General features: G+C 54.5%; 53 protein-coding genes and 1 tRNA gene. 26 read left to right on the top strand and 28 right to left on the bottom strand.

The window, feature by feature from the left end; genetic code table 11:
• The first annotated feature begins 444 nt into the window (after nt 1–444).
• Nucleotides 445–1080: a LuxR C-terminal-related transcriptional regulator gene (locus ACOT0L_RS03710; RefSeq protein WP_032622107.1), complete on the top strand. Its 636-nt coding sequence runs from the start codon at nt 445–447 to the stop codon at nt 1078–1080.
• Nucleotides 1081–1086: 6 nt separating this feature from the next.
• Here the strand turns inward: ACOT0L_RS03710 and ACOT0L_RS03715 are convergent, their stop codons facing one another.
• The 4 genes from ACOT0L_RS03715 to ACOT0L_RS03730 are packed head-to-tail and all read right to left on the bottom strand — an operon-like array spanning nt 1087 to nt 6004.
• A complete protein-coding gene (locus ACOT0L_RS03715) occupies nt 1087–2151 on the bottom strand; it encodes a fimbrial protein (protein WP_022646577.1) in 1065 nt (354 codons plus the stop codon).
• Between the two features lie 15 nt (nt 2152–2166).
• On the bottom strand, nt 2167–4659 hold the full coding sequence (locus ACOT0L_RS03720) for a fimbria/pilus outer membrane usher protein (RefSeq protein WP_126502762.1): 2493 nt from the start codon (nt 4657–4659) through the stop codon (nt 2167–2169).
• 15 nt (nt 4660–4674) lie between these two features.
• The gene (locus ACOT0L_RS03725) at nt 4675–5367 is read right to left on the bottom strand and encodes a fimbrial biogenesis chaperone (protein ID WP_001223973.1); all 693 of its coding nucleotides are present in this window, start codon (nt 5365–5367) and stop codon (nt 4675–4677) included.
• A gap of 52 nt (nt 5368–5419) precedes the next feature.
• Nucleotides 5420–6004 (bottom strand): fimbrial protein, encoded by a 585-nt coding sequence (locus ACOT0L_RS03730; RefSeq protein ID WP_022646579.1) that lies wholly within the window; start codon nt 6002–6004, stop codon nt 5420–5422.
• A 374-nt stretch (nt 6005–6378) separates the two neighbouring features.
• On the opposite strand from ACOT0L_RS03730, the gene ACOT0L_RS03735 reads away from it, so the two are divergent.
• The 15 genes from ACOT0L_RS03735 (at nt 6379) to ACOT0L_RS03805 (ending at nt 21069) form a co-directional block, all read left to right on the top strand.
• On the top strand, nt 6379–7191 hold the full coding sequence (locus ACOT0L_RS03735) for a winged helix-turn-helix domain-containing protein (RefSeq protein ID WP_126502763.1): 813 nt from the start codon (nt 6379–6381) through the stop codon (nt 7189–7191).
• Between the two features lie 18 nt (nt 7192–7209).
• On the top strand, nt 7210–7680 hold the full coding sequence (locus ACOT0L_RS03740) for a hypothetical protein (protein ID WP_022646581.1): 471 nt from the start codon (nt 7210–7212) through the stop codon (nt 7678–7680).
• Nucleotides 7681–7907: 227 nt separating this feature from the next.
• The gene (locus ACOT0L_RS03745; RefSeq protein WP_003860995.1) at nt 7908–8531 is read left to right on the top strand and encodes a common pilus major fimbrillin subunit EcpA; all 624 of its coding nucleotides are present in this window, start codon (nt 7908–7910) and stop codon (nt 8529–8531) included.
• A gap of 45 nt (nt 8532–8576) precedes the next feature.
• On the top strand, nt 8577–9254 hold the full coding sequence (locus ACOT0L_RS03750; protein WP_022646582.1) for a fimbria/pilus periplasmic chaperone: 678 nt from the start codon (nt 8577–8579) through the stop codon (nt 9252–9254).
• Between the two features lie 6 nt (nt 9255–9260).
• Nucleotides 9261–11855, top strand: a complete 2595-nt coding sequence (locus ACOT0L_RS03755; RefSeq protein ID WP_032622041.1) for a CS1-pili formation C-terminal domain-containing protein — start codon at nt 9261–9263, stop codon at nt 11853–11855.
• On the top strand, nt 11833–13431 hold the full coding sequence (locus tag ACOT0L_RS03760) for a hypothetical protein (RefSeq protein WP_023305163.1): 1599 nt from the start codon (nt 11833–11835) through the stop codon (nt 13429–13431). The genes ACOT0L_RS03755 and ACOT0L_RS03760 overlap by 23 nt, the downstream gene beginning before the upstream one ends.
• Nucleotides 13432–13437: 6 nt before the next feature.
• Entirely contained in the window at nt 13438–14091 is a 654-nt protein-coding gene (locus ACOT0L_RS03765; RefSeq protein WP_006812468.1) for a hypothetical protein, read from the top strand.
• Nucleotides 14092–14164: 73 nt separating this feature from the next.
• Nucleotides 14165–14359 (top strand): hypothetical protein, encoded by a 195-nt coding sequence (locus ACOT0L_RS03770; RefSeq protein WP_022646586.1) that lies wholly within the window; start codon nt 14165–14167, stop codon nt 14357–14359.
• A gap of 23 nt (nt 14360–14382) precedes the next feature.
• Nucleotides 14383–14568 (top strand): hypothetical protein, encoded by a 186-nt coding sequence (locus ACOT0L_RS03775; RefSeq protein WP_001196016.1) that lies wholly within the window; start codon nt 14383–14385, stop codon nt 14566–14568.
• A 67-nt stretch (nt 14569–14635) separates the two neighbouring features.
• The gene (locus tag ACOT0L_RS03780; RefSeq protein ID WP_126502764.1) at nt 14636–16732 is read left to right on the top strand and encodes a peptidase domain-containing ABC transporter; all 2097 of its coding nucleotides are present in this window, start codon (nt 14636–14638) and stop codon (nt 16730–16732) included.
• Nucleotides 16729–17478: a hypothetical protein gene (locus ACOT0L_RS03785; RefSeq protein ID WP_126502765.1), complete on the top strand. Its 750-nt coding sequence runs from the start codon at nt 16729–16731 to the stop codon at nt 17476–17478. Before ACOT0L_RS03780 ends, ACOT0L_RS03785 begins: the two co-directional genes overlap by 4 nt.
• A gap of 6 nt (nt 17479–17484) precedes the next feature.
• Nucleotides 17485–18735: an HlyD family secretion protein gene (locus tag ACOT0L_RS03790; protein WP_023298992.1), complete on the top strand. Its 1251-nt coding sequence runs from the start codon at nt 17485–17487 to the stop codon at nt 18733–18735.
• An 89-nt stretch (nt 18736–18824) separates the two neighbouring features.
• Nucleotides 18825–19604, top strand: a complete 780-nt coding sequence (locus ACOT0L_RS03795) for an MBL fold metallo-hydrolase (RefSeq protein WP_032626633.1) — start codon at nt 18825–18827, stop codon at nt 19602–19604.
• A gap of 25 nt (nt 19605–19629) precedes the next feature.
• The gene (locus tag ACOT0L_RS03800) at nt 19630–20616 is read left to right on the top strand and encodes a GlxA family transcriptional regulator (protein WP_063200593.1); all 987 of its coding nucleotides are present in this window, start codon (nt 19630–19632) and stop codon (nt 20614–20616) included.
• Between the two features lie 123 nt (nt 20617–20739).
• Nucleotides 20740–21069: a hypothetical protein gene (locus ACOT0L_RS03805; protein ID WP_126502766.1), complete on the top strand. Its 330-nt coding sequence runs from the start codon at nt 20740–20742 to the stop codon at nt 21067–21069.
• A gap of 479 nt (nt 21070–21548) precedes the next feature.
• Here ACOT0L_RS03805 and ACOT0L_RS03810 read toward each other — a convergent pair whose 3' ends face one another.
• The 4 genes from ACOT0L_RS03810 to ACOT0L_RS03825 all read right to left on the bottom strand — a co-directional run bounded on the left by ACOT0L_RS03810 (nt 21549) and on the right by ACOT0L_RS03825 (nt 25080).
• Nucleotides 21549–22637, bottom strand: a complete 1089-nt coding sequence (locus ACOT0L_RS03810; protein ID WP_046621824.1) for an AAA family ATPase — start codon at nt 22635–22637, stop codon at nt 21549–21551.
• 145 nt (nt 22638–22782) lie between these two features.
• Complete coding sequence (locus tag ACOT0L_RS03815) at nt 22783–23742, bottom strand: YbgA family protein (RefSeq protein WP_022646596.1); 960 nt, start codon at nt 23740–23742, stop codon at nt 22783–22785.
• Nucleotides 23743–23844: 102 nt separating this feature from the next.
• Nucleotides 23845–24255: a hydroxyisourate hydrolase gene (gene uraH / locus ACOT0L_RS03820; protein WP_017383647.1), complete on the bottom strand. Its 411-nt coding sequence runs from the start codon at nt 24253–24255 to the stop codon at nt 23845–23847.
• A 99-nt stretch (nt 24256–24354) separates the two neighbouring features.
• Nucleotides 24355–25080 carry a MerR family transcriptional regulator gene (locus ACOT0L_RS03825; RefSeq protein WP_022646597.1) on the bottom strand — a complete coding sequence of 242 codons (726 nt, stop codon included), beginning with the start codon at nt 25078–25080 and terminating at the stop codon, nt 24355–24357.
• Nucleotides 25081–25197: 117 nt separating this feature from the next.
• On the opposite strand from ACOT0L_RS03825, the gene ACOT0L_RS03830 reads away from it, so the two are divergent.
• Nucleotides 25198–25722: a lipocalin family protein gene (locus ACOT0L_RS03830; protein WP_022646598.1), complete on the top strand. Its 525-nt coding sequence runs from the start codon at nt 25198–25200 to the stop codon at nt 25720–25722.
• 1 nt (nt 25723) lies between these two features.
• On the opposite strand, the gene ACOT0L_RS03835 is transcribed toward ACOT0L_RS03830, so the two are convergent.
• From ACOT0L_RS03835 to ACOT0L_RS03860, 6 genes are read right to left on the bottom strand one after another with little or no spacing between them, the layout of a single operon-like run.
• Nucleotides 25724–26731 carry a fimbrial protein gene (locus ACOT0L_RS03835; RefSeq protein WP_126502767.1) on the bottom strand — a complete coding sequence of 336 codons (1008 nt, stop codon included), beginning with the start codon at nt 26729–26731 and terminating at the stop codon, nt 25724–25726.
• Nucleotides 26731–27249 (bottom strand): fimbrial protein, encoded by a 519-nt coding sequence (locus tag ACOT0L_RS03840; RefSeq protein WP_126502768.1) that lies wholly within the window; start codon nt 27247–27249, stop codon nt 26731–26733. The genes ACOT0L_RS03835 and ACOT0L_RS03840 overlap by 1 nt, the downstream gene beginning before the upstream one ends.
• Entirely contained in the window at nt 27240–29765 is a 2526-nt protein-coding gene (locus tag ACOT0L_RS03845; protein WP_126502769.1) for a fimbria/pilus outer membrane usher protein, read from the bottom strand. The genes ACOT0L_RS03840 and ACOT0L_RS03845 overlap by 10 nt, the downstream gene beginning before the upstream one ends.
• Nucleotides 29766–29788: 23 nt before the next feature.
• Nucleotides 29789–30466 (bottom strand): fimbrial biogenesis chaperone, encoded by a 678-nt coding sequence (locus tag ACOT0L_RS03850; RefSeq protein ID WP_022646602.1) that lies wholly within the window; start codon nt 30464–30466, stop codon nt 29789–29791.
• 53 nt (nt 30467–30519) lie between these two features.
• Complete coding sequence (locus ACOT0L_RS03855; protein ID WP_126502770.1) at nt 30520–31104, bottom strand: fimbrial protein; 585 nt, start codon at nt 31102–31104, stop codon at nt 30520–30522.
• Between the two features lie 51 nt (nt 31105–31155).
• Complete coding sequence (locus ACOT0L_RS03860) at nt 31156–31758, bottom strand: helix-turn-helix domain-containing protein (RefSeq protein ID WP_022646604.1); 603 nt, start codon at nt 31756–31758, stop codon at nt 31156–31158.
• Between the two features lie 834 nt (nt 31759–32592).
• Between ACOT0L_RS03860 and ACOT0L_RS03865 the strand changes: the two genes are divergently transcribed.
• The 3 genes from ACOT0L_RS03865 (at nt 32593) to ACOT0L_RS03875 (ending at nt 34986) form a co-directional block, all read left to right on the top strand.
• Entirely contained in the window at nt 32593–33381 is a 789-nt protein-coding gene (locus ACOT0L_RS03865) for a winged helix-turn-helix domain-containing protein (protein ID WP_421637249.1), read from the top strand.
• Between the two features lies 1 nt (nt 33382).
• Nucleotides 33383–33862 carry a hypothetical protein gene (locus ACOT0L_RS03870; RefSeq protein WP_022646606.1) on the top strand — a complete coding sequence of 160 codons (480 nt, stop codon included), beginning with the start codon at nt 33383–33385 and terminating at the stop codon, nt 33860–33862.
• Between the two features lie 242 nt (nt 33863–34104).
• Nucleotides 34105–34986 (top strand): GlxA family transcriptional regulator, encoded by an 882-nt coding sequence (locus ACOT0L_RS03875; protein ID WP_038415011.1) that lies wholly within the window; start codon nt 34105–34107, stop codon nt 34984–34986.
• A 64-nt stretch (nt 34987–35050) separates the two neighbouring features.
• On the opposite strand, the gene ACOT0L_RS03880 is transcribed toward ACOT0L_RS03875, so the two are convergent.
• Both ACOT0L_RS03880 and ACOT0L_RS03885 read right to left on the bottom strand, forming a co-directional pair.
• On the bottom strand, nt 35051–35350 hold the full coding sequence (locus ACOT0L_RS03880; protein ID WP_023299004.1) for a helix-turn-helix domain-containing protein: 300 nt from the start codon (nt 35348–35350) through the stop codon (nt 35051–35053).
• 123 nt (nt 35351–35473) lie between these two features.
• Nucleotides 35474–35815: a SymE family type I addiction module toxin gene (locus ACOT0L_RS03885; RefSeq protein WP_126502772.1), complete on the bottom strand. Its 342-nt coding sequence runs from the start codon at nt 35813–35815 to the stop codon at nt 35474–35476.
• Nucleotides 35816–35940: 125 nt separating this feature from the next.
• Between ACOT0L_RS03885 and ACOT0L_RS03890 the strand changes: the two genes are divergently transcribed.
• Entirely contained in the window at nt 35941–36132 is a 192-nt protein-coding gene (locus ACOT0L_RS03890; protein WP_032610148.1) for a toxin-antitoxin system HicB family antitoxin, read from the top strand.
• 49 nt (nt 36133–36181) lie between these two features.
• Here the strand turns inward: ACOT0L_RS03890 and ACOT0L_RS03895 are convergent, their stop codons facing one another.
• The 3 genes from ACOT0L_RS03895 to ACOT0L_RS03905 form a co-directional block, all read right to left on the bottom strand.
• Nucleotides 36182–36817: a HEPN domain-containing protein gene (locus ACOT0L_RS03895; protein ID WP_126502773.1), complete on the bottom strand. Its 636-nt coding sequence runs from the start codon at nt 36815–36817 to the stop codon at nt 36182–36184.
• Between the two features lie 38 nt (nt 36818–36855).
• A complete protein-coding gene (locus ACOT0L_RS03900; RefSeq protein WP_126502774.1) occupies nt 36856–37548 on the bottom strand; it encodes a hypothetical protein in 693 nt (230 codons plus the stop codon).
• Between the two features lie 100 nt (nt 37549–37648).
• Nucleotides 37649–37743: transfer RNA gene (locus ACOT0L_RS03905), tRNA-Sec, on the bottom strand.
• Between the two features lie 288 nt (nt 37744–38031).
• On the opposite strand from ACOT0L_RS03905, the gene ACOT0L_RS03910 reads away from it, so the two are divergent.
• Together ACOT0L_RS03910 and yicI are read left to right on the top strand one after the other, a co-directional pair.
• Complete coding sequence (locus tag ACOT0L_RS03910; RefSeq protein ID WP_015570055.1) at nt 38032–39423, top strand: glycoside-pentoside-hexuronide family transporter; 1392 nt, start codon at nt 38032–38034, stop codon at nt 39421–39423.
• Nucleotides 39424–39435: 12 nt separating this feature from the next.
• Complete coding sequence (yicI, locus tag ACOT0L_RS03915; protein WP_126502775.1) at nt 39436–41754, top strand: alpha-xylosidase; 2319 nt, start codon at nt 39436–39438, stop codon at nt 41752–41754.
• 129 nt (nt 41755–41883) lie between these two features.
• Here yicI and ACOT0L_RS03920 read toward each other — a convergent pair whose 3' ends face one another.
• A complete protein-coding gene (locus ACOT0L_RS03920) occupies nt 41884–43578 on the bottom strand; it encodes an AsmA family protein (RefSeq protein WP_126502776.1) in 1695 nt (564 codons plus the stop codon).
• Nucleotides 43579–43696: 118 nt separating this feature from the next.
• Nucleotides 43697–45088 (bottom strand): xanthine/proton symporter XanP, encoded by a 1392-nt coding sequence (xanP, locus tag ACOT0L_RS03925; protein WP_015570053.1) that lies wholly within the window; start codon nt 45086–45088, stop codon nt 43697–43699.
• A 225-nt stretch (nt 45089–45313) separates the two neighbouring features.
• Here xanP and gltS point away from each other — a divergent pair, with 225 nt between their 5' ends.
• Nucleotides 45314–46516 (top strand): sodium/glutamate symporter, encoded by a 1203-nt coding sequence (gltS, locus tag ACOT0L_RS03930; protein ID WP_006812438.1) that lies wholly within the window; start codon nt 45314–45316, stop codon nt 46514–46516.
• A gap of 3 nt (nt 46517–46519) precedes the next feature.
• Here the strand turns inward: gltS and recG are convergent, their stop codons facing one another.
• From recG to gmk, 5 genes are read right to left on the bottom strand one after another with little or no spacing between them, the layout of a single operon-like run.
• Nucleotides 46520–48601 carry an ATP-dependent DNA helicase RecG gene (recG, locus tag ACOT0L_RS03935; protein WP_126502777.1) on the bottom strand — a complete coding sequence of 694 codons (2082 nt, stop codon included), beginning with the start codon at nt 48599–48601 and terminating at the stop codon, nt 46520–46522.
• Nucleotides 48602–48604: 3 nt separating this feature from the next.
• Nucleotides 48605–49294, bottom strand: coding sequence for a tRNA (guanosine(18)-2'-O)-methyltransferase TrmH (gene trmH, locus ACOT0L_RS03940; protein ID WP_032622047.1), 690 nt, complete (start codon nt 49292–49294; stop codon nt 48605–48607).
• Nucleotides 49295–49298: 4 nt separating this feature from the next.
• Complete coding sequence (spoT, locus tag ACOT0L_RS03945; RefSeq protein ID WP_126502778.1) at nt 49299–51413, bottom strand: bifunctional GTP diphosphokinase/guanosine-3',5'-bis pyrophosphate 3'-pyrophosphohydrolase; 2115 nt, start codon at nt 51411–51413, stop codon at nt 49299–49301.
• A 19-nt stretch (nt 51414–51432) separates the two neighbouring features.
• The gene (gene rpoZ / locus ACOT0L_RS03950) at nt 51433–51708 is read right to left on the bottom strand and encodes a DNA-directed RNA polymerase subunit omega (protein WP_000135058.1); all 276 of its coding nucleotides are present in this window, start codon (nt 51706–51708) and stop codon (nt 51433–51435) included.
• A 54-nt stretch (nt 51709–51762) separates the two neighbouring features.
• Complete coding sequence (gmk, locus tag ACOT0L_RS03955) at nt 51763–52386, bottom strand: guanylate kinase (RefSeq protein WP_006177710.1); 624 nt, start codon at nt 52384–52386, stop codon at nt 51763–51765.
• 251 nt (nt 52387–52637) lie between these two features.
• Here gmk and ligB point away from each other — a divergent pair, with 251 nt between their 5' ends.
• Nucleotides 52638–54308, top strand: coding sequence for an NAD-dependent DNA ligase LigB (gene ligB / locus ACOT0L_RS03960; protein WP_126502779.1), 1671 nt, complete (start codon nt 52638–52640; stop codon nt 54306–54308).
• Between the two features lie 2 nt (nt 54309–54310).
• Here ligB and ACOT0L_RS03965 read toward each other — a convergent pair whose 3' ends face one another.
• Both ACOT0L_RS03965 and ACOT0L_RS03970 read right to left on the bottom strand, forming a co-directional pair.
• On the bottom strand, nt 54311–54928 hold the full coding sequence (locus tag ACOT0L_RS03965) for a trimeric intracellular cation channel family protein (protein WP_126502780.1): 618 nt from the start codon (nt 54926–54928) through the stop codon (nt 54311–54313).
• Nucleotides 54929–55133: 205 nt separating this feature from the next.
• Nucleotides 55134–55997 carry a YicC/YloC family endoribonuclease gene (locus ACOT0L_RS03970; RefSeq protein WP_003860907.1) on the bottom strand — a complete coding sequence of 288 codons (864 nt, stop codon included), beginning with the start codon at nt 55995–55997 and terminating at the stop codon, nt 55134–55136.
• A 125-nt stretch (nt 55998–56122) separates the two neighbouring features.
• Between ACOT0L_RS03970 and rph the strand changes: the two genes are divergently transcribed.
• Nucleotides 56123–56839 (top strand): ribonuclease PH, encoded by a 717-nt coding sequence (gene rph, locus ACOT0L_RS03975; RefSeq protein WP_015570044.1) that lies wholly within the window; start codon nt 56123–56125, stop codon nt 56837–56839.
• Nucleotides 56840–56870 lie beyond the last annotated feature (31 nt).

The following is a 56870-nucleotide window of genomic DNA, read 5'->3' on the forward strand; positions in this document are numbered from 1 at the left end:
CAAACCGTCGAGTAAAGCTGATGCCAATTATTAGAGGAAGATAAAATTGAAAAATGATTTTAATGGTATATGCAATTGTTTTAATCTTCTAATAATATTCATGCCAGATTTTTATTCTGTGAATGGGCGATTAATAAGCATCAGAAGGTTGATTGATGGGGTTTATCCACCGTTTTTTCAGTGGCTTACTGCTATTCCTGAAAGAAAAATTGTGATCGCGGCAGGGTTATCGACAAAGCTTTATCTGCAAGAGGAAACGGCGTGCAGGATAAAATAGAATTTTTTCTATAAATTTAATGTCCTTGTTCAGATTTTTAAGCCTGAGAAGGATAAAATCCTGGCGTGAAGAGGTTGTGAGTGATGAGTACATAAACTATTATCATTTTCCTCCGGTCACGAGAATTTAGAAAAGACATGAATAATACTGAACGTATCGTAAAGGTAATGGTGTTTTACAAAATAAATATATTTAAAGAGATAATATTCCGGGCGCTCCATGATCTTTTACCCGATTACGTACTGAACATTACTCAGGTCGATTCCACTGAACAGGCGCTGGCGGCGGTCGCGGATAATAACGTGGATGTTTTCTTCACTGAATTTAATTATCTGCTTAATCATAAAGAGTGGAGTGCGGAGGTCAGCAGCCGTTTTACATCTTTATGTAAAACCCATCACGTCAGGCGTGTTCTGTTGGTGCCCGAGCTGCCTTACGGGCTGTTAAAAAAAGTTCTGGAGATGAAATTTGAATTAACCATCAGTCAGCAGGATGAATTGACTGAACTGAAAAAGGAATTACCCGCGTTGCTCATGGCAGACGGGCAAACACCGTCGATCTCTTCGTGGCTCAGGCGGGTAATGCGGTCCGGTTCCCGGGCGCGCTCCATCCTCTCGGCCAGAGAGTGGGAGGTGCTCCATCTTATCGTGGAAGGATTTTCAACGACGGAGATTGCCCGTCATCGAAACCGTTCGGTCAGTACCATTGCGACGCAGAAGCACAATGCGATGAAAAAGCTGAATCTTTCCAACCACAGCGAACTGATTAAGTATGTGCAAGCGGTTGGAAAGATGGAGAAATAGCTCACATCAGGGATAGATAATATTCAGCGTAGCCGATGTATTGATCTTACCCTGGCTCACCTGGGCGGGCGCCCACACGTAATAGTACGCCGCCATCGGAAGGGTGAAATGTTCGTCCAGCGCCGCGCCAGCCGCCACGCTGAAAATCATCGTGGCGTTGCCACGGCTGGTGGTTGAGGTAGAGAAGGTCACCGGCGTTTGCGGGGCGTCACGTTTTATCAGGCGTAGCCCCACGCCCTGCGCCGCGCTACTGCTGCTGTCGATCAGCACCGAGCTGTCGGTTGAGAGCAGCTGCGTGCTGGACAGAAACATCTCAATTGCCCGATCGGAATTGCCGTTAACCCCGACGTTCTGACAGCTCATGTTCAGTGAAAAAGGCGTCAGCCCCGGCTGTGAGGATGCACTGAGCTGGGGAATGCCGAGCGTCGGCAGCGCTACGGTCAGCCCCGCATTATCAAAGGAACAGGTAGTCAGTTTTGGCGCGTATTTGATGATCATCGGCTGACCAAACATATCGCGGTTGTCGTAAGGCCACTTGAACCCGCTGAATAACCACTGCGCTATCTTGATGACCTGATTGATTGGCCAGGTGATGATTTCCCAGAAGGATAGCCCACTCATGTCGCTGACGAACAGAACGTCGCTCATGTTCGCCGTATCCCCCGTCAGGGTAGTGCCGCTCTGGTTAACGAGGGTGAAGCGAACCGTAAACGGTGTGTTCAGCTCAGACGCCGTATGGCTACCGCTGGCAGTCAGGGTTTTATTGGCCGGGGGATTGGTGATCTCCGCCCGCACCATATACTTGTTATTGCTGAACCCGAGGATGGTCGCGTATTTGCTGTCGGTCGAGAGGATCGGCGTGTAAGAAAATTCACTGTTACCTGTCGTACAGTTGAATGAGCCGCTGTACTGGGTGCTGAAGCTGCCGGTCCATGTGGGCGTGGCCGGGCTCAGCTTATCCGATAAATCAATGGTAATCGGTGTGCCATAAACGATGCTGCTGCCGGAGCAGGTGGCATAGCTCATCCCACTAATACTGGAGAGGAGCAGGAATATGAATGATCGTAACATTTTGATAATCCGTAATTAATGGCAAACCGATGAGGGGCTGTTCAGCCCCCAGGCTGGGGCGGAGATTTCGCACTTCCCGCCGCGGAGATGCACGTTGAGCGCGCGTGGCGGCTGTTCAGCGCGGATATACAGTACGCTGGCCTGGCCGACATACCCGACAGATTCACCGTGTTCATCAAGCACTTCGGTACCAAAGGGCAGCGGTTTGCCGTCGGCACGCGTCGCATGAAGTACCCATGACTGGCGTTTGTCGGTTTCGAAGCGGATGTAGCTCACCGCCCCGTCGTAAGGGGCCACGTTAGCCATGTTGCCGATCACCTCCGCGCCAGCGCTGTTTTCCGTTTGCGATAACGTAATGGCGTTTTTGCGATACGGGGTGGCGTAAGGCACCAGCGCCACGCCATCGCGGTTCGTCATAATGCTTTCATCGCCGTTCACCATCAGTCCCTCCGCTTTTGGCGCATCGACGATAGTCATGGTTGTGCCGGTTTCGTTTGAGGCGAGAACGTGCCACGGGTAGGCCACCAGGCTTCCCCGTCCGCTGAGCCCGGTCTGGCGGTAGTCGGAGGATTCGCTGTAAGAGCCACCGAGTGTCGCGAAGTTCGAACGGTACGCGGCGTTAACGCTTGCCGCATTTTTACCCCCCCGCGCATTACTGCCGGAGAGGGTGTAGCTCAGTCGGTTCGACGCCAGCGCGTTCCCGCTCATGCTGATATTGCTCTGCTCGTAATGCGAATCGCTGGCCGTCAGGCTGGAGGTGATCCAGGCATTATTATCAAACAGCGAGAACGGCAGGCTGAGGGAGAGGTAAAGGCGCGTCTCTTCTTCACTGTCCCTGTTCCGTACCCGGCTGGCCGACAGGGTATAGCTGGCGCGGCCGATGGCGTTGGAATAGCCCATCTGGTATTCGCGCGTGGTTTGCTGTGAGTTCCAGTAATCGCGCTGTGTGCCGGAGACAAATACCGTGCCCCAGTTATTGAGCAGGCGCTGATTAAGGTTAAGCGTAAAGGTATTCTTGGGCTGCGCCGCGCGCAGGGCATCCCAGGTGCTTAGCGACATGTCGGGCGCAACGCCAAACCGATCTTCATAGTCGTCGTACTGCGCTCTCAGGCGCTGATACCCTTCGCGCGAATAGAGCGCGTCGCTGAAGCTGTAATAGCCTTTAGTGGAATAGCGATAGGCCGCCAGGGTGAAGTTGGTGGCGGTGGTATCGATAAATTTGCTGTACGACACGCGATAACTCTGACCGCTGCTGGTGCGATCCTGTAGGGTGGTTTTGGCGTGGGTGACATCAAACGAGACCGCGCCAAACGGAAGGTTCCACCCGGTACCGACAAGCCCGGCCTGGTAGTTATCGCTAATAATCGTCCCGGTATACCCGGTGATGAGGTTATTAAACCCGTAGCGCAGCGTGGCCTGCATGAATGCGGGTTCGGCATCGAGCGTGTTCTGGTGCACTTTACCTGCCACCACGCTGTACTGACTCACCCCTTCTTTTAGCATCCCGGGCACGGCGGAAAACGGCACCGTGAAGGACTGCTGTGAACCGTCCGCTTCACGCACCACCACCAGCAAATCGCCCGCGGAGCCGGTAGGCTGAATGCTGTCGAGGGTAAACTGGCCCGGCGGTACGTTCTCCTGATAGATCACGTTGCCATTCTGGATAACTTTCACCAGGGCGTTCGTCCGTGCCACGCCGTGAACCACCGGTGAAAAACCCTGCTGTGAATTTGGGCGCATCTTCATGTCCGACGCCAGCGACACGCCGCGCACGCGCAGGGAATCAAACAGATCGCCAGGAATATAAAAGTCACCCAGCGTCAGGTTGGATTTCAGCGAGGCCAGGGGACGGCGCAGATAGCGGGTATTATTCTGCCAGCTACTCTCTCCGCTGGCCGTTTTCCGCCAGGCGCTGCTGTCGCGAAACTGCCAGCCGAACAGGTTGGCGCCGGAATCCAGCCCGGCATAAAAATCATCATTTGTGTCTTTCGCAGCGCCTTTTGCGCGGGTGTTATACCAGGTCGTGTTCCACGAGAGCATCAGCGCCGGGATCCCCTCATCCCAAAACTGGGGGGCAATGTAACCTTCTTCAGTACGCAGCACGGCCGCCTGCGGAACGGTAAGCGCCAGACTCAGGGTGCTGGTATCGGTTTTGACTTCACCGCCCTGAACCAGATCGCGCAGCTGCACCTGCCCGTGCACAATGGCGGGCGCAGGCACGGACGTGGTGTTGATGCCAAGCGACCGGGCATCTTTCCAGGCAAGGCGGATGTCGTCACGCTGCTCGCCGTAGATGACGGTATAACGTCCCTTCCAACTGCCGTTTACGTAGATATCCATCTCCTGACTGCCAGCAGGCATGGCGTTGTTTTCGGAAAAGCGAGACAGATCGGACTCACCGGATGCGCCAGCAAGCAGGGAGGGATCAAACGAGACGGCCCCTGATTTATGCGAAAGCAGAAGCGTGCAGACTGCCAGCAGACAGAGTCTGTTTTGTTTCATTTTCATGGTGAGTCTTTCCGATCACTGACTGGTGAAAGTCCGGGTTTTATACGCGCCAAGATCGTCCACATACATCAGCTGGAAGGTCTGTCCGCGCTTAACCGTATTTTTTGCGGCGACCGTCAGCTGCCCAAACGGGGAAACCATCGGGGACTCCTGGAGCAATTTCGTTTTACCCAGCGAAATATTGGCGACCGTAATATGGAACGGACTGTTATTTGTAATGCGAAAGCGATCGCCTTCGGCGGCGAGCGTCAGTTTCGCCACCGCGTCATCCAGCGTGCCTTTCAGCGCAGCGGGCCGGTAAAAAAGTTTGATACGTGATTTAATCGCCAGCTGAACGGTATTCTGATTTTGCAGATTTTCAGGTCTGGGCGGAATGTCGAGGACATTCAGGAAAAAGACGGATTCGCGATCCGCAGGCAAGCTGGACGGCAGCTTTTTAATACGAAGCTGTTGGCCATTATGTTCGTTAACTTTTATCACCGGCGGCGACAGCAGAAACGGCACATTGGCTGTTTCCGGCGTGGAATTAATATCACCGTCATCTATCCAGGATTGCACCAGAGCGGGCGCATCGCCCGTATTCATTAACTGGACGATCACCTCTTTGTTATTTTCAGGATAAAGGACACGGGTGCCATTAATGACAATATTGGCCCATGAGTGACCGGTGCTTAGCAGTAAGCCTGCCAGCAAAATTGCCTTGCGCATGATTGCAACCTTAAATACAGGCTCTGCGAAAACAGAGCCTGTATAATCATTATTACAGGTAGGAAATGGTATACGTTACGTTGGAGCTTAACTCGCCCACGGTGGCGGCAGCGGCGTTCGTTTTATAGTAATAAACATCCAGCGTCAGCGTCTCGGAATCTGGCGCGGTCGCTGTACCCATAATATCCGTAGTGTAAGGCTGGTTCAGGGTAATTGGGGTAGACGAACCTGGCTCCACTAACGCAAAACCGACATTACGTGCCACACTGGCATCGCTTTCGTTCACGCTGTTATTCAGCAGGTATTTACCGTCAGTGGAAATATTATCCGCGCTGGAGAAATACACTTTCAGCGGGGTACCGGTTGTTCCGGCTGCTGGTGAACAACCTGAGAACGTCAGCGCAATAGATTTTTTATTCTTAGTGATCAGGCCAACCGTGGTGCCTGCATCTTTTACCGAAATAGGGGAAAGCGCAACGGTAAAGTCCGCGCTTTTACCGCCGTTAATGGTACAGGTTGTATCGGTAATAGCGCCGGTAAAGTTAATGATACCACCCGCTGAATTGTCTGCGGCCACTGCGCTGGTAGAAGCAATAGCGGCGGCCAGCAGTGATACGGTCATGATCGATTTGAACATGATAAACTCCATGAAGATTTGTGTTATTTAAAATGAATGTTAATCGGCTACACATGTCCCTGATGTACCGGCTAGACGCATGGCGACTCGGGAGAATGCTTTGACGATATTATGTTGCACTAAAAAAGTACATAACAAAACATTATTCCAACAACTTCTAAAGTTTAAGATTATAATCTTGCGAGTTAGTTTTTTTTAATGTTTTAACCTAAATGCGTTAGTTCGAATATTTTTATTAATGATTTAATAATTGTTAATTAATGAAGCTTTATGAATTCATCTCTCAATTAATATCACGCGACTTGACCACACAAACTTTAGACTTATTATTGCCTGGCAAATGCACATAATTTTAACAATGGCGTAATAATAATATGAAGTATCTCATTGATCTTACAATGCTTTATGAAGTCGACACCGGTATGATCATGATTAATGGAGAGGAAGAGTCATCCATTAAGTTATCTAACCAGGCGGGTCGTCTGCTTTATGAACTTATCATCAATAATGGTAAAACTCTCGACAGAGACGACCTGATAAAGAAGGTCTGGGAGGATCATGGTTTCTCTGGTTCTTCGGTGAGTCTGAATGTTGCCATAAGTGAAATCAGAAAAGCATTTCGTACATTAGGATGCGATCCTTTACTGATAAAAACGATACGTGGCAAGGGATTTAGCCTTGCCGCGCATATTGAACATCACACGGTCAGGCCGCCGGTCGTTTCAACGCTTAGTGAGCAATCTGCCTCTGAAGCATTCGATACGCTAGCGCATAAGAAAGATGCCGATCCGCCTAAACAATTAATATCGCTGCACAGACTCTTTATTTCTCTTTGCACGTTATTACTGATTACCGTTATCGGCACCGCTGTTTTACTGTTGCACCAAAGGGATTCCTATGCCGAGAGCCTGAAAGATTCTGATATGCATCTGCTCGGTAAAGTGGACCGGTGTACGGTGTACCTGATCGATAAGAATATGTATCAGCCGCGACAGCACTACTTTAATCACGTAAAAGAGGTCATTGCCAGTCAACATATCGACTGTCAACACCAGGTTGCAGATGCTTACTATTCCAGGTTTAAAAAGTCGCAGATAGAAAATTATTTCCTGGCCATCTGTTATCAGCAGGAAAGTATCGACGATTATAAGAACTGCATTTCTTACAGAAGCCTGACCGGGAGTTAAAATATGTCAAGGACTAAAATGAGTGTACTGTTCAGTATCGTACTGGCGCTGTCTGCCATCGCGTTGTTGTGGATCTATTTTACCAGAACGCAGGATGAGGGGTTTGGCTGCCAGTCAGATACCATTTCCTGGAAAACCTATTCCACGGGTGAGTTAACCGATATGTCGCTAACCACGCTTTTCCTGTTTAACAACAAAGATGTTGTGACGGTTATTCATAAAGGCGTACTCAAGAAAGAGGGCAAAAGCTACCTGATTGACAGAAATTACACGCTCAGCGTGGAAAAAGTCGACGGAAGCAATATCTTTTATATTAAGGATAAAAAGCTGAATAAATCTGAAGATGATGCGGCACCGGATGGCGTTGTAAACGAAATGTTACTTGATAATATCAACTTCTTCTATATTACCCGCGTTAAACCGCACGCCTGGTTAATTAAGGGGCTGGTTTTGCCTGTAATGATGTGTGTGGCTGTTCCGACGTCCTGATATTTCTCTTTATTGAAAAATCGATATTTATCTATTGCTCGGGAAATTGAGTGATTTACTCAATACGTAACAATAAGATACGAGAAATTTATTTATATTTTTATTGTTATTCTCCGGCGAGTGAATTTTTCTGTATTGCCTCGTTATTTTGCGGCTGTCTATACTCCGCCTCGAAAAAGGGGCTCCCCTTTTTATACACGTGGATTCTTTTTTGAAGGACTAAATAAATGAACAAACTGAACGCTATCGTTCTGGGCTCCCTGCTGTCTGTTTCTGCCCTGAGCGCAGTTAATGCAGCAGAAACGACGGCTTCTGCCACCTGGCAGGCAACCGCGACCAAAGACAGCGAATCCGACCTGGTTGTTACGCCAACGCGTGCTTTGAACTTCGTTTACAGCGCCAATACCAAATCTTTCAACACCGATACCGGTCTGTTTGATGTGGCTATCCGTGGCGATCACTCTACGGCGACCAGCTTCAAACTCGAAGCTATCCTCGACGATTCAAACAACACGCTGTTCAGCGTGGGCGGTGAAGCGACCAAGCTGAAAGTGGGTGCGCGTTGGGGCGGTAACGACCTGGGCTCTATTGGTGGCACCGTGGGGGCGAAATCAACCGCATGGACCACGCTGGTTGATTCTTCTTCTAACACCGGCGTCTCTTCTGGCCTGTGGAACCTGACCACCAGCGCAGGCGCGGCGGCAGATACCGAAATTACCGGCCAGGACAAATTCGTCTTCTACGTTGACTCCGCTCAGGACAACGCGGGTACTGCGAAAGAGTTCAAAGACCTGACCAACAGCCTGTGGGAAGGGACCGTATCTGTTGCGTTCCGCGCAACCTGGGGCTAAGGCCTGATCGATCCAGGGGCGCAAGCCCCTGTTTAGGGAAATAGCATGTTTAACCTCAAATCCGCCTTCTTATTTTTATTATTTATCTCTTCCTCCGCGCTGGCCATTAATGTGGGAAAAGTCACCACCATTATTCCTGCGGATGCTGACTCCACCGCCAAGGAAATAAAAAACGAAGCAGACAGCGTGCGTATTGTTTCTGTTCGCGCACAGCGGATCAGTAGCCCAATGGATGAAGGGATCGTCATTAATCCGGAGAAAGTGGACGAGCTGTTGCTGACGCCCACGCGCATGGTAATGCCCGCCGGTACCAGCAATATTGTCAAATTTTACTATCACGGGAACGCCGATAACAAAGAGCGTTACTACCGCATTACCTTCACGGATGAAGGGGTGAGCGAAGAGGTGGACAGCGGTTCACCAAAAAACGGTACCGGGATGACGCGCGCGGTGGTGAGCACCATTCTGGTGGTTCAGCCCCGTGATAAGAAGATCGACTTCGTCTATGTGGCGGGAAAAATAACCAATAAAGGGAACACCGCTTTTCGCGTCAATGCGACCGGAACCTGCCTGAAGCCGAATCCGGAATCACCGACTACGCCGTGTACCAAAAACTTCTACCTGATGCCGGATACCTCGCGCGCTATCGAGGATATCAACGTGACGGATAACCATTTTCATCTCGGAATATGGGACCTGAAACAGTTCATACCTGTTAAGTAAGGATGCATGGTGAAAAATAAATTAGTGTTGCCGGTGATGATGGCTTGCGCATCCGGCACGCTGCCCGCGCTTGCGCATGCAGCCTCAAGCTCCGTGGTTATCGCTAATTACCGTTTTCCCGACTCGCTTTATGCACTGCTGGAGCAGGGGATCAAAATTCCCGTCTATCTGGTGAATACGCGTCCACACTCAGCACAACAAGGGAACCACGAAGGCACGGCGAGCGAATATGTTCGTATCGGTGACGTGACGCTCTTTGCAAAAGATCTGAAGCTGGGGCTGAGGGACGTTCAGGTCCAGGAGTCTGATAACGGCATTCGTCTGTCAAAAGAGATGAGAACGTTATTGCAGAGCATTAACGACAAGCAGTTTGATGACCAGATGCGCATTCCGGTAAGTACGGGGTCCGCGTTCGAGCTGGATCAGAAAAAAATGCGCCTGTTGCTGAATCTGTCGCAGAGCGACTACGGGGTGAATATTCGCCCGCGTGAGGTGGACATTGATGCGCCGGAGTCTGACGACCTGAGCGGCACGTTCTCCTACAACCTCGGGGCGTATCACACCGAGAGCGGCTACGGTGACAGCTGGTCGTCGGGCTATCTGAACGCAAGAAACTGGATCTCAATGGGCGTTGATCATGTGCTGATCGACGGCTCTGGCTACGTCAACGAGAGCAGCAGCGATACCCAGATGAATGCGGTTATGTGGGAGCGCGACTATCAGGGGATGCGCTACGCCGCGGGCATGCTGAACGGCTGGGCGATGCAGTCTCTGGCGAGCGTCAGCGGGATTTCCGGCGGTGAAGTCTACGGCGTTTCCATGGGCAACCAGGCCAACTCCCGTAAGCGCGATAACACGCTCTCTCTGACGCCTGTGGTGGTCTATTTCCCCACGGCGGGCGAGGCCCGTATTCGTCGTGACGGGCAGCTTATCGGCATTCAGCGCTTTGACGTCGGTAACCATGAAATTGACACCAGCAGCCTGCCCTACGGGATCTACAGCATCGAAGTTGAGGTGGTGAGCGGAAGCCGCACCGTGTCGCGTAGCATGTACACCGTGAATAAGCCGTTCTCCAGCAACGTGTCGGAAACGCTGCGCTGGCAGATGTGGGGCGGGATGTATAGCCGCGATAAATCCGTCGTCAATTATAAAAAATACGCGAAACACAAAAACGAGCAGGACAACACCTACTACTACGATTACGACACCAAACATAAAGACACCATGTCGCTGGTGGGGGCCTCGTTCAGCAAGCGCAGCGGGATGGTCGACTGGAACGCCTCCACCTATATGATGCGGGAACACATCGTCAGCGAGCTGTGGGCCTCCCTGAACCTGACGGGCTATTTCTCGGTGAATACCCAGACCATGGCCGCCTCCGACGGAACGTACCGCGCCAACTACGGCGCGAATCTCAGCCTGCCGTGGCAGATCGGTTCGGTCTGGTACTCCCATGAACAGCTCTCCAGCGGCAAGTTCCTCGATATCTATGAGAGCAAGGGCAACACCTGGGGCGCCTCCTTTAGCCTGCCGTCGTTCGGCCTGCCCTCAGCGGGCAACCTGAGCCTGATGCGTCAGGAGGACGACCTCTATCGCTATAAACGCTATCAGCTGGACTACTCCCAGGGGTTATACGCCGGTCGCTACGGTACGGCGCGCCTGCGGGTGGGGATGTCGCGCAACAAATACGACGGGTATTACGAAGAGAAAGATCGCTACGTGATGCTCGATTTCGCCATACCGCTCGGCAATACCGTGTCGGTTGGCGTTTCCCACAATCGCGATACCGGCACGGCGCTGAACGTCAGCGCCAGCCGCCAGTTTGAAGGCGATTACCTGAAATCGGCCACCGCCAATGTCTCCAAAGCCTTTAACAGCCGCCAGGATCGCAGCGTAAGCGGCGGCGGCAGCGTGAACTTCGACACGCCGTGGAACAGCAACATCCTCAGCGTCCAGAGCGGCATGAGTAAAGGCTGGAACTCCACGCTGACCAGTGACGGCAGCGTGGGCTGGTCCAAAGAGGCCATCGCCGCCGGGAAAGGCACCGAAAGCGCAGGGGTGATTGTCAGTACCGGTCTCAAATCTGATGAAGCGCTGACCCTGAAGCTTAACGGCCGGGCAGAACGCATCAAAGGGGATAAAACCTGGCTGTCGCTGCCGGCATACCAGGCTTATGACCTGGAAGTGATGAACAGTGAAACCGGTACGGAAAGCTATGAGATTGGCGCGAATGCGCGTCGCCATATCACGGTTTATCCGGGCAATACCGTGGTGATGAAGCCGCAGGTGAAGAAAATCGTCACCCTGTTTGGCCGCCTTGTGGATGCAAACGGCAATCCGATTGGCGCCACGCAGATCAAAAACCACGTTGGGCTGACCCGGACGGAGAACGACGGACGCTTCGTGATCGACGTTGATAAGAACAACCCTGTCCTGAGTATCGCCACGCCGGACGACAGCGTCTGCGAAGTGCGCCTGGACATTGAGTCTAACCGCGGTGCGCTGTGGCTCGGGGACATCTCCTGCGACAAAGGCGATTTCGTCTGGCAGGAAGCAAAAGGAACGCAGGAACGTGACGATGAAAAAGATATTCGCTCTTAATTTGCTGCTGATGAGCGCGGTGGCCCATGCGCAGGAGCTGCCCTATTTCGCCATTAATAATCCGGACAATAACGGTACGGGAAACAGCGCGGGGCTGTTTAGTCTGAACAGCACCTCGACCGCGTTTTTACACGGTTCGCGTGAGTGGCCGACGCTGAGCGCGAAAACGAATAACGGTATCGCCACTTACATCCCGGACAACAGCTACAGCGGTCCGGCAGGCAGCGCGCTGACCATCGACTTTTCGGTGACCGGTTCCAGCGCCTCTCCGTTCTTTAAAGGGACGGCGTGTTCCTCGTCCTGCGGCAACACGGGGTACACCCCGACGACCCGCTATACCGATACGTCGATGGTGGTCAAGCCGCCGGTGATGGAGCCCGGCACGTCATACGGGCGCTGGGTCCTGGGCGATCCGTTCTTTAACTATCTGCTCAACGCCGCGCCAGGGGATGAAGTGACCATCACCTCCACGCCGCAAATCAGCTCCATCAACAAAGTGACCACCACCAATACGCTTCACAAGGTGGGCACGCTGACCATGACCAACGCCAGGGCGCTCAACCTGGGGATTGACCCGATCAGCGGCGAGGTGACGATTGTCGATGGATCAACAGGGGCCACCTGCACCAAATACACCCGCAACACGGTCTCTGGCGTGCTGTGCGACCTGCTTGAATACACGTTTGTTGGGGAAGATATCTCCGGTTACAACGGGGGGCTGGCGCTCACCTCTTCCCGCGTCAACAGCGTGCTGCAATCGCACATGAACGGCGGCACCGGGCTTGCCGCCGAGCTGACCTTCGATGAAAACACCTGGTACAGTATCTCCGGCGGTATCCTGAGTGATACGCGTGTCCTGGCAAACACCTTCCTCGCGGCGCCGCAGAAAAACGGCGGCAAAGCGTACCTTAAAATATTTTTGCCGAAAGCGTTAATTCTGAGCGTGGCGCAGGCGGGGGACGGCAGCAGCATTGGCAATATCGTCAGCCTGTGCCTGACGCCCGGCAACAGCTCGCTGGCGGCGGATTTCTGCTTCCAGCCGGGGGGCGGCCTGGTGATTAACCCTATTCAGCCGGGGCTGGAGATTACGCCCGACAACCCGGATTACGCCCTCGATCCTGACGGTCTGGGCGGCTCCGGGAAAGGCGCCATCGGCGAAACGCCCATTGAGATCCCCTACACCATCACCTACAGCGGGGCGCAAAAAGATGCGGCGATTGCGGTCACGGTAAAAGTCACCGGGCCTACTCAAAGCCTGAATGGGGTGGACTACTGCGCCTTCAGCGGCAACGGCTTTACGGTTCCCATTCCGGGCAACGTGCTGGTGGGGAAAAGCCAGACGCGCATGGCGCATAACTGTAAAGGCGAGGTATTGTCGATCCCGGCGCCGGCCACCCATGCGGAAGAGTGGGACAAAATGAGTTCCGGCGTGACCGATATGTGGCTCTGGAAAACACCGCTGATCCTCCAGTTCGTTATGGATAATCCGGTATCGAAGACCACCTATGACGGAAATAGCTGGTTTGGCGAAGTGACCGCGCAGGGAAGAATAGATGTTAGCGCATCCTGGAATTAATCAACCATGACTGGAAAATTCCTGGCTATTTTTGCAATAAATTGCTTCATTTCCACAGGGGCAAATGCTTTAATTATCGAAAGTCTGAATATTGATTTTCTTCCCGAAAGAGAAGTTGTTTTTCAGCCGATAAAAAATGATACCAGTGAACGTCAGAATTATACCGTTTCGCTTATTCAGGTAGACGTTCCTAAAGAGAAGGGAAAAGAAACCGAAATAAAAGACGGCGAAGTCATGTATTCGCCTAAGCAATTAACGCTGGGGAGCGGTGAGCGCGCGGGTTTTAAATTTTACTATACCGGCCCGCATGACAACAAAGAGCGATACTATCGCGTAAAATTCACCGAGACGCCGCTCCAGGCAAAGGTCATCACGCGCAAAGGCCAGCGCATCCAGTCGGATGTGGTGGTCTCGCTTGAGGCTATTTTGATTGTCCGTCCATGGACACGACATTTTGATTATGCGTTTAGCAACGGGGTGGTGAGTAATACCGGGAATACCTATTTTAAATATGTTTCCTCGGTCGGGTGCAGCACGCAATACAATAATTCAAAATATATTCCTCCGGGGCAACGGCTGGAAATAGATAATGCCGGGCAGGCTGCAAGGCGAATGATTATTTATGGCAATAAAATCATTCCGCTGACCACCTGCCCGTAGCAACCGCTTTCCTTCATAAAAGGAAATTAGCCTTTAGCATCATGCTAAAGATCCATCACTACAGGAGATAAAAATGAAAGCGATTTCATTCGTAGAAGCGAAAGACATTATTGGCGGCGCGTTAAACCCGTTCGCTGGTCTGGTTAAAGGTGCACAGCTGGGTTACGACACTGGCGCCAGCATCATGGGCATGGTTGGCGGTGTGGTTGGCGGAGTTCTGGGTGGCGCAATGGGCTTCCTGGGCGCGCTGGTTGGAAGCTACAACTAATTCACGTTTACAGGAAAAGTATCATGCAAGTTATCGATTTCAAAAAAGCACAGGCCATCATCGGTGGTTGGGATCCGTTTGCTGCCGCTATTCAGGGCGCAAGCGCGGGCTATAACGCGGGCAGCCAGATGTTAGGCGCGCTGGGCGGCACCATCGGCGGCGTATTCGGCCTGGTGGGCGGCTTCATCGGCGGTTTCTTCAGCGCCTAAGCGAGAAGCACGTTGTACGCATGGCCCGCATTGCCGGGCCATTTTTTTATTTCAGCCACGGATCATTATGTTTTCGCTCTTTCAGTATAAAAAACAGGGTAAGACCCCTGTTATTCGCCAGCATGAATTTACCGAATGTGGACTGGCCTGCCTGGCGATGGTGTTGGGGCACTATGACCACCATGTCTCCGTCAGCCAGCTGCGCCGGGAGATTTCCGTTTCCGCCGATGCGGGAACCTCAATGGCGGAATTGTTGACCCTTGCCAGCGATAAAAATATGTCTGGCCGGGTGCTTAAAGGCGAAATCACTGAAATAGAAACGTCTGAGCTGCCGCTCATCGCCTTCTGGCGCGGCAACCATTTCGTGGTCATCGTGAAGATCGACAGCCGCAGCGTGACCGTTCACGACCCGGCCAGCGGCGTGCGTCGTTACCGCCTGAAAGAGGCGGAAAAACTGTTTTCCGGCTATGTGCTTGAACTTAAGCCCACGCCGTGTTTCGAAAAGAAATCCCCGGATGAAAAGCTCACGCTTGGCCGGTTAGCCAATAAATCTCCGAGCCTGTTCCAGCGGCAGCTGCTGCTGTTTGTGCTCTGTATTTTTACTCTCATCACCATGCTGGCGAGCCCCACCTACGTGCAGCTGATTATGGATGAGGCCATTTCCCGCAGCGACAGCGATCTGGTGATCCTGCTCACCGCGATCTTCGCTATCGTCTTTATCTTTGAAGTCATCGGTAAATTCCTCAAGCAGCTGCTTGAGATCCTGATGCGTAATATTGCCTATGACGATTTAAGCCAGTCCGTGCGCCACTACATGCTGCGCACCCAGACCAGCTGGTTCCGCTCGCGCCCGCCGGGCATCGTGCTGGCTATTGAAAAATCGCTCCACGCCTGCGCGGAGTTCATCAGCAATGGTTACGTGCAAATTCTCTTTTCCAGCCTGATCGCCGTCACCAGCCTGCTGTTTATGCTGCTGTATAACGTCAAAATTGCACTGCTGACGATGCTGCTGATGGGTGTGTTTTTCCTGATCCGCTTTTCGCTGATCGGCCCCTATCAACGCGCGGTGGATGACTCCATCGAGCGTACCGCCCAGTATGAATCCCTGCTGGTGGAGACGCAGAAAGGGATCATTACGCTCAAGGCGAACAACATGGAGCAGGCCCGGGACGCGGTGATGAACAAATCCCAGCGCGAACACATCGCCGGGCTGATGCGTAAAGAGCGGCTGTTGGCCCGCTTTGACGTGGCTTCACTGCTGGTGATCAATGCCGAGCAGCTGCTGGTGGTCTGCTTTGGCGCGTGGCTGATCCTGGAAGGGCAGATGAGTATCGGGATGCTGTACGCCTATATCAGCTACAAGCGCTATTTTTCCGATGCCATGGTGCAGGTGGCGCAGAAGCTGCTGGACAAAAATGCCCTTAAGGGGCCGCTGGATCGCGTGGGCGACCTGCTGTTTGCCCCCTCTGAAACCAGCCAGTTTGGGAAGCGGATTGTCACCTCGCCGGTCTGTCTGCAATTTGAGGATGTCTCATTTGCCTATCCGGGCCGGGAGGCCACGCTACAGCATATCAACATGACCCTGAAGCAGGGCGAAGAGGCGGTGATTGTGGGCCAGAGCGGGTCGGGAAAAACCACGCTGCTGCGTCTGATCTCCGGCATGCTGCTGTCATCGTCTGGCACGCTGCGGATCAATAAGATCCCCATTGAAGAGTGCGATCTTTCCTCGCTACGCCAGCACATCCGCATTGTCCATGCAGACGATATTCTCTTCACCGGCTCGATTCTGGACAACATCGCCTGCTTTGACAGCGCACCGGATAAAGAGCAGGTCATCGCCGCGTGTCGGCTGGCGGAAGTGGACCACGTCGTCGCCCGTCTGCCGCACGGTTACGAAACGGAGATGCTGCCGGGGAACACCTTTTTCTCGGCCGGGGAGATGCAGCGTCTGGTCCTGGCGCGCGCCCTGTACAGCCAGCCTAAGCTACTGCTCTGCGACGAAGTGACGGCGAACCTGGATAAGACCACCGCGCAAAAGGTGCTGGCGAACCTGCGTAGCCTGGGGATTGGCCTGGTATTTGTTACCCACTCGCCGGACGTGGTGGGCTGTCAGGGGCGTCTCTATACCATGGAAAACGGCACCCTGCGGGAGAGTGAGCAATGATGTTTCTGCCGCGTCTCTATGCCCGACTCTGCGCGCGCCAGGCCGGACGCACCTTAATGGCAAACCGGATTGCGCAAAACTACAGCCAGTTTATGCCCTGCCCGGAGGCCGATGTGCCGGCTGATTTTCTGCATCAGAACGCCCATGAGCTGAGCGGGTTTAACTTCGTGGAGCAGATCTTCCCGCCCGCGCTGTGGGCGCGCAACGTTCGCTTCGATCTGCATGCGTACGTGGCGCAGTGGACGCAGGATCAGGGGTTTTACAGTTCGCCTCGCACCCTGCTTCTGGGCATGCGCTGGGCGGGCTTTGGCCTGATCGTGGATGCGCTGCTCGCCACCGCGCCAGATGATGTGCGCTTTCAGTTTATTACCTGTCACCCTGCGCTGCACAAGCTGATGGCCGCACACGACGGACGGCGCGCCGGCTCGTTTTTCGCCCCTCAGCGCCTGGTGACGGTGCTGCTGATGGATGAACGCCTGCCGGATGCGCCACTGTTCCCAATTCAGGCAGGCGATCGCAAGGCGTGGTTAACGGACGTCTCCACGCGGTTTTTATCCCGTTATGGCTACAGCGTCCGAACGCTGCTGCCGGTCTGTTCGCTGCACGCGGCAGAGTTTGGGCTGGAGAACCAGGCGTATGCGCCAGAGGATTACCGTCTGGCCGCCGCCGACACGCTGAACGCGCTGCGCAAAACCCCCACGCTCTGGAGTGGATGGGACGATCTTTCAGTGATTTATCATGGATGACATATCGTGAAATTAAAAAACCGAAGCCGACAGCGTCGGGCGCTAATCCCGCACCACTTCTCAAAAAGCTATCAAATCAACGCGCCGCGGCTGAAAACCGTGCTGACGCTGTTCATCGCCTTTTTTCTCTGCCTGCTGGTCTTTGCGATTGCTTTCAACTTTTCGGAAACCACGCTGGCACGCGGGGTGCTGATCCCGGCGCAGGGCGATGTGGAGGTGCGCGCCAGAGAGTCCGGAACCCTTGTTGATTTTGCCGTCCGGCCCGGCCAGTACGTGAAGGAAAACGATCCGCTGTTCACCGTGTCGCAGGACTATGGCGGCAAGCAGGGCTCGGTGGTGCAGTTTGACCGCCAGCAGATGGAAGCGGAGAAAAAGCGCAGCGAGCAGCGCATCCAGGCCATTGAGGACTCGATTGCGTCGTATCGCAAAAATCTGGCGCAGCAGCTGGCTCTCACTGACAAGCAGATCGCCGTTTCCCGCGATAAGGTGAAGAAGCTGCGCGCGCTGTTAAAAAACAGCACCGACACCTACGAGGCGTGGAAATCCGTCTCCGGGAAGGGCTATGTCTCCAAAGTGGATCTCGATAAAAGCCATAACGATGTGCTCAACGCCCAGCTCAACCTGACGCTGGAGGAGAGCACTATTCTTGAGCTTGAGGCGCGCAAAACCAGCCTGACCGACAGCACCCAGTCGCAAATTGACTCGCTGAGCGAAGAGCAGCTGTACGTGAAAAACCGCATCAGCGAAATTGATCGCAACCTGTCCAGCCGGGGGAGTTCCACCATGGCGATGCTGGCCCCTTCAGATGGCTACGTGGTGGCGATTAACTTCCCGCCAGGCCGGGCCATTACGCAAAACAGCGAGGTGGTGGTGGTGATCCGTAAAAATACCGCGGCGACGATGGAGGGGTACCTGTATGTTCCGGCAACGGGGGTGGGGCGCGTGGCGAAAGGCGATAAGGTCAAGCTGCGCTTCGACTCCTGGCCCGTGGACAAATACGGTTCCGTGGAGGCGACGCTGTCCGATTTCTATGAGGTAAACATTGATGCCCATTCGGCGCTGATCCCGCTCCAGGAAGGGCAGAACTACTACCTGGCTAAAGTGCGCGTCCCCTCCTGGTTTACCGACCCGGACAAGAAAAAGCGCATGCTGATGGGCGGGATGACGGTGAACGCCGATATCGTTATCGATCGTAAACCGCTTATCAATCTGCTGATTGCGCCGCTGGAAAGGGTACGCAAGCGGTTTATCGATTGACCCGATTTCATCGATCATCGCCCTTTAGCCCACATTCTTAACGGCACCCTGGGGCTATTCTCCTTCTCATACCAACCGGAGGATAGCCCATGAACATTACGCAAATTCGCAATGCCACCCAGCTGATCACTTACGCAGGAAAACGCTTTTTAATCGACCCAATGCTGGCGCCAAAAGGTGCTTATCCGGGTTTTCCCGGCACCGCGCGGGCCGATATTCGCAACCCGATGGTCGAGCTTCCCGTTGACGTTCAAACGCTGCTGGACACCGATGCGGTGATCGTCACCCATACCCATGACGATCACTGGGATCAGTATGCCGTTGAGCTGATCGCCAAACACAAGCCGATCTACGTGCAAAATGATAGCGATGCCGCGCTGCTGCGCGGACAGGGCTTTCACAACCTGACGGTCATGACCGACGAAACGACGTTCGGCGATATCCGGATTGCGAAAACTTATGGCGGCCAGCACGGCACTGACCGCGCTTATGCCGTGCCGGAGCTGGCAGAGCGTCTGGGTGAAGCCTGCGGCGTGGTCTTCCGTCATCCCGATGAGAAGACGCTTTATATCGCAGGGGATACCATCTGGCGCGACGCGGTTGCGGCCGATCTACAAAAGCATCAACCGGACGTTGTCGTGCTCAACGCTGGTTACGCCCACGTCATCGGGTTTGGGCCAATTATCATGGGGGAAGAAGATCTGCTTAACGTGCATTTCCTGCTGCCGCAGGCGAAAATCGTGGCGACCCATATGGAAGCTATCAACCACTGCCTGCTGACCCGCCGCGCGCTGCGCGAGTATGTTGACGCCAACGAGATAAGTGACGCGGTGAGCATTCCTCAGGACGGCGAAACCGTTATATTCTGAGTGTTAAAGGGGAAAGGAGAGACAGATGCCGCTTGTTAACGTTGCTATTGTCGCGGTGGACGGGTTTAGCCCGTTCCACTACTCCGTCCCCTGCATTCTGTTTGGCGATACGGTATCCGGGGAAAAGCGCTTTAACGTCACGATCTGCGCTGAAAAACCGGGATTCCTGACCTCGAAAGACGGTTTTGCCCTGCATGCGACGCAGGATTTTTCCGCGATCGCATCGGCTGAAATTGTGGTTGTACCCTACTGGCAGCACGTACTGGAGCGCCCGCCTCAGACGCTGCTCGACAGCCTGGTTCAGGCCAGAGACAACGGGGCGGAAATTGTTGGGCTGTGTCTGGGATCGTTTGTGCTGGGCTATGCCGGCATACTCAGCGGCAAACGGGCCGCCACCCATTGGGAGTTTGAACACCAGTTTCAGACGCTGTTTCCGGACGTTCGACTGGACATCAACGCGCTCTACGTGGATGACGGTAATATGATTACCTCGGCGGGTACCGCCGCCGCGCTCGACTGCTGTTTGTACATCATCCGCCAGCGCTTTGGCAGCGTTGTCGCCAATCAGATTGCCCGCCGGATGATCGTCCCGCCGCACCGCGAGGGTGGGCAGGCGCAGTTTATTGCGCAGCCTGTGCCGAAAGATACCCGCGACGGGCGGATTAACTGTCTCATAGACTACCTTCAGCAGCACATTTCCGAGCCGCATAACCTGGATTCGCTGGCGGACGTGGTGTCGATGAGCCGACGCACGCTGACCCGCCATTTTATCAAGGCGACGGGCATGAGCGTTGCCGACTGGCTTACCGCCGAGCGCCTGCGGCGCAGCCAGATCCTGCTGGAGTCCGGCAGTCTGCCAATCGAAAGCGTCGCTGAGCAGGTGGGGTTTTTATCAGCGGTGACGTATCGGCAGCAGTTTAAGGCGCGCTTTGGCGTCAGTCCGGCGGAGTGGCGTAAGACGTTTCGCGTTAAGCCGTTTGCAGCGAAAAATAATGCTGGCGAGATGGAATAAAAAGACGTGGGCGGCTTCTTTGCCTTTAAAGCGGGCGGTAATGGGTATGCATCAGACGGGTTACTAGCACTTCTCTTCCGGTTAAGATAATCCACGTTACTTTCCAGAAGAAAAGGTAGTGGCATGAACAATATTGAAACGCAGTTACTTGAATCAGGTTTCACCGTAAAAGAATTAGCGTATCTGAACCGAAACGTTAGCCGTTATGGTTCATCCCTGCTCGAGGTGGTGCTTGAGTTGGGCAAGCGTTTCATCATGGTACTGTGTATTACTGCGGCTGTGGCTCTGATTTTCCTGGCGCTTCTTTTTTTCGCTGAACATTACAATATTTTTTCCGGAGGCATTTCTCTTTTCATCGTATTGATTATTGCCTGGTTTTTTCAACCCCCAATCATTGCTTACAAAGCCTGGCGCTTCAGAAAGAAATACATTCGTTCTGGCCAGACGCATTAGAAATTAAATCAAACGAGACTTTTGCAGAGACACCCCAGCCGACAATTTTCATAGTGAGCGCTGCGCGATTCATTCCGTCGACTTTGCGGTAGAAATCCAGCGGGAGATAACGTAACCGACGACTTTGTTATTTTCTTTAACTAGTTAATCTGAGCAAAAAGCTGAACAGTACGGGAGCGAAGCATTCTGCTTTGCTCAAGAAGACTTTCGTTCTCAGCCCGGATGTTTTTCAGGCACTCCATGCACTCCTCATCACTTCTGGCCGCCCGGGTAGCGCTAAATTGTTGCATCACAAACTGCCGAATATCATCCATAAATTTAATCCGTGCGAGTCCGTCGCTGAGATGTTGCCCTCCGACAATATTCGCAGTATTGATAATCTGTCGCGAGCGCAGAATTCGCCGAAGGTATATACCGACGGAAATCATCTTCGTCGTTGATGGCGACCTTGAAAGTGGTGACTGCATAAAAGAAATGCATTACCCCAGCCGCTCCATCCGCGTCTCCCCCTCCACCATCGACAGCTGATACAGCGAAAACGATCGGTGCTTCTCAATCAACTGCGCCAGCTCCGGCGAGTGGCTGGTGAGCCAGATCTGCGAGTAGCGGCTGGCCTCGGCAATGAGGCTTGCCAGAGCGGGCAGCATCTGCGGATGCAGGCTGTTTTCCGGTTCGTTGAGGGCGATGAATGCGGGAGGGCGCGGGCTTAACAGCGCCACCGCCAGGCACAGAAAACGCAGCGTGCCGTCGGAGAACTCTGCCGGTTCCAGCGGTCTGCTTAGCCCCTCGCGCTGCATCATCATGCGGAAGCGCCCGCCGGTGTTGTCGCTGTAAAACACGCAGCCGGGGAAGGCCTGGTCGAGAATGCGCATCAGCAGCAGCTCGTCGCCAATTTCGACAATGGTCTGAAACGCGGCGGCCAGGTTCGCGCCGTCGCTGGCCAGCACCGGGGAACGAAAACCCACCTGCGGCGCACGGATCGCCGAGCCGGATGAGACGGAAAACTCATGATAAAATCGCCAGTTACGCAGGGACTCGCGCATCTGCGACACTTCGGGATAGAGGTGCGGTTCGCCGAGCTGCCCGAACACCGACTCGTTCTCATACAGCGTACCGCTGTGGGTCACTTTTTCGTGATGCACGTTGTTCAGGAAAACCGCCTGATTCTTACGCTTCATCAGCTGTGACGACGGACGACGGTGCTGGCCGCTCAGCCAGATAGATTCCTCTTTGATCACCGGATCGAGCTGAAACTGTGAGGGATAGGGCAGCTTTTCCACGAACCCGACCTGAAGCTCATATTCATAGGTTTCCGTTTCCACCGCCAGGTTCATGCGCCGCAGCTGGTCGCTGCGGGTTTTGCCCGCCCAGAACACTTTCAAAATCCCCCCCTCGTTTGCCAGCGCCTGGGAGAATTGCCCCTGCGCCGCGCTGTGCATCAGGTAAATCGCTTTATAAATATTGGATTTTCCGGTGCCGTTGGGGCCGAACACGATGTTGAGCTGTTCCAGCTCAAGCGACATATCGCGAATTGAGCGGTAGTTCTGAATATGCAGATTTTTGATCATCGGGGTACTCCGCTGTGCATGCTTAACCTGTACAGAATTACAGTATTTTACGCTGAGCGCAAAAAAAAGACGACAGTGAGGGTGTCGTCTAAACGGGGTACAGCTTTGGGCCTCTGTGGGTCAATGGGCCTTCGCTTCTTTCTTATCAGGTAACGGCCAGACGCAGACCCAAATCATCAGGATAGGGATCAAAGTAGTTTTGCGTCATCAGATAGCGGTCAGGGTATTCAGCCAGATAATGCTTAAGCAACGTCAGCGGCGCGAGGATCGGCAGCAGTCCGTCCCGGTAATGCAGGATCACATCACGCAGTTCTCCGCGCTGGCGGCTGTTCAGCTGGTTACGGAAATAGCCCTGAATGTGCATCAGCACGTTAGTATGATTCTTCCGCGAAGCGGGTTTTTTCAGGATATTCATCAGTTTGTCGCGATAGGCCACGAAAAACGCGTCCAGATCGTCCCACTCATGCAGTGATGCCACAAACGGACCAATTTCACGGTAGCCTGCCTGATGGTGCGCCAGAAGCTGAAGCTTATAGCGGCTGTGAAAGTCCAGCAGGGCACGGCGCGTCAGGCCATTTTTACGCATTACGTTCAGTTCATGGAGAGCAAAAACGCGCTCAACAAAGTTTTCCCGCAGTACCGGATCGTGCAGGCGACCGTCTTCTTCGACGGGCAGCCAGGGGAAAGTTTCAAGGAGGGCGGCGGTGAACAGCCCGACACCCTCCTTGCGGCCCCGGTTGCCGTTTTCGTCGTACAGCCGCACGCGCTCCATGCCGCAGCTAGGGGATTTTGCACAGACGATAAACCCTGACAGATCGCCGATTTTCGGCAGATAATCTGCCGTAAATGCGGCCATCTTCTGCGTGACGTCATCGTGCGGCGCTTTGCTGAACCGCATTTCTGTCTCGCCGCCAGTGGTCATCACCAGGCGCAGCGCCGGACGAGGCGTGGGCAGGCCGATAGCCATTTCAGGGCATACCGGGCGGAAAGCGACCCACTGCGCCAGCTCATCCATCACAAAGCCCATACGCTTATGTCCGCCGTCAAAGCGAACGGCGGAACCGGTCAAACATCCGCTAATACCCAGCACAGGTTTTGTTGTCATGATGTGCACCTCCTGATCTCATATCTAAAAGTTACACAACAATGCGTATTTGTCCAAGTATTGACGGGATTATTTTTTAATCGTCTTTAAAATCAAGGGCAATCAGCTGCCCTTGTAGGTTGAGTAACCGTACTGGCTGAGCAGAAGCGGGATGTGCAGTTTTTCATTGGTGCGGGTGACGGTGAACAGCACCGGCACTTCCGGGAAGAAGGAGTCCAGCTTTTTGCCGTGGAAGTAATCTGCGGTTTTGAAGGTCACTTTATACACGCCTGGCGCCATATCCTGATCCTGCGGATAGAGCGATTTGATGCGCCCGTCGTGGTCAGTTTTACCGCTGGCAATCGGGGTCCACTTGTCCTGCTCCTGCTTTTCCAGCGTGACGGCCACATCCGCTGGCGGCATACCGGTTTGCTGGTCCAGAACGTGGACGCTCAGGGTACCTGCCGGGGCGCTGAACGCGGCAGGGGCGAAAGCCATTGTAGCCAGCATCATCAGAGGGAGTGTCTTTTTCATCGTGTTTTCCTGTTGAGTTGTCGGTGACAGGAAAACGTTAGCACTCGCTGCGCGAAAAAATATTCAACTTTTCGTGAAGTTTGCCACAGCAGAAAATAATCAGAGGATAATTACCTCAAGGGAAACCTGCTGCTGCCACTGCGCAACCTGCTTTTTCCGCGCGGCGGTAAGTTTACCGCTGGTAACCAGCAGCCATTTGCGATCCGGGAAAATTTCCGGGGCCAGCGCGGCAGGGGGAACCGGCAGTATGTCGATGCGGTGGCCCTGGCCGGTGCGCGTCAGGGCTTCAAGCCAGATCTCACACGGGTCGTTCAGATGCCAGCCGCTGATGAGGATGTTATCGCCCGGCGCTTTTTTATCGCCCTCAAGGCAAAACGAGGTATAGGCGATGAGGATGCCGTCGAGGATTTCACGCAGCGTCATGGCGGCGGCGACGTTGGCCGATATCTGGCTGCGCAACGGACGCAGCACGTTAGTGACCAGCTCTGGCCTTGGGTATTCGCGTCCGGCGTCGTAAATCATCTGACGCAGGGATTCAATTTTCCCCTCCTGCAACTTTTGCAGCATGGCCTGTTGCAGGGTTTGCCAGTTATTGGCGCGGCGCGGCACAGGGCGTTCCAGCAGTGATTTTACCTGGCCGATGGGTACGCCTTTTTTAACCCAGTCGAGGATTTTCAGCGCCTGCTGAACGTCCTCATCGCTGTACAGGCGGTGACCGCCGTCCGTACGCTCGGGTTTGAGTAATCCATAGCGTCGCTGCCACGCCCGAAGCGTGGTGGCGGTGATGCCGCTGAGTCTGGCGAATTCGCCGATGGAGTAAGCCATGTCTGCATCCGAAGAGAAGGAGTAGTCTCAATATACTACGAATATTCCCCGACGGGATGAAGCGCCGCACGGGTGCGCTACACTTAACGTCCAACCGCGTAAATGAAAGGAGTTCTCATGAGGCTATGGCCTGTCGTTACCGGTGTCGCCATTGCGCTGACGCTGGTTGCCTGTAAATCTCCCACGCCGCCGAAAGGCGTGCAGCCCATTACCGGCTTTGATGCCAGCCGCTATCTTGGCAAATGGTATGAAGTCGCCCGACTGGAAAATCGCTTCGAGCGCGGTCTGGAACAGGTGACCGCGACGTACGGCAAGCGCAGCGATGGCGGTATCAGCGTACTGAATCGTGGCTATGATCCGGTGAAGAACAAGTGGAATGAGAGCGAAGGAAAGGCGTACTTTACCGGCGAACCGACTACGGCTGCGCTGAAGGTATCGTTCTTCGGCCCGTTCTACGGCGGCTATAACGTGATCAAGCTGGACGATAAGTACCAGTACGCGCTGGTCAGCGGCCCGAACCGCGACTACCTGTGGATTTTATCGCGCACCCCGACCATTCCGGAGGCGGTAAAACAGGACTACCTGAATACCGCACGCGATCTGGGATTCCGGGTCGATCAGCTGGTGTGGGTTAAACACTGACCTACTGATACGAAAACGTAATGCTCGCCAGGGCGTTAGCCGAGCCGGGGACCAGCTCTCCGGTTCGGATGTACTGCGCCTGGAACGGCAGCGATAGCGTTTGTGCTGCGCTGGTGGTCTGGATGAAAAACTGTCCCGTCGTGCCTGCGGCCGAGCTGTCTGGCCCCATCATCAGCGGCCCGGTACCGTTATAGAAAAACTGCACGCCAATGCCGGAGGCCGTGGAGTCCCCGGTCAGCGTCACGACCGACGAGGTATTTGACGGCGTGGTCTGATCGGTCATTACTGCGTTAACCGCCACGTTCTCATCGCAGGTCAGGCTGACGTTAAACGCCTCCGATGGCGAGGTGCTGCCTACGCTGGGTAGCGTGTGAACATCAATGGTGCCCAGGTCGACGTTGGCGCTTTTCGTGCCTACCGTGCAGCCGCTTGCCGTCACCGTGATGGTGGTCGGGTTGATGATCACCTGCGCAGTTTTCACTTCGTTGTTATAGGCCGTCAGGATCGCCGCGTTAATGGTGGGGGTCTGGTATACGCCGGATTTCAGCGGAACGCCGGTCTTGATAAACGTCACTTTTGCCGACCAGCCCAGTGTGGAGGCGTAACCGTTAGTCCCGTCGGCCGGATAACTCTGCGTAATGCCCGTCTGCATCGGGACATAGGTGGTGCCATTATAATCTTTAAGCCCAAGAATGAAGCCGATGCCGGGCACGCCCGTTTCAAATACCATGTAATTTGCACCATCAAGAATAACCGTGATGCCGGTGGCCGTTACGCTGCTGCTCGGCTCCAGCGTCCCTTTGGAGCAGGTAAAAACCAGGCCGCACCAGAACACTTCCGAGACGCTCGCAGTGGTGCTCCATTCAGAGCCGATCGTATTTCCGGGCACGATGGAGTCTGCCGGGCCGGACCATGACATGGGTGTTGGCGAAAGGGTGATATCCGATGTCCAGGAGAGGGCAAGCGCCTGAGAGGTCATGAAAAACAGGCCTAAAAACAGTAAACGCATTATTGATACTCCGTCGTCCAGGTCGCCACTGCCGAAACGTCTCCGGCATTGACCGGCGCACCCGTGGCGGCCAGTCGCGCATAGAAGGTCATTTTTACGCTGTCATCCCCCGCCGCGCCGTAAGCAGCGGTTTGGGTGTCCAGCGGGATAAGTACGCTGTCTTTATCCAGAATCTGCACCGCCACGCCGGTCGCGCCGCCGTCAGCGACTTTTAGAAGCTGCGGGTTCTCGTCATCCGGCGTACCGCTGAAGCGGATTTTCACGCCAGCAAAGGTAGGGCCGCACGCTTCAAGGGTGAGCGTGAAGGGCGTTTTGATATTGCTGACTGCCCCCGCCTCGCTAAATTGCTTCACGCCGAGGGTGCCCAGCGGCACGTTTTGCTCCTTCGAATCTTCCGAGACAATACAGGTATTGCCGATCACGTTGCCGGTCACGGAAACCAGCACGTCATAGCCGCGTGCGGGGACGGTGATGAACATCAGCAGGATCAGGGGGAGAAACCGGACGGTTACTGACATATGACCTCCTGGGAATACAGCCCGGTGCGGGCCTGATAATTTTTCGGGTTCAACGCATAGCGGATCGTGCAGCGCTGGGCGCTGTCGCGTCCCCATACGGCATGCAATGTTCCCTTCGCTGACAGGCCGGTCAGATACACGCTGCCGCCATCGCCGACGATACCGCTGGCGTTGTCATCCTCTGACGAGACCAGCGTGCCGAAGGGGAGCACGTCTTTAGCGTGACGCACGATAAACATCGCTTTTGCCCCCTGACGCGTGGTGAGGGTGGCGCGAACCAGTGCCCCGTCGGTGGGGATTTTATTGGCGATGGCGTTCTCAAGCTCCACGTCATTGCCCACGGTGGTGACATCCAGCGCAACCTGATTAACGCGATACGGCGTGGCGTACGGGATCACCGCATAGCCCCGGCTGTCGGTTTTGATGCCCTTGTGGTTGAGCACGGCGACATGGCTGGCGCCCGGGGCTTTCACCAGGATATTGGTGTTCCCGAGCGGCTGGCTCAGCGTCAGGCCATCCTCATGCAGCACCGCGCCGCCGCTCATCCCGTAGCTGAGGTTGCGGGAGTTACCGGCGTAGCTGTAGCCCAGGTTATAGTCTCCCCACGCGCCCTCGTATTGCAGCGCGGCATCGCCGCCGTAGTGCTGCTGCGCGCTGTAGCGCTGGTTGACGCTATAGAAAAGATTCTCCTGTCCCGGCAGATAACCACTGACACCGGTACTGGCGGTGGTGCCAGCGGGATCCGCATGGGTAGCGGTAAAACGGAGGCGGGTCGACAGCGCCGGGTTACCCAGCGGCACCGACAGGGACAACGCAAGGATATTGTCTTTCTTGTTGTCGTACAGGCTAGAGCTACTCTGGGCGCTGATGCCAAGCGACAGATTACGAAACGTTGCGTTCCACGCGAACTGCAAACTTTGCGTGGTTTTTGACGTATTCCAGTAGGTTTGTTGATCCCAGGACAGAGACAGCGCGCCGTATTCGCCCATCGGCTGCGACAACAGCAGCTGATTTTTTGCCTTACGCGACATATGCAGGTTGTAAACCGTGTCGTAGCGGGTGGTGACGGTGCCATCGTCTTCTACGGTCTGTTCTGGCGCTCCGCCCGCCATGCCTTTGTAAGTGGTATCGCTGAGAGTATAAAACCCTGCCGTTGAGTAACGCAGCGAGAAGAAATTGACCCGCGTACCGATATCGTTCAGCAGCTTGCTGTACCGCAGGCGCACCGAATCCCCGGTGTAGTGCTGATTATCAGCCAGCTGGCTGCGGGCATGGGTGAGGTCGAGGGAGTAGGCGCCAAAGCGGCCGAGATTCTGCCCGATACCTAAGGCCAGGCCGTTGTAGCGATCGGAAAACTGCGCCCCGCCATAAAACGTGAGACCGTATCGCCAGCCCAGGAACAGCTCGCCCTGCGCGAAGGAGGGCGAGATCTGATTGCCCGCAGGGCGGTATTTCCCGGCCCCCAGAGCATATTTCACCTGACCGTTACGCACCAGATTCGGCACGCTGGCAAAGGGCAGGGTGTATTGCGTCTGGCTGCCGTCGCTCTCCTGAATGGTGACCGCGAGATCGCCGCCGGAAGAGGTTGGATAGAGATCTTTCAGCACAAACGCCCCCGGCGGAACCGAGGTTTGATAGATAACGTTACCGTTCTGGCGAACCGTCACCGTGGCATTGCTGCGCGCGATGCCGCGCACTTCAGGCGCGTAACCGCTCAGGCTGGCGGGCAACATATTGTCATCGGTCTTCAGGGCAATCCCACGCAGGCCAACGGCGTCAAACACCTGCGATGAGGTGAACGTTTCACCGGCATAAACCTGGGCACGCAGGGCGCGGATATCCCGCTGTAGCCAGGTCTGGACGTGGGTGAGCTCGTTACTCTCTTTGGTCCACGTGGTGAAATCACGCAGCCGCCATGCGCCCAGATTGGCGCCGCTGTTCAGGCTCACAAACAGCTGTTGTTCCCGCGTGCGCGTCTCGCCCCGGTAGTCATTATTCGCGCCATTGACCACATAGTTCAGCCACGCGGCAGGGATGCCGGATTCCCAGCTCTCCGGGCTGACGTACCCGCGCGGCAGAGCGCGCATCGCGCTTTGCGGTACGGTGAAGTTGAGGGTAAGCGTCCTCTGGTCAAAATCAAACCGGGTATCGGCGAACGACCGGGTTAAAAAAATGCAGCGCTGCGCAGGCGACAGCTCACCCCCTTTCGCCTGACGGCTGTCGATGCCAAGTGCGGCGAATTGCGCAGGCGTAAAGCACGGCAGGGCTTCACCGGCGGTGTTTTCAGCGGCGCGAAACGTGACGTTACCTGTGAACGCGAACTGGGTGTTGATATACACGTTAAGATTGTACTCGCCCGGCGGCAACGCGCTCCCGGCGTTGACCCAGGCGAGATCGGCACTGTTGGCGCGCTCGCCGTTGAGAAACGCAGGATTAAAGTGCAGCTCGCTTTCGGCAGCCACGGCTTGCCGAATCACCAGGGCGATCGCCGTGGCGCACAGGATTTTAATTTTCATGTGGTCACGCCTTACTGTTTTTATTATTGGGACAATGACGTGCGGGTGACGGGCGTCCAGGCCCCATAATCGTTAATCGTCTGGTAGCTCATGCTGCTCGCATGGCTGAAGGTGTCTGCCAGCGTCACGCTGGCTTTCGGCGGCACCATGACGGGCGACACCGGCCTGCCATCAATTTTCAGGTTAATGGTGGTGAGGTAATACGGCGTTGGGTTGGTCAGCGTGACCTTGCCCGCGCGGTAGGCGCCTGCAAGGTTTTTCCATGCCTCTCCTGCGCCTTCCCGAAGCGACTCAGGGCGATAAAAGACCTTGATGCGGTTGGCAGAGGCGAATTGCAGCGAATTGCCGGAACCGTTTTTAACCTGCTGTGGGATAGCTTTGACCGTCATCCAGTACAGCGTTTCGCGATCGGCTGGCAGTGCGTTGCCGCTGAACATGATTTTCACCGCGCTTTCGCTGGCGGGCTTCATGACGTACAGCGGCGGCGTGATGACGAAGTCGTTGGTACGGCTCCCTTTCTCGTCTTCCATCCATGACTGGATCAGGAACGTGGCATCAGGGTGGGTATTTCTTACCTGCATCATCGTCTGCGTCGTCGCGCCTGCGTAGACCAGCCGCGTTGCACCCAACCCCACGCCGCCTGCATACACGGCGGATGAACATAACGTGCCAGCCAGACAAATCCATGTGTTTACGCGCATTGTGCGTCTCCTGAAAGCTGAGTCAGACCCGGCCAGCAGACCGGGCCTGAAGATTACGAATAGGTCACGGTGTAGGTTGCGACCGCGCTGGCATCACCCGCCGTGGCGTTGCCCAGTGGGGAGTAATATTTCGCGCTGAAGTTCAGGGTGTTCGCCCCCGTACGCAGGGGGATCGCTGCTGCCGGCTCACCCAGCCTGACGACGTTGCCCTGTTCATCATAAAGACGGATAGCGACATGCTGCGCCGAGCCCGCGCCGCCGTTTACTCCCGCAGCCAGGCTATTCACATCGGTACTGTCCGGCGTACCGGTGAAGGTGATAGCCACGGTCGTTGCGGCAATGGGGTTATCTTCCGTGGACGCGGAGGTATCGGCGATTTCGCAATCCTCCAGCGTGATGGAGAAGGCTTTTGCGGTACTGGCTTCACTGCCTGCGGCAGCCAGCGTGGCGGTACGCACTTCACCCATGTCGACGTCGATATTCGCGCTACCGGCGCTGATGGCACAGGCGGAGGTCACCACTTTACCGCTAAAGTTAACCGTGCCGCCGCTGGTGGTGGTGGCCAGTGCTGAGCCCGCTGGCAGCAGGGCGGCAATGCTTAATGCCAGCAGAGAATGGCAAGTAAGGCGTGCTTTCATTTCATGGTTCCTTGGTTTTTTATTACGAGATTTGCTCTGAAAGCGGCAGGTCTAACTGGTTAAAAAGACCAGCAAATCTGTCTTATTCCTGAGCCCGAGTTTTCTTATCGCTGAGCTTTTTAAAGCGCTCACGCGGCGATAAGAAAGTTTCTCCAGTTCTGCGATGTAACGTATATCCAGTCCGTTCCTGAGTTCCTTTAATACCCTCCTTTCTCCGGGCGTCAGCGATAACGCCGCTGGCTGCTTTTGGGGCCGATAATGGCTATCGACCATTTTTGCTAGCTTTATCCGCCACTGATAAACCGTGTTCTGTAGCGAGATATAGGCATCAATATCTTCCCTGGCCCATAACAGGGAATGGGCAGAGGTTGAGTACAGGCAGATAATCACCTCTGGATGCGTGGCTTTGATTTTTTTTAAATATTTCAGTGAGCCATACCCTGTATGGTATTTCTCTGCGCCGGATATAAATAAGATATCGATACGAATCGATGACAGCGCCTTATCCAGTTCCTGATAACCTCCTTCGATGATAATGATGTGAAGGTCGTCGCGGATGCTGCGTAATAACGTTTTAATGCCGTTTCTTGCATAATGATCGCCGCCCATCAATGCAACAGTAATATGCTGTGTTATTTGGTTATTGTTCGTCATGTTATTCCTCGATTTATAATAGTAATCAGGCGAATTATTTATAAGGTTATCGCCAGTATTCTCGAAGCAATGACGTATTGCATAGTGTAGGCCTACTATACGTCGGCCAATAAAGAGGTAATCTGAATTAATCTAAAATTGTATTAATTACTAAGATCGAGACCGGTTACGACGCTTCCCTCTGATTGGTCTTATTCCGCTTCGCTTTCTGTAAATTATGATAGCCGCTATTTTTAATGAAAATTTAGCTTTGATAAATGTTTTGTAAGGAGTTTGTCGTCTGGTGTCAGCGCGGGTGTGAAGTTGCTGACGAGGGATAACAATTTACGAATGTTATCATCGATAAAAACTGATAGAAAGATGGCTGAAAAGTATACAAAAACCATCGAAGTTATTGATATGAGTCAGGTTAAGAAAACTTAAGGCTTAAGAGTACTGAATATTTCAGACACGCATGTCCGTGGCGTACAATGTTTATTTATGTAGATATTTGTCAATGTCAAGAGGCGAGGAGTACGCCAAAAGAAGAGGTTCTGATAAACGAGAAGCTGCCGATAGTCAGATACTTCTGTGGAGCGGAAATTCACTTCACAAAACATCATAATGAGGATGATTGCGCATAAGGCGGCTCTGCAAGCCGCATTCTGCAAGGGTTGAGTTCTTATGCAGGTTCAGTGAAGCTTAAGGGATGAAATATAAATTAAGATTTTTCGCCAATGGCGAAGATATACAGCATGCTGTTAATCAGTCACATTAATCCCGACGCGAATGTCATCACATACATGCGGTGACTCAGGTTCAACATTTGTTAACCGGAGAATTCATACTGCCCCTATGCATAAGCATTACATTATAAATAATATCGTCGAATTTCATCCTGCGGCCAGCACGTTACGTGATATCAACAATCCTGACCGTGTGGTTGTGTTAAATTCGCCAGCAGGCCGATGCCTGTTGTTATTAATCGACAGAGCGGTGTCGATTGTCACTCAGCAAGAGTTCCTTGATATTGTCTGGCAAAGCCGCGGCATGCTTGTCTCCTCCAATACCTATTACCAGAACATCTCCATTCTGCGCAAAGGGCTCAAAAAGATTGGTTTTGAAACTGACCCTATCGTTACCATTCCCCGTATTGGGCTGACGCTGGCAAGCGACACGCAAATAACCGTCAGAGAGCCTTCGCCTGTCGCGCCTCAACCCGCAGAGGGAGAATGTGTGGAGGCGCCAGCGATCGAGGAGGTCTCTGCATCCTCCGAGCCAGCAGCGCCCGTTGCCAGGAAGCCCACACGCTGGCTGGCTGTCGTCATGGGGCTATTGGTCATCCTGGCCGGGGCAGGCGTGACGGGATATATGAACGCCAGGGAAAACCGTTTTGTTGAGGATTACCGTTTTGCGGCATCCGTCGGGGCCTGTCGCGTTTATCTTGCGAACGACATTCAGACCCACGCTGAACGCGCTTCCGCGCTGACCTATGTGGAACAATTCAAGGCTGAATGCGCGCAATATCCCTGGGTTTACATCAGCTGGTACGCCCTGCTTCCTCGTGCGTCGGTTATTCGCTGCGACCGGCCAATGAAAGAACCGAACCGCTGTATATCTGATTATTTCCTGAAGGATAGCTAGCATGACTCGTTTTCGGCAGATGCTGTATGTCATCGTGACGGGCCTCGTCACGGCAGGCGTGCTGACGGGCTATTACCTGTGGCACCGATCTTACGTTCAGCCTTTTTCATGCCAGGCTAATCTGGTACAGCACCATCCGGATGAGACGCTGACGGTCTGGCTGAATTACACCTTCGACGGGAAATTCGGCACCCTGAGCATGAATGGCCGGGCAAAGAGCGATCCGGGTAAAACCATCGACAGGAAAATTTCCTTTCGGGTGGAGAGAAAAGATCGCCTCTATTTGCTGACGTCAGAAAAAAATATGACGTTCCCGGACGATAATGTCGAAGACAGCTGGCTGGAAAAATATGAACCGCAATTTTTTGTCTATCCGGGCAAGAGTATTTATATGCGTATCAATGAACAACATAATGGTAACTATATCTTTACCTTAGGAACATTACCGACATATGTGTGTCGTGGTTCAAAAAAAGAATGATGTAAACGAGAAAAGCATTATATTTTCCTCCCGTCTCATTTATGCTTGATTTAAAATATCAGGATTATCTTAGAAATATAAAGTGCGACAGATCATGTTGCGATAATGTAATTAATTTTAAATTTGGCAAGTAAATGAAAAGTGTATTTGACTCCTCCGATGGGGGGAAATCAGTACCGGAAAAGTGTCTGCATATTGGGTTGATATTATGGCCCCGTTATTCACTCCTGGCCGTCTCCGGGTTGCTGGAGGCGCTGCGTTATGCAGCGAAAGCTCAGGATAAATTAGCATTTAAAATCAGCCTGATAAGTGAATTCCCTGATATCCCGATTATCAGCAATGCGGGGATTATCATGAGGCCGGATTCTCCCCATGGGCCGCCGGACAGTTTTAACTACCTTGCTGTTATCGGCGGTGAATTGCAGTATCTGGACTTAGGGTATCAGGGGGATAAAGCGTATCTGGCACATGCCCACCATGCCGGGGTTCCGCTCATTGGCATTGGCACCGGCAGTTTTGTCCTCGCACAGGAAGGATTGCTGAATGAACGACGAGCGTCCATCCATCCTTTCCACCTTGATGCATTTCGGCAGGCTTTCCCGCTGGTTTATGCTGAGCAAGGGTATGATTTCATCGACGATGGCGATGTGCTGACCTGCCCGGGCGGTATTTCCACCCTGACGCTGGCAACTGAGCTTATCCGCGCCCATGCCGGGGATGATATCGCCAGCACCACCTGTCAGCGTTTGTCGCTCGTTCCGCATGAAATTGCCACCCCACGTCCGGCGAATCTTGCGCTTATCCCTGACTCGCGGTTGCGCCGCGCCGTCATGCTGATTGAACAGTTCCTGACCCGGCCGCTCACTACCGCCGGGCTTGCGCGAGAAGTGGCATTGAGTGAACGCCAGCTCAACCGTCTGTTCCACGCAGAATTCGGCAAAACGGCCCGCGAATTTATCCGCAGCGCCAGACTGCGCTATGCTTGCTGGCTGCTGAAGAACTCGCAGCAAAGCGTGACGGATATTGCGCAGCGGATGGGGTTCAGCGACTGCGCGCACTTTATTCGTCATTTTCAGACGGAGTATGGTTGTACGCCTGGGGTGTGGCGCACGTCGCAGAATTAATTTTCTGAGGTGGATGTAAAATGCGGCTTATATAGTTGCGCCATCAACTACAGATACAATCGCGCTAGAGATGAAACGCAACCTGCTTGCCAGTGGGTAGTTCCACGTTAATGCTAAGTTTTCCGCCCATCGCTTCGATGTAACGCTTAAGCGTAGCAATCTTCAGATCGTTTCCACGCTGCTCCAGCTGTGTTACCGCAGGTTGACTTACGCCCATAAGATCGGCGACATGTTTTTGCGAAAGCTGGAGCTCTTCACGCAGAAGTTGCAGACCGGTTTCGAGGAACATTTCCTCTGCCATCTCCTGAATGCGCTGTTGGCTTTCCGGTGAGCGTGACGCAATCACTTCATTTAAGGTTTTCACTTGGCTGCCTCGCTGGCAGTTGTTCGATAAAACCGAACAACTGCATTTTCGACCCGTTAACCCTTATCAGAAATACTTCATAAGGGTAATGTCTGTAAGCTCGTAGTATGCCAGAAATAGTCGCTACGCCAGGTGGTTTGTATTTGATTTTGCGAGGTGCTTTCCAGGAAGCTGTGTTTGAATCGCTGCAAGCGCGTCTTCTATCTCGGTGAGCTTTGCCTTCGTCCTTTTATAGTCGTCCTGCAACCTCTGCTCCTGCTCGTTATACGCCACCAGAACGATGCATCCTTTCATGACCTTTACCGTGACCTGCTGTCCGGTATCAAACCCCGCCGCGCGCAGCCACTTGCCGGAAAGGATGATTTTTGGTGTAGATTTGTCGTAAACATTCGGGCGGTATCCCACAATTAATGAACGCTCGTTTCCGGATTGGTCGGTGTCTGGGGTAGAATGCGAATCAGCCATAATCAACTCCTTGATAGTTGGTGAGGTTAGACGCTCCGGTTGTGTTCCCGCACATCGGGGCGTTGCAAATACAGGAGGTTTAGGTGGCCTCCTATATGTTTAAGAGTAGATGGATAGGTGGCCTCATGTCAATCATATCGCGCGAAAAAAAACCAAAAGGCGGTGGGCAATCTCCGCAGTTTAAGATGCGTATTGATCCGGCATTGAAGGAACAGTTGGATGCAGTGGCAGCTGAGGAAGGGGTGAGTCTTGCTAGTTGGTTGAAAGAACTAGCGAGGGAAGCGCTAAGGAAGAAAGGAAAAGAACCAAGAGGGTGATTAATTTCCCAATGGGATTTAATTACTGATTGAAGGTTAGGTATGTAAGTTAGGATTGGTTATTTTTGGAAAGATAATCATAAAAAGAGTTAATTAACTTTATGTCATCCTCTCTTTTTAAGCCAACGTGAAAGAAACCTATACATGCTGATATAAGAGCTTTGCTGGTAAGTTCACTATATCGGCCGGCATATAACGGTTTTGTTTGACGATAAAGCGACCATGAACCATGTACGATTTCTGAGCGATAGTTATACATTTCTTTTGCTATGCTACTCCAGTCGCTGTTGTCTTTATGGTACATATTCAGCAGAAGTGTAACTCTACTTATAAATGTGGAAGTGATGTTATCTTTTTGTGTGTTTACAAGGCGTTCAAGTGCTGTAGTTAGTTTTACGATTTTTGATGAGTCATCATTATCTTGCATTGCACTTCTAAAAATAAATATTGCATCTATGAGCCTATCCACCAAAACGGGATTCGATTTTGGGGTTGTTGCATGAATTATAATCTGTTTTATTATGCTACCAAGTTCTGATGCATTCTCTTGTTTGAATTTTTGCCAAAACACTGCGTTATGAACAATTGTTCCTTTGCTCGAAAAACAATAATTGTATCCATCATCATTATTTGTAATGTAAAAGGACTCGTAGTTAGGATACGGGTTTAATGATAAAGCAACCACGTCTGAATCTATCTGAAAATGTTCACTAAATAATTGTATTACTCCAACGATAAAGTTGGCGATTTGCTTAGATAAATACTTCCTTCTCTCTTTAGAGCAGTTTTTATGGTTATTTTAAGGAAGTGTTTATAAGGATGTAATTGTGAATTACAAAACTCTTCGGCTAGTTCAATTACGTCGGTTGTAAAATTGGGTTGTATATCCGAGAAGATGTTTTCTTTGGGAATGATAGAAGCGATACCTAAATTTATCTCATCTTTTTCTAGACCGTTGGCTAGTATCGGGAAATAAAAATCTTCGTCGAGTAGACTGTCTTTTATTCTATTGACCACTTCATTAAGTATTTTAAGGCAACCATCATGATCTATATTTCCATCACCAAGAAAGAAATGATTATAAAATATCTTTTTAAATTCAATATAAAACTCATTGGTTGTTGAGTTCATCTCTAAGTTTACTTCTTTAATGAGTTCATTTAGCATATGAAGTATGGCAGATTTAGATTTGTTAGAAAGTTTTATTTCTCTTCTTGGGTCATGTTTATATTCTTCAGTGAAATCATTCGGTGAGCTTATAGACATGCCTAATCCAGCCAACCCTTCCCCATACTCTTTTTGAAGAAATTCATTGTAATTTTTATTTTTCAATGCTTTAAAAATCTCATCATCAATTCTTATGGATTCAGAGATAATAAAACGCATTGTGTTAATTCTGGCTTTAGTAATTCTCATTTTATTAATTCTTAATTTTAATGATAGTAGGTGTTATAATAATATATTTAGGAAGGATAGTTAAATTTCTAATGAATTTTATGGGGGGAATTTAAAATTTTGGCGGAAGATCACAGGAGTCGAACCTGCCCGGGAGCGCTGGCGCCCCCAACTGGATTTGAAGTCCAGCCACCTCACCGGAGATGACGATCTTCCGCGCCTGCATTGCTACATGGAGGCGGGGCGCATTATAGCTACTTTCAGGCATTTACCACATACCCCTCACCACTTTTTTCACCTCTCTTTTGACCTGAATCCCCCTGTTTCAGCTAATTCTTAAGAAAATCCTCAGGTTAGCATTTCGTGCTCACCAACTTTAATCCCGATCACAAAAAACAAGAAACGTAATCTCTTAACCAGAAAACGCAATACCCGCTCCTGAAACAATGGTTTAAAACCAATGCAACCGGTCTCAGCGCCCCCTACAGCGTGAAGGATAAAAATATGAGCGAAGTATTGTCAGTAAAAGAGAAGATTGGCTACGGCATGGGAGACGCCGCCAGCCATATCATTTTTGATAACGTCATGCTTTATATGATGTTTTTCTACACCGATATTTTTGGTATTCCCGCCGGGTTTGTCGGCACCATGTTCCTGCTGGCCCGCGCGCTGGATGCGATCTCCGACCCGTGCATGGGGCTGATTGCCGACCGCACCCGCAGCCGCTGGGGCAAGTTCCGTCCGTGGATTTTGTTCGGCGCGATCCCATTCGGCATCGTCTGCGTGCTGGCGTATACCACGCCGGACCTGAGCCTCAACGGTAAAATGGTTTACGCCGCCATCACCTACACCCTGCTGACCCTGCTCTATACCGTGGTCAACATCCCTTACTGCGCGCTGGGCGGTGTAATCACCAACGACCCGACGCAGCGTATCTCCCTCCAGTCCTGGCGCTTTGTGCTGGCGACGGCGGGCGGCATGCTCTCCACGGTGCTGATGATGCCGCTGGTGAACCTGATTGGCGGCGACGATAAGGCGTTCGGCTTCCAGGGCGGGATCGCCGTGCTGTCGGTGGTCGCGTTCCTGATGCTGGCGTTCTGCTTCTTCACCACCAAAGAGCGCATCCAGGTGCCGCCGAGCACCACCTCCATGCGTGAAGATCTGCGTGATATCTGGCAAAACGACCAGTGGCGCATCGTCGGCGTGCTGACCATCCTCAACATCCTCGCCGTCTGCGTGCGCGGCGGCGCGATGATGTACTACTGCACCTGGATCATGGGCTCGCCGGAAGTGTTCGTCGCCTTCCTCACCACCTACTGCGTCGGCAACCTGATTGGCTCCGCGCTGGCGAAACCGCTCACCGACTGGAAGTGCAAGGTCAGCATCTTCTGGTGGACCAACGCCGCGCTGGCGGTGGTCAGCGTGGCGATGTTCTTCGTGCCGATGCATGCCACCGTGCTGATGTTCGGCTTCATCTTCGTTATCGGCGTGCTGCACCAGCTGGTGACGCCGATCCAGTGGGTAATGATGTCCGATACCGTCGACTACGGCGAATGGACCAACGGCAAACGTCTGACCGGCATCAGCTTCGCGGGCACGCTGTTCGTGCTGAAGCTCGGCCTGGCGCTGGGCGGGGCGATGATCGGCTGGATGCTGGCAGGCGGCGGCTACGACGCGGCAGCCAAAACCCAGAACAGCGCGACCATCAGCATCATTATCGGTCTGTTTACGCTGGCTCCGGCGATCTGCTACGTGCTGAGCGCCATTATCGCCAAACGCTACTACACGCTGAAAACCCCCTTCCTGACCAAAATCCTGCGCGAGCTGGCGCAGGGCGCGCGCCGCAATCAGCAGGAGTTTGAAAACCTGCCGGTCAGCAAAGAATTGCAGAACTAAGAGGACGTAAGCATGAAAATCAGTGATGGAAACTGGCTTATCCAACCGGGCCTTAACGTGACGTATCCGGTACAGGTGTTCGACGTGGAGCAGCAGGGCAATGACCTGGTGGTGTATGTGGCGCCGCGTGACGTGCGCGAACGCACCTGGCAGCTCGACACGTTGATGTTCACGGTGCGCCTGTTTGCTCCGCAGGAAGGGATTGTCGGGGTGCGCATTGAGCACTTCCAGGGCGCGCTGAACAACGGCCCGCACTATCCGCTGAACGTTCTGAAGGATGTAAAAGTTGAGATTGAAAACAACGCCGAATTTGCCGAGCTGAAAAGCGGTAGCGCCAGCGTGCGCGTCACCAAAGGCGAGTTCTGGGCGCTGGATTTCCTGCGCAACGGCCAACGCATTACCGGCAGCCAGCTGAAAAACAACGGCTACGTGCAGGACAGCAACACCGACCGCAATTACGTGTTCGAGCGGCTGGATCTCGGCGTGGGGGAAACTGTGTATGGCCTGGGCGAGCGCTTTACCGCCCTGGTGCGCAACGGTCAGACGGTCGAAACCTGGAACCGCGACGGCGGCACCAGCACCGAGCAGTCCTACAAAAACATCCCGTTCTACCTGACCAACCGTGGTTATGGCGTGCTGGTGAATCATCCGGAAAACGTCTCGTTTGAAGTCGGCTCCGAGAAGGTCTCCAAAGTGCAGTTCAGCGTGGAAGGGGAGTATCTCGAGTACTTCGTGATCGACGGCCCGACGCCGAAAGAAGTGCTGAACCGCTATACCCGCTTCACCGGCCGTCCGGCGCTGCCGCCTGCGTGGTCGTTCGGCCTGTGGCTGACCACCTCCTTCACCACTAACTACGACGAAGCGACGGTCAACAGCTTTATCGACGGCATGGCCGAGCGCGACCTGCCGCTGCACGTGTTCCACTTCGACTGCTTCTGGATGAAAGCCTTCCAGTGGTGCGATTTTGAGTGGGACCCGGTGACCTTCCCCGACCCGGAAGGGATGATCCGCCGCCTGAAAGAGAAAGGGCTGAAGGTCTGCGTGTGGATCAACCCGTACATCGGCCAGAAATCGCCGATCTTCCGTGAGCTGAAAGAGAAGGGCTACCTGCTCAAGCGCCCGGACGGCTCCCTGTGGCAGTGGGACAAATGGCAGCCGGGGCTGGCGATCTACGACTTCACCAACCCGGACGCGTGCCGGTGGTACGCCGACAAGCTGAAAGGCCTGGTGGAGATCGGCGTCGACTGCTTCAAGACCGACTTCGGCGAGCGTATCCCGACGGACGTCCAGTGGTTTGACGGTTCCGATCCGCAGAAGATGCACAACCATTACGCCTACATCTACAACGAACTGGTATGGAACGTGCTGAAAGAGACGGTGGGAGAAGAAGAGGCGGTGCTGTTTGCCCGTTCTGCCTCCGTGGGGGCGCAACAGTTCCCGGTGCATTGGGGCGGCGACTGCTACGCCAACTATGAATCGATGGCGGAAAGCCTGCGCGGCGGGCTGTCGATTGGCCTGTCCGGCTTCGGATTCTGGAGCCACGATATCGGCGGGTTTGAAAACACCGCTCCGGCGCACGTCTATAAGCGCTGGTGCGCTTTCGGGCTGTTCTCCAGCCACAGCCGCCTGCACGGCAGCAAATCCTACCGTGTGCCGTGGGCGTACGATGACGAGTCCTGCGACGTGGTGCGCCACTTCACCCAGCTGAAATGCCAGCTGATGCCGTACCTGTATCGTCAGGCGGCGCTGGCCCGCGAGTTCGGCACGCCGATGCTGCGGGCAATGATGCTGGAGTTCCCGGACGATCCGGCGTGCGATTACCTCGACCGCCAGTACATGCTGGGGGATTCAATGATGGTGGCGCCGGTGTTCTCCGAGGCGGGCGACGTGCAGTTCTGGCTGCCGGAAGGGCGCTGGACGCACCTGTGGCACAACGATGTAATCGAGGGCAGCCGCTGGCATAAGCAGCAGCACGATTTCCAGAGCCTGCCGGTCTATGTGCGCGACAACACGCTGCTGGCGCTCGGCAATAATAACCAGAAGCCGGACTATGCGTGGCACGAGGGGACAGCCTTCCAGCTCTTCAACCTGAGCGATGGCGCAACGGCGGTTAGCGAAGTGCCTGCGGCGGACGGTTCTGTGGTGTTTACGCTGAAGGCGTCACGTCAGGGCGACGTCGTGACCTTTACCGGCGCGGGAGATGCGCAAAACTGGTCGGTGTGCTTGCGCAACGTGCAAAAGGTTGGCGGCGTGAAAGGCGGTTCACATGCGGGCAGCGAGTGGGGTGTGGTGGTGAAAGCCGAGGGGGATGAGGTGGTGATCCACCTCTGAGCTGGAAAAATGCCCGGTGGCGCTTCGCTTACCGGGCCTACGGTAATTATGCGGTCTGATGTCCTCACCCACGGGGAGAGGGAACCAAAACCTCGTAGGCCGGGTAAGGCGAAGCCGCCACCCGGCTTTTTACTGTGCCGGAGCCACCGCCGACACCATCCCGCCGGTCATCGTCTGCTGCACCTGCTGTTTATCCATATTTACCGCGCTCAGCTTCCCGTTCACCGTCGGCTTCAGCGGCGCATTCGCCTGCACGCTGCCGCTGGCGGTGAGCTGAATATTGCCGTCGCCCGCAATCGGCAGCGCTGGCCAGCCCCACTGCTGCAAAACGTTGAGTGGTACACCGCGCCCGTTCAGGCTCACGGTGGTTTGTCGCTGTGGCAGCTGTGACACGGTGGCGGTCGCTTCCAGGATCCCTTTCTCGGTAAAGGCGCTCAGGTCGGTAATGTTTACCGTTGCGGCGTTGGCATTCAGCGCCAGCGACGGGCGTCGCACGTCGACGCGGTTAAAGGTTGCTGCCGCCCCGTTCAGGGTTGCGTTACCGCCCCACACGCCCCACTTATGGTCTTGCGCCAGACGCAGATTAGCGCCATAACCGTCGAGGGAGGTGATCTGCCATGGGAACGCCGGATCGATGTCGATCACCAGGTTGCGGCTCAGGCCGAATTTTTTCAGCGTCACGCTGTTCAGCCATGCCGGGAGCGGATCCATCCACAGCGTTTTCCAGTTTTCCGGAAGCGTATATTCCAGCCCGGCAATGGCAACGTCGTCCAGCACCAGCGCGTTCCCGTCGCGCAGCCAGTTGCCGGAGGTGCGCACCATGCCCCCTTCCCAGCGGGAAGTGAACTGACGCAGCGCAATGCCCTGCGGGGAGAATTCCGCGTTCAGGATAGGGTCAAAAAGATGCAGCGAGCCGTAGATAAATTCGCTGGCGTTCATGGATAACCGTCCCTCCTGGCTTTGCCAGTCCCCTTTACTCAGGGTGAGGTTACCCAGGCTGAGATCGAGGTCGGTTACCGCCCAGTCTGGCCCCTGTAGACGGGCATCGGTCACTTCCAGCCGCCCAATCTGTAACGAAGGCAGGGTGGAGAGAGGAGCGAAGAAATCCAGCAGCGATTTGTCGCTTTGCAGGCGGATCTCATTCAGACGCAGGGTGTCGATAACCCAGCCACCGTCGGCATTACGCTGAGCCGACCCCGTAAGCGAGCCGCGCGCCATATCGGCACCGATGGTATTGAGCACCACCTCTTTGCCGTTGAGTTGTCCCTGAATCAGCACGTTGTTGGCCGGTATGCCGTTGAGCGTGAGCGACCCGGCGCTCATCTGGATTTGCGCATTTTTCCCCAGTACGTTCCCCGCCTCGGGCTGCCACGGGCTGACGCCACCGGTCACCTTTTGCGCACTGAGATCCCACTCCGTATTCGGGCTGTTAAAGGCCATGTTATTCAGTTGCAGACGATCGGCCTGGAGCGGCAGCGGCGCCGTCTGTGGAGATAAATTCAGCGTGCCATCGAACAGGGTGATGGCGTCCATATGCAGCGGGTCGGTGATCTGGCGGCTGCTTAAGCCAATATCCACTTTTTTAGCGACCAGCGTGGCCGGTTTGCCATCTCGTCCGAAGGTGACGTTTTCCAGAAGGATGTGAGAAGGGGATGAAAAGCGGTGATCCATCAGGTCAAAGTTGAGCTCGTAATCGGTATTCACCGTGATCCAGCTACTGACCTGCGATGCGCCCCAGCGGGTCTGGAGCAGAAAATAAAAGGCGAGCACTACAATGAGCAGGGCTACCAGAAGATAGATAAGCAGCTTTCCAATAAATTTCATGGTCTTCCTTCCCGCGAAACGCACATAAGGGTGTTATGCACGAATTATGCGCAATGCTCAAGGCGGGAATGGTGTAAAGAGATGTCACGGCAGGCATTGACAGCCTGCCGTGTGGGGATCAGTTCTTTTCAGGCGGGAAAATGAGATTCAGCACGATAGCGGTAATACCGCCCGCGGCGATGCCGGAAGAGAGCAGGTTTTTCACCCAGTCCGGGGCAAACTGCAAAATCATCGGCTGCTGGGAGACGCCAAGTCCTACGGCGAGAGACAGCGCAATAATCATGATTGCGCGGCGGTTCAGCGGCTCGCGGGAGACGATACGCACTCCGGAGGCCGCGATGGTACCGAACATGACCAGCGTCGCGCCGCCCAGGACCGGCTCAGGGATGTGCTGCACAAACCCGCTCACCGCCGGGAACAGGCCGAGGACCACCAGCATCAGCGCCACCACGAAGCCCACGTAGCGGCTGGCCACGCCGGTCAACTGGATCACGCCATTGTTCTGGCCGAAGCAGGAGTTCGGGAATGTGTTGAACACCGCCGAGACAAACGAGTTCAGTCCGTTCGCCAGCACGCCGCCTTTCAGACGTTTCATGTACAGCGGGCCGGAGACCGGCTGCTCGGACACGTCGGAGGTGGCAGTGATATCGCCAATGGTTTCCAGCGAGGTGATCATAAAGACCAGCATCAGCGGCAGGAGCAGACTCCAGTCAATGCCCAGGCCGTAGTAGAGCGGCGTTGGCACGGTAATCAACGCGCTGTTGGTTGGGGTGGTGTTTTCCGGCAGCATGCCCAGCGCCCACGCCAGCAGGTAACCGGCCGCCATGGCGATCACCAGCGAAGCCACGCGCAGGTACGGGTTACGCTGGCGGTTAAGCAGAATAATGATCGCCAGCACCACGCCTGCCAGCAGCAGGTTTTTCGGCGCGCCGAAGGTATGGTCGCTCATTGCCGCGTAGCCGCCCCCGATGGAGGTCAGACCCACCTGAATCAGCGACAGGCCGATAATCATCACCACCACGCCGGAGACCAGCGGGGTGATCACCCGGCGCGCAAGGTGCAGAACGCGGGAGATGATCATCTCTGTGCAGCTTGCCAGCATCAGGGTGCCGAATAGCGCCGCCATCATCGTCGGGACATCTGCGCCGCCGGTTTTCAGTGCCGTACCGCCCATGATCAGCGGCGCCACAAAGTTAAAGCTGGTGCCCTGAATCGACAGCAACCCCGAACCCACCGGACCCCAGGCTTTAATTTGAATGATGGAGGCTACACCGGAAGCGAACAGAGACATACTGATGATGTGTTGCGTATCCTGCGCCGGTAACCCCAGCGCCTGACAAATCAGCAGAGCCGGCGTGATGACCGCAACGAACATCGCCAGCAGATGCTGGCAGGCGGCAAACAGGGTTTGAGGTAGCGGGGGACGATCTTCAAGGCGGTAAATCAGTTCACTGTTTTGCTTCTGCGCAATCGGTTGCGCATCAGCAGACTCCAGAGTGTTAACAGACATCGGCGGCAATCCCACGGTGGAAAAGCGGGCATTTTAGCTGACCACCTGGTAAAAGCAAACGATTGCCAGCAAAAAAAAGAGAGAAAATCTGCCGGTGTGAGCAGGTTTTCTACAACGAACAGGAAAAAAAAATTACACTTTTCGCGCCGGCGGCTCATGACGAGCATCACCCGGCCCAGGATAACGCCGCGTGTGTATGGAACACGCGCATAACAGGAGCCTTTTATGATTCATCTCGATACGTTGTCGACCCTTGTTGCCGCAACGCTGGTTCTTCTGCTTGGTCGCAAGCTGGTACACAGTGTTTCCTTTCTGAAAAAGTACACCATTCCTGAACCTGTAGCCGGTGGATTGCTGGTGGCGCTGGCCCTGCTGGTACTGAAAAAAAGCATGGGCTGGGAAATTGATTTTGATATGTCCCTGAAAGATCCGTTGATGCTGGCCTTCTTTGCCACTATCGGCCTGAACGCTAACCTCGCAAGCCTGCGTTCGGGTGGCAAGGTGCTGGGCGTGTTTTTGATTGTCGTGGTGGGCCTGCTGCTGATGCAAAACGCCATCGGCATCGGTATGGCGTCGCTGCTGGGGCTGGATCCGCTGATGGGTCTGCTGGCGGGGTCGATTACCCTGTCAGGTGGCCACGGAACGGGCGCGGCGTGGAGCAAGCTGTTCATCGAACGCTATGGCTTTGAAAACGCAACGGAAGTGGCAATGGCCTGCGCGACCTTTGGCCTGGTGCTTGGCGGGCTGATTGGCGGCCCGGTGGCGCGCTATCTGGTGAAACATTCCACTACGCCGGAAGGCAGACCAGACGATGAAATGGTGCCGACCGCGTTCGAAAAACCGGACGTTGGTCGCAGCATCACCTCGTTGGTGATGATTGAAACCATCGCCATGATTGCCATCTGCCTCACCGTGGGCAAAATCGTTGCGCAATGGCTGGCGGGAACGGCTTTCGAACTGCCAACCTTTGTCTGCGTGCTGTTTATCGGGGTGATCCTGAGCAACGGTCTGGCGCAGATGGGCTTCTACCGCGTCTTCGAACGCGCGGTGTCCGTGCTGGGTAACGTCAGCCTGTCGCTGTTCCTGGCGATGGCGCTTATGAGCCTCAAGCTGTGGGAGCTGGCCTCGCTGGCGCTGCCGATGGTGGCGATCCTGGCGGTACAGGCCGTGTTTATGGCGCTGTATGCCATCTTTGTTACCTGGCGCATGATGGGCAAAAACTATGATGCGGCGGTACTGGCTGCGGGTCACTGTGGATTTGGTCTGGGAGCGACACCAACGGCCATCGCGAATATGCAGGCGATCACCGAACGGTTCGGCCCGTCGCACATGGCGTTTCTGGTGGTGCCGATGGTGGGCGCATTCTTCATTGATATCGTCAACGCGCTGGTCATTAAGCTCTACCTGATGCTGCCAATGTTTGGCTGATCGTCAGGCGTTGGAATACCGCTCGGTTTCCGGCATCCAGCGTTCAATTAACGCTGCCGCCTGTTCGGGGTAGCGTTCATGAATATGACGCGCTAGGCGTTGTACTTCGGGGATCATGGCCTGATCGCGCAGCAAATCCGCCACTTTAAATTCGGCGTTACCCGTCTGACGCGTGCCCAGCAGTTCACCCGGGCCGCGGATCTCCAGATCTTTTTGCGCAATGACGAAGCCGTCATTGCTGTCGCGTAACACCTGCAAACGCATCTGCGCGGTTTTCGACAGCGGGGCTTTGTAGAGCAGCACGCAGTGAGAGGCGATCGCGCCACGGCCCACGCGGCCTCGTAGCTGGTGGAGCTGCGCCAGGCCCAGACGCTCCGGGTTCTCAATAATCATCAGGCTGGAGTTCGGCACATCCACGCCCACTTCGATAACCGTGGTCGCAACGAGTAAGTGCAGCTCGCCCTGTTTGAACGACTGCATCACCGCCTGCTTCTCGGCAGGCTTCATGCGCCCGTGAACCAGACCGACGTTCAACTCTGGCAGGGCGAGCTTTAACTCTTCCCATGTGGCTTCGGCAGCCTGCGCTTCCAGCAGCTCAGACTCTTCAATCAGGGTACAGACCCAGTAAGCCTGACGCCCTTCCTGCGTACAGGCGTTGCGCACGCGGTCAATGATGTCGCTGCGGCGCGTGTCCGGAATGGCGACCGTCGTCACCGGCGTACGGCCCGGCGGCAGCTCGTCGATGGTGGAGGTATCCAGATCGGCATAGGCCGTCATCGCCAGGGTGCGCGGAATCGGCGTGGCGGTCATGATCAGCTGATGCGGGTGGAAGCCCTGTTGCAGACCTTTCTCCCACAGCGCCAGACGCTGATGAACACCAAAGCGGTGCTGTTCGTCGATAATGACCAGCGCCAGGCCGTTAAACTGCACCTGTTCCTGGAAAATGGCGTGCGTGCCGACAATCATCTGCACCTGCCCGCTGGCAATGGCTTCCTGCTGTGCAAGACGTGCTTTGCCCTTCTGCTTCCCGGCCAGCCAGCCCACTTCGATCCCCAGTGGGGCGAACCAGTTACGGAAATTGTTGGCGTGCTGCTCGGCCAGCAGTTCTGTCGGCGCCATCAGCGCCACCTGCTTGCCGTGGGCGATAGCGCGTAAAGCGGCCAATGCGGCAACCAGCGTTTTCCCGGAACCCACGTCGCCCTGCACCAGGCGCATCATCGGCACATTCAGCGCCATATCGCGTTCAATCTCGGCGGTAACCCGCGCCTGTGCGCCGGTGGGTTTAAACGGGAGTGAGGCCAGCAGCTTATCTTTGAGTTCATCACGCTGGCTTAATGGCTGCGCGTGGAAACGCTGCGCACCTGCGCGCAGGGCCAGCATGCTCAGGTTGTGAGCCAGTAATTCCTCAAGGATAAGACGCCGTTGGGCGGGATGTTTACCGCTTTCTAAATCAACGAGCTGAAGCGTTGGCGGCGGACGGTGCAGGGTGCGCAACGCCTCCGGCAGGCTCATCATGCCCTGCGCAAGCTCCGGCGGCAGCAGCTCGTTAATGGCGCAGGTATCCAGCAGTTCCAGCGCCTGGTCGGTGAGCTTGCGCAGCGTAGCCTGCTTAATGCCTTCGGTGGTTGGGTAGACCGGGGTGAGCGTCTCCTGTAGCTCAGGTGAGCTGAGATCGCCCTGCACGCGGTATTCCGGGTGGATCATCTCCGCGCCGTATTTGCCCCGTTTGGCTTCACCGTACGCAAGTACGCGTCGTCCGGTGGCAAGGCTGTTTTTCATCGCCGCATTGAAGTTGAAAAAGCGCATGGTGAGAATGCCGGTGCCGTCGCTGATCTGGCAGGTCATCATCCTGCGTCCGCCAAAGGTGATGTTGCAGTTCAGCACTTCCCCTTCAACGGTGGCGTAAATAGCGGGCAGCAGATCGCCAATTTTATAAAGTTGAGTACGGTCTTCGTAACGCAGGGGGAGGTGGAGCAGGAGATCCTGCACGGTGTGCAGGCCAATCTTCGCCAGTTTACTGCTTTGTGCCGCGCCCACGCCCGTCAGGCTGTTGAGCGGTATGGCGTCCAGCAGGCGGCCTTTCATGATTTACCCTGCGTACTGCATGGTGGACCACCACTCGGCATCGGCTTCAATTTCGCCCTGCGCGTTGACGTGGGGGTAAGGCAATTTCTTCTGCTTCGCAACGCGAGCCAGCACCGGATAGCCACCTTCAAACAGCAGGCGCTGCTGCTCCTCTTCCGGCAGCATGCTGTTGCTGCGCTCGTACATTCCGGCATTCTGACGCTGGCGCTGCGCTTCATACAGGATCAGCGCTGAGGCGACCGACACGTTGAGTGACTGGACCATGCCGATCATCGGAATGATGATGTCCCGGTCAGCCAAATCCAGTGCTTCCTGCGTGATCCCCGTTTTCTCCTGGCCCATTAAAATGCAGGTCGGACGGGTGTAGTCGATCTCACGGAAATCCACGGCTTTAGCAGAGAGGTTGGTTGCCAGAACCTGCATGCCACGCCCTTTCAGGTGCGAGACCGCTTCACCAATGGTCTGGTGAGTTTTCACGGATACCCAGCTGTTGCTGCCTGCGGCGGTGGAGGCCATGGTACGCATACGTGCGCCTGGCCAGACGGCGTGGACTTCATGCACGCCGACGGCATCTGCGGTGCGGACGATAGCAGAAACGTTATGAGGTTTATGGACCTGCTCCATGCAGACCGTCAGATCAGGCTGACGCCTGGCGAGCATTTCGCAGATTCGCTCGTAACGTGTTGAATTCATAATGCTAGTTTCGGTTACGGGTGACTTTAATGACATCCGGCATCACGCGGATCTTGCGCATAATATTGGCCAGATGTACGCGGTCACGGGCGGTCAGGCGAATAAAGGCGCTGTAAACGCGGCCATCTTTTTCTTCAGTATTCAGGCTCTGAATGTTTGACGAGGCCGTGTTGATCGCTGCCGTCAGGTTCGCCAGTGCACCCTGGTGGTTAAACATATCCACCTTGATTTCAGTGATAAATTCCTGCGCTGTCTCTTTATCCCATTCGACCGCCATGAACTTCTCAGGCTCTTTCTGATAGCCACGGATGTTACGGCAAGATTCGTGGTGGATCACCAGCCCTTTACCTGGGCTGACGTGCGCAATAATCGGGTCGCCCGGGATAGGGCGGCAGCATTTGGCGAAGGTGATGAGCACCCCGTCAGCGCCTTTGATTGGCAGGTGACCATGATTTTGCGCGTTAGCAGGAACGGCTGTCGTTTCGCCCTGTTGCAGGTTCTTCGCCACGACCACGCTCATGGCGTTTCCGAGGCCAATCTCTGCCAGCAGGTCATCCAGCGAGGCGAGCTTCATACGCTCCAGCTCATGCTGAATGTTTTCTGGTGGGATCTCTGCCAGTTTGCGGCTGCCACCCAGCGCGTGATTGAGCAGACGACGCCCCAGGCTAACGGAGTCGTCGCGCTTGAGATTTTTCAGCAGCTGGCGGATTTTTGCGCGCGCTTTTGAGCTCACGACAAAGTTCAGCCAGGCGGCGTTAGGACGTGCGCCCGGCGCGGTAATAATTTCGACAGTCTGCCCGCTGAAGAGCGGCTGCGACAGCGGATAAGGCTGCCTGTCGACGCGGGCACCCACGCAGGCATGGCCGATATCGGTATGCACGGCGTAAGCGAAGTCGACCGGCGTCGCGCCCGCAGGCAGTTCGACAATGCGCCCTTCCGGCGTGAAAACGTAAATCTCATCCGGGAAGAGATCGGATTTAACGCTCTCGATAAATTCAAACGAGCTACCTGCACTCTGTTGCAGCTCCAGCAGGCTCTGCATCCAGCGCTGGGCGCGGATTTGCGCGGTGGTGCTGCTTTCGCCGCCGTGCTCTTTATAAGCCCAGTGCGCCGCGACACCCATTTCCGCCATCTGATCCATGTCTTCGGTACGAATTTGCACCTCAACCGGAACGCCGTGCGGGCCAATCATCGAGGTGTGCAAAGACTGGTATCCGTTCGCTTTTGGAATGGCGATGTAATCTTTGACGCGCCCCGGACGTGGCTTGTACAGGCTATGCATCTGCCCCAGCACGCGGTAGCAGGTGTCCGAGTCGTGGACGATGACGCGGAACGCGTAGATATCCATGATCGAGTGAAAACGCTGCTCCTTGAGCACCATTTTGCAGTAGATAGAGTACAAATGCTTTTCGCGACCGCTGACGCGGCACGGAATACCGGCTTCCTGCAAGCGCCCTTCGATTTCAGAGAGGATCTTTTGAATCATCTCTTTACGGTTACCGCGAGCGGCTTTCACCACCTCTTTAATCACGCGATAGCGGTTCGGGTATAACGCTTCAAAACCCAGCTCTTCCAGCTCGGTTTTAATGTGATGAATACCTAAACGGTGCGCCAGCGGACTGTAGATTTCGAGGGTTTCACGGGCGATGCGGCGACGTTTATCCGGGTGAAGTGAGCCCAGCGTGCGCATATTGTGGGTGCGGTCAGCAAGTTTGATGAGAATGACGCGGATATCCTGCACCATCGCCATGATCATCTTGCGAAAGTTTTCGGCCTGCGCCTCTTTCTTATCGCGGAATTTCAGCTTATCAAGCTTAGAGACCCCTTCCACCAGCTCGGCAACGCTTTTGCCAAACAGCTGTTCCATGTCCTGGTAGGTGGCAGGGGTATCTTCAATCACGTCATGCAGCAGGGCGGCCATGAGCGTTTCGTAGTCGAGTTTCATCTCGGCCAGAATACAGGCCACCGCTACCGGGTGCGTGATATAGGGTTCACCGCTTGAACGTGTCTGGCCCTCGTGAGCGTCACGTGCAACGAGATACGCCTGCTGAAGACGCTTAATCTGGTCTTCAGGCAGGTAGGTTTGAATCAGTTGATTCAGGCTTTCAAACAGATACAAGGGCGACCCGCAGGTTTAATTAACGACGACCTTCAGCAATGGCGGTTACGGCCTGCAGTTCTGCGGCTTCCTGCTCTTGCTGCTCCTGGCGCTCACGCACGTCGAGGATCTGGTTGTTGATCAGACCTTCTTCGATTTCGCGAAGTGCAATAACGGTGGTTTTATCGTTTTCTTCCGGTACCAGCGGATCTTTACCGCCTACCTGCATCTGACGAGCGCGACGCGCGGCGACCAGTACCAGGTCAAAACGGTTACCAATTTTCTCTACAGCGTCCTGAACAGTTACGCGTGCCATACTTAAAATGCTCCACAGGTGAAGAAATGACTGGGCATGATACTGAAAGTGGGTTCAGTCTGCCAACAGTTTGGTGATTAATGCGTCATGTCGCTGCTTCTGGCGGCTCATACGCAGACGTTCTGCGCGAAGGATAGTTTTGAGATCGCTCAGCGCGGCATCAAAATCATCATTCACAATAAGGTAATCATATTCCGCGTAATGGCTCATTTCTGCAACAGCCTGTGCCATACGCTTCGCGATAACTTCTTCGCTGTCCTGGCCGCGACCCCGCAGGCGGCGATCCAGTTCATCTTTCGATGGCGGTAGAATAAAAATACTGCGCGAATCAGGCATTTTCTTACGAATTTGCTGCGCGCCCTGCCAGTCGATATCCAGGAACACGTTCACGCCGGTCGCCAGAACCTGCTCAATGGTTTCACGCGAAGTACCGTAGTAGTTACCGAATACTTCTGCGTGTTCAAGAAACGCGTCTCTGCCAATCATCGCTCTGAATTCGTCGTGATTCACAAAGAAATAGTGTTCACCGTGCACCTCACCCGGACGCGGTGCACGCGTGGTGTGAGAAACAGAAACCTGTGTATCGTACAGCGGTTGGGTTTTTAACAGTGCCTGAATAAGGCTGGATTTACCCGCGCCACTAGGGGCAGAAACAATATAAAGCGTGCCTTGAGCCATGAGAGTCTTTTGTATGTGTTAACGAAGAAGTCCTACATACGGGCTTATTATACACGTCGCCGCTGTGTGACGTAGCCTTTGTCACACTTTTTCCCGTGGATGATTAAATTTTGCGTGCCGTTTTCAGGTTTTGTCTGCGGTTTGCAGCAACAAAAAGAAACGCTGGATAACGCCTCGTAAAGCGTAACGTTGCCATTCGCGTCGTTTTCAATACCGGGTTATACCTCCTCCAACGCAAAGGAGGGGTAATAATGTGGCGATGGATAAGCGGGTTTGCGCTGTTGTGGTGTAGCACCGGGTTAGCGGTATGCCCGGTATGGTCGCAGGCAAAAGCAGAAAAGGAAATTGTAGCGCTGAGCGCGCAGATCAAACGCTGGGACGATGCTTACTGGAAGCAGGGAGTCAGTGACGTTGATGACGGGGTTTACGATCAGCTTAACGCGCGGTTGAACCAGTGGCAGCGCTGCTTTGGTCATGTCTCTTCCGAAGAGAGACCGCCACCTCTGACAGGTAGTGTGACACACCCGGTTGCGCATACGGGCGTGCATAAGGTTGCCAGTAAAGCTGAGCTCAGCCAGTGGATACGAGCCCGGCAACATCTCTGGATGCAGCCCAAAGTGGATGGCGTGGCTGTGACGCTGGTGTACCAGGGCGGGAAGCTTGTCCGGGCCATTAGCCGTGGCAACGGTGTGAAAGGTGAAGACTGGACGGCGCAGGTTCGATCAATCCCCTCTGTTCCGCAAAACCTGTCCGGCCCCCTGGCAAATAGCGTCTTACAGGGTGAACTGTTCTGGATTCATGAAAACCACATCCAGCGTCAGATGGGGGGGATGAACATGCGGGCAAAAGTGGCGGGCGCCATGATGCGTCATAACGATAGCGCACTTCTCAGGCAGCTCGGCGTGTTTATCTGGGCCTGGCCGGATGGACCTAAAGAGATGCAGGTATCTCTGGATGCGTTGTCAAAAGCCGGGTTCACCCTGACGGCGCGTTATACGCTGCCCGCCGCGTCTGTGAATGCGGTCGAAGCGCAGCGTTCAGCGTGGCATACAACAGCATTGCCCTTTGCCACGGACGGCATTGTGGTGCGTTCAGTGGATGAACCCGCGGGCGACGGTTGGTTACCCGGTGAAGGCCGTTGGGTTGTCGCATGGAAATATACGCCTGTCGCTCAGGTTGCTGAAGTGCGAGGGATACAGTTTGGCGTCGGGCGAACGGGCAAGGTGTCCGTTGTAGCCGAACTGGATCCAGTAAAGCTTGATGATAAACAGGTGCGGCGGGTGAGCCTGGGGTCGGTCACACGCTGGCAGCGGCTGGATATTGTTCCCGGCGATCAGGTTCTGATAAGCCTCGCCGGGCAGGGGATCCCCCGATTCGATCGAGTTGTCTGGCGGGGAGCGAACAGGGAAAAACCAGAACCTCCGGCCCTGCAGTACCACTCGCTGACCTGTTTTTATGCCTCACCAGCGTGTATGGAACAGTTCTTTGCCCGGTTGACGTGGCTTAGCTCAAAACAAGGGCTAGGGATCGAGGGGTTAGGCGAGGCGGGCTGGCGAACGCTTCATCAGACGCATCGTTTCGAGCATATTTTTTCGTGGTTAACACTGACGCAGGCGCAGCTACAGTCCACGCCTGGCTTTTCCGCCGGGCGCGGGTTATCGCTCTGGCATCGTTTTAATATTGTGCGCAAACAACCTTTTATTCGCTGGGTCACAGCGATGGGGATCCCGCTGACAAAAGCCACGCTGAATGCGGTTGGGGCGGCGTCGTGGCAGGCGCTGAATCAGCGGAGCGCCGCTGACTGGCAGGCTCTGCCGGGAACAGGTGAAGAGAAGGCGCAGCAGGTCGTTAACTGGCTGCATGCGCCTCCCGTTGATAGGCTGGCAAGGTGGCTGGCTGAGCAGCACATTAACGGGTTCTGACATTAATGCGCGTTGTGCTTGTAATGAAAAACCGGCAGGCCAAGCTTCATACGCAATGCCAGCATACGCGCCGTGAAACCAAACAGCAGCGTGGAGATAACCACCACATCGTGGTTGGTGACATAGTGCTGCAAGGCGACATAAAGCACTGCCGCGGCAAAGGAGATGCCGGCGTACAGTTCCTTCTGGAAAACCAGCGGGATACGTTTGCAGAACATATCCCGCAGCACCCCGCCAAACACGCCCGTGATCACCGCCGCAATGGTGGCGATAACCGGGCCTTCACCCATATCGAGAGCAATTTGTGCGCCAATGATGGAAAAAACAATCAGCCCAAGCGCATCCAGTACCAGGAACAAGCGGCGCAGATGAGGCATCACCGGGGCTACAATCGTGGTTAGCACGGCTGCCGTTGCCACGATAATGACGTACTCAGGGTTTTTAACCCAGCCGAGCGGATAATGGCCAAGCAGGATATCGCGCACGGACCCGCCGCCGAGCGCAGTGGCCGTGGCAATAATGATCACGCCGAAGGTGTCCATTCGGCGACGTCCGGCGGCAAGCGCGCCGGTCATGGCTTCAGCGGTAATGCCAATAAGATAGAGAATGTGAAGCAGCATAAACCCTCCGGAATGAAGTGGAGGAGGTTAGCGATTTGTGCGCAAGATCACGATTGAGATTTTCTAAGGCGAGGGGATTTGCCCTACACAAATTTATCAACGCATGGCAGACGGGCTTGTGATAAGGCGGGAGACAAAGAAAGTAAGGATAAATATGGATTAGAAAAAGTAATGGGTGATGTGCCAGACACCACCCTGAAAGGTATTACTCGATATTCTGGATCTGCTCGCGCATCTGCTCAATCAGGACCTTCAGTTCAATTGCTGAATTGGTCACCTCTGCATTGATAGACTTAGACGCCAGCGTGTTCGACTCGCGGTTGAACTCCTGCATCATAAAGTCGAGACGGCGGCCTACCGCTTCTTTCTTCTTCAGGATGTTGTAGGTCTCTTTAACGTGCGCTTCCAGACGATCCAGCTCTTCAGCCACGTCTACACGCTGCGCCATCAGCACCAGCTCTTGTTCCAGACGGTTGTTTTCCAGCTGAACTTCCGCCTCTTCCAGTTTGGCGACAAGTCGCTCACGCTGCCATTGCAGCACTTCTGGCATATGCGCGCGCACTTTAGCCACTTCGGCGCTCACGCCTTCAAGGCGTTGCTCAATCATCGCTTTCAGCGCCTGGCCTTCGGTTTCGCGGGCAACGATAAAGTCATCCAGCGTGCCGTCGAGTGCAGCCAGGATCTCAGCGGTAATCGCGTCCAGATCCTGCTCTCCGGCGGCCATCACGCCAGGCCAGCGCAGAATATCAACCGGGTTGATCTCGCCTTCATCGCTTTGCATTTTGACCCAGTTCGCCGCATTAACCAGCTGTTTTGCCAGCTTTTCGTTCAGGATCAGTTCGCCCTGTGCACTGGCATCGGGCTCAAAACGCAGGTTACATTCCACTTTCCCGCGGGTCAGACGCGTACGGATACGCTCACGCACCACAGGCTCCAGGCTGCGGAACTGTTCCGGCATACGGAAATATGTTTCCAGATAGCGCTGGTTTACCGAGCGCATTTCCCAGGTAGCGCTACCCCAGCTACCCTTGATTTCACGCCGGGCGTAGGCGGTCATACTGCGGATCATAGACATTCCCGTTTTTAAAGGAGAGATGGGGGGATTATAGCTTTCAGGGGCTTCTCAGGATAGGAATAAGCGTCCTTTATCCGTATAATGCGCAGCCACATTCGTTTCAAGCCGGAGAATCCATCATGCGTCCAGCAGGTCGTAGCGCCAACCAGGTGCGTCCCGTCACCCTGACCCGTAACTATACAAAACACGCTGAAGGCTCCGTGCTGGTTGAGTTTGGTGACACCAAAGTGCTTTGCACCGCGTCCATCGAAGAGGGCGTGCCTCGCTTCCTGAAAGGTCAGGGGCAGGGGTGGATCACCGCCGAATACGGTATGTTGCCGCGCGCAACCCATACCCGTAATGCCCGTGAAGCGGCAAAAGGTAAGCAGGGCGGCCGTACTATGGAGATCCAGCGCCTGATCGCACGTGCGCTCCGCGCCGCGGTTGACTTAAAAACGCTGGGTGAGTTCACCATCACGCTGGACTGCGACGTGATCCAGGCCGATGGCGGCACGCGTACGGCCTCCATTACCGGTGCCTGTGTGGCGCTGGCAGATGCGCTGAACAAGCTGGTTGCCGCCGGTAAGCTGAAAACCAACCCAATGAAAGGGATGGTTGCTGCTGTCTCCGTTGGTATTGTTAACGGCGAAGCGCTTTGCGATCTGGAATACGTTGAAGATTCTGCCGCAGAAACCGACATGAACGTGGTGATGACCGAAGATGGTCGCATCATTGAAGTGCAGGGCACGGCAGAAGGCGAGCCATTCACTCACGAAGAACTGCTCACCTTGCTGGCGTTGGCCCGAGGGGGTATTGAATCTATTGTAGCGACGCAGAAAGCGGCGTTAGAAAATTGATTTTAAGGCGACCAATGAGTCGCCTTTTTTT

This window comes from Enterobacter cloacae complex sp. XAL002, assembly GCF_049236805.1.
GTDB classification, from domain to species: Bacteria; Pseudomonadota; Gammaproteobacteria; order Enterobacterales; family Enterobacteriaceae; genus Enterobacter; species Enterobacter intestinihominis.

Coding starts and splice junctions, on each gene's coding strand:
- ACOT0L_RS03710 (WP_032622107.1), top strand. CDS start 445: ATGGTGTTTTACAAAATAAATATATTTAAAGAGATAATATTCCGGGCG.
- ACOT0L_RS03715 (WP_022646577.1), bottom strand. CDS start 2,151: ATGTTACGATCATTCATATTCCTGCTCCTCTCCAGTATTAGTGGGATG.
- ACOT0L_RS03720 (WP_126502762.1), bottom strand. CDS start 4,659: ATGAAAATGAAACAAAACAGACTCTGTCTGCTGGCAGTCTGCACGCTT.
- ACOT0L_RS03725 (WP_001223973.1), bottom strand. CDS start 5,367: ATGCGCAAGGCAATTTTGCTGGCAGGCTTACTGCTAAGCACCGGTCAC.
- ACOT0L_RS03730 (WP_022646579.1), bottom strand. CDS start 6,004: ATGTTCAAATCGATCATGACCGTATCACTGCTGGCCGCCGCTATTGCT.
- ACOT0L_RS03735 (WP_126502763.1), top strand. CDS start 6,379: ATGAAGTATCTCATTGATCTTACAATGCTTTATGAAGTCGACACCGGT.
- ACOT0L_RS03740 (WP_022646581.1), top strand. CDS start 7,210: ATGAGTGTACTGTTCAGTATCGTACTGGCGCTGTCTGCCATCGCGTTG.
- ACOT0L_RS03745 (WP_003860995.1), top strand. CDS start 7,908: ATGAACAAACTGAACGCTATCGTTCTGGGCTCCCTGCTGTCTGTTTCT.
- ACOT0L_RS03750 (WP_022646582.1), top strand. CDS start 8,577: ATGTTTAACCTCAAATCCGCCTTCTTATTTTTATTATTTATCTCTTCC.
- ACOT0L_RS03755 (WP_032622041.1), top strand. CDS start 9,261: ATGGTGAAAAATAAATTAGTGTTGCCGGTGATGATGGCTTGCGCATCC.
- ACOT0L_RS03760 (WP_023305163.1), top strand. CDS start 11,833: ATGAAAAAGATATTCGCTCTTAATTTGCTGCTGATGAGCGCGGTGGCC.
- ACOT0L_RS03765 (WP_006812468.1), top strand. CDS start 13,438: ATGACTGGAAAATTCCTGGCTATTTTTGCAATAAATTGCTTCATTTCC.
- ACOT0L_RS03770 (WP_022646586.1), top strand. CDS start 14,165: ATGAAAGCGATTTCATTCGTAGAAGCGAAAGACATTATTGGCGGCGCG.
- ACOT0L_RS03775 (WP_001196016.1), top strand. CDS start 14,383: ATGCAAGTTATCGATTTCAAAAAAGCACAGGCCATCATCGGTGGTTGG.
- ACOT0L_RS03780 (WP_126502764.1), top strand. CDS start 14,636: ATGTTTTCGCTCTTTCAGTATAAAAAACAGGGTAAGACCCCTGTTATT.
- ACOT0L_RS03785 (WP_126502765.1), top strand. CDS start 16,729: ATGATGTTTCTGCCGCGTCTCTATGCCCGACTCTGCGCGCGCCAGGCC.
- ACOT0L_RS03795 (WP_032626633.1), top strand. CDS start 18,825: ATGAACATTACGCAAATTCGCAATGCCACCCAGCTGATCACTTACGCA.
- ACOT0L_RS03800 (WP_063200593.1), top strand. CDS start 19,630: ATGCCGCTTGTTAACGTTGCTATTGTCGCGGTGGACGGGTTTAGCCCG.
- ACOT0L_RS03805 (WP_126502766.1), top strand. CDS start 20,740: ATGAACAATATTGAAACGCAGTTACTTGAATCAGGTTTCACCGTAAAA.
- ACOT0L_RS03810 (WP_046621824.1), bottom strand. CDS start 22,637: ATGATCAAAAATCTGCATATTCAGAACTACCGCTCAATTCGCGATATG.
- ACOT0L_RS03815 (WP_022646596.1), bottom strand. CDS start 23,742: ATGACAACAAAACCTGTGCTGGGTATTAGCGGATGTTTGACCGGTTCC.
- uraH (WP_017383647.1), bottom strand. CDS start 24,255: ATGAAAAAGACACTCCCTCTGATGATGCTGGCTACAATGGCTTTCGCC.
- ACOT0L_RS03825 (WP_022646597.1), bottom strand. CDS start 25,080: ATGGCTTACTCCATCGGCGAATTCGCCAGACTCAGCGGCATCACCGCC.
- ACOT0L_RS03830 (WP_022646598.1), top strand. CDS start 25,198: ATGAGGCTATGGCCTGTCGTTACCGGTGTCGCCATTGCGCTGACGCTG.
- ACOT0L_RS03835 (WP_126502767.1), bottom strand. CDS start 26,731: ATGCGTTTACTGTTTTTAGGCCTGTTTTTCATGACCTCTCAGGCGCTT.
- ACOT0L_RS03840 (WP_126502768.1), bottom strand. CDS start 27,249: ATGTCAGTAACCGTCCGGTTTCTCCCCCTGATCCTGCTGATGTTCATC.
- ACOT0L_RS03845 (WP_126502769.1), bottom strand. CDS start 29,765: ATGAAAATTAAAATCCTGTGCGCCACGGCGATCGCCCTGGTGATTCGG.
- ACOT0L_RS03850 (WP_022646602.1), bottom strand. CDS start 30,466: ATGCGCGTAAACACATGGATTTGTCTGGCTGGCACGTTATGTTCATCC.
- ACOT0L_RS03855 (WP_126502770.1), bottom strand. CDS start 31,104: ATGAAAGCACGCCTTACTTGCCATTCTCTGCTGGCATTAAGCATTGCC.
- ACOT0L_RS03860 (WP_022646604.1), bottom strand. CDS start 31,758: ATGACGAACAATAACCAAATAACACAGCATATTACTGTTGCATTGATG.
- ACOT0L_RS03865 (WP_421637249.1), top strand. CDS start 32,593: ATGCATAAGCATTACATTATAAATAATATCGTCGAATTTCATCCTGCG.
- ACOT0L_RS03870 (WP_022646606.1), top strand. CDS start 33,383: ATGACTCGTTTTCGGCAGATGCTGTATGTCATCGTGACGGGCCTCGTC.
- ACOT0L_RS03885 (WP_126502772.1), bottom strand. CDS start 35,815: ATGGCTGATTCGCATTCTACCCCAGACACCGACCAATCCGGAAACGAG.
- ACOT0L_RS03890 (WP_032610148.1), top strand. CDS start 35,941: ATGTCAATCATATCGCGCGAAAAAAAACCAAAAGGCGGTGGGCAATCT.
- ACOT0L_RS03900 (WP_126502774.1), bottom strand. CDS start 37,548: ATGAGAATTACTAAAGCCAGAATTAACACAATGCGTTTTATTATCTCT.
- ACOT0L_RS03910 (WP_015570055.1), top strand. CDS start 38,032: ATGAGCGAAGTATTGTCAGTAAAAGAGAAGATTGGCTACGGCATGGGA.
- yicI (WP_126502775.1), top strand. CDS start 39,436: ATGAAAATCAGTGATGGAAACTGGCTTATCCAACCGGGCCTTAACGTG.
- ACOT0L_RS03920 (WP_126502776.1), bottom strand. CDS start 43,578: ATGAAATTTATTGGAAAGCTGCTTATCTATCTTCTGGTAGCCCTGCTC.
- xanP (WP_015570053.1), bottom strand. CDS start 45,088: ATGTCTGTTAACACTCTGGAGTCTGCTGATGCGCAACCGATTGCGCAG.
- gltS (WP_006812438.1), top strand. CDS start 45,314: ATGATTCATCTCGATACGTTGTCGACCCTTGTTGCCGCAACGCTGGTT.
- recG (WP_126502777.1), bottom strand. CDS start 48,601: ATGAAAGGCCGCCTGCTGGACGCCATACCGCTCAACAGCCTGACGGGC.
- trmH (WP_032622047.1), bottom strand. CDS start 49,294: ATGAATTCAACACGTTACGAGCGAATCTGCGAAATGCTCGCCAGGCGT.
- rpoZ (WP_000135058.1), bottom strand. CDS start 51,708: ATGGCACGCGTAACTGTTCAGGACGCTGTAGAGAAAATTGGTAACCGT.
- gmk (WP_006177710.1), bottom strand. CDS start 52,386: ATGGCTCAAGGCACGCTTTATATTGTTTCTGCCCCTAGTGGCGCGGGT.
- ligB (WP_126502779.1), top strand. CDS start 52,638: ATGTGGCGATGGATAAGCGGGTTTGCGCTGTTGTGGTGTAGCACCGGG.
- ACOT0L_RS03965 (WP_126502780.1), bottom strand. CDS start 54,928: ATGCTGCTTCACATTCTCTATCTTATTGGCATTACCGCTGAAGCCATG.
- ACOT0L_RS03970 (WP_003860907.1), bottom strand. CDS start 55,997: ATGATCCGCAGTATGACCGCCTACGCCCGGCGTGAAATCAAGGGTAGC.
- rph (WP_015570044.1), top strand. CDS start 56,123: ATGCGTCCAGCAGGTCGTAGCGCCAACCAGGTGCGTCCCGTCACCCTG.